We start from the raw sequence: 57,671 nt of genomic DNA on the forward strand, positions 1-57,671 counted from the left end.
AATACTCACTTTAATGTTTAACGAAAAAACTCCCCCATCTTTTTTAAAATAAATCCGGATTACATTTTTAATTGATTTTTAGGTACATATTCAGTTAATCTAACAAAATAGTGAACATTTACTTTAGAGTGTATTCCATTGCTTTGGTTTTACAGATTTTAACAATATTGGTAACTACGATAGATACAATATGGGAGTTTGAAAGATTTGTACTACTAAAAAGAAAAAGTGTGAAGGAGAGATATGTATGGCTGTTACAAAAGGGCTTGAGGGGATTATTGCTACAACATCTTCTATCAGTTCCATTATAGATGATTCACTCGCTTATGTTGGTTATGATATTGATGTGTTAGCAGAGAATTCCAGTTTTGAAGAAGTTGTATATTTATTATGGCATCAAAAGCTACCAAATGATAGCGAATTGGCAGAACTAAAACAAGAATTAGCAGATAATGCTGAATTACCTATCTCTTTGATTGAACAAATGAAACTAATCCCGTTAGATAAGGTACACCCAATGGCTGTACTTCGCTCAAGTGTATCTTTATTAGGAGCTTATGATGAAAGCGCAGATAGCATGGATTCTGAATCAAACTATTTCAAGGCTGTAAGGCTTCAAGCGAAAATTCCAACTATCGTAACAGCTTTTTCAAGGTTAAGGAAAGGGCTTGATCCAATTTCTCCAAGAAAGGATTTAGGATTTGCCGCTAATTTCCTTTATATGCTAACTGGAAAGGAACCTGAAGCAATTGCGATAGAGGCTTTTAATAAAGCACTTGTTCTTCATGCAGATCATGAGTTAAATGCCTCAACTTTTACAGCTAGAGTATGTGTCGCTACTTTATCGGATGTATACTCAGGGGTTACGTCGGCAATTGGTGCGTTAAAAGGGCCACTTCATGGTGGGGCGAACGAAGCTGTTATGAAGATGTTGAAAGAAATCGGAAGTATCGAAAATGTAGAGCCATATATTAGAGAAAAGATGGCGAAAAAAGAAAAGATAATGGGATTTGGTCATCGTGTATATCGAAAGGGCGATCCTCGTGCGAAGCATTTAAAGGAAATGGCAAGAAAATTAACGCAGTTAACAGGGGAGCCTCAACTATATGATATGAGTATTAAAATTGAGAGCCTGTTAAAAGAAGAAAAAAATCTAGTGCCAAATGTAGACTTCTTTTCTGCATCTGTTTATCATAGTTTAGGTATTGACCATGATTTATTTACGCCAATTTTTGCTGTAAGCAGGGTTTCAGGTTGGCTTGCTCACATTCTTGAGCAGTATGAGAATAATCGTCTTATTAGACCAAGAGCAGATTATGTTGGTCCTGAACGCTTAGAATATGTACCAGTTCATCAACGTTAAAAAGGATATAATTCCCCATAGAGTAAAAGGATGATATATACTTAGTGTTGTAGAGTTTAATAAAAGGATTAACGTTTACTTAATTTTATTCGTCAGAATAGTAAATATAATCAGCTTTTATAAGCTTGTTATAATAAATTATTTCATTCTTTTTCCAATTGATTGCATTGGAAAAGGAAACTATTTTTTACGGAGGGATAGAAGCATGCAAGGAGAAAAAATTACAGTAGTAGATGGAGTATTAAATGTACCAGCAAATCCAATTGTTCCTTATATTGAAGGAGATGGAATTGGCCCAGATATTTGGGCAGCGTCATCAAGAGTAATAGATGCTGCTGTTGAAAAAGCATACAATGGAGAAAAGAAAATTGTTTGGAAAGAAGTGTTAGCTGGGGAAAAAGCATTTAATGAAACTGGAGAATGGTTACCTTCTGAAACATTAGATGTTATTAAAGAATATTTAATTGCTATTAAAGGACCATTAACTACACCAGTTGGCGGAGGTATTCGTTCTTTAAACGTTGCTCTACGCCAAGAATTAGATCTTTTTGTTTGTTTACGCCCAGTAAGATGGTTTGAAGGCGTACCATCTCCAGTAAAAAGACCTCAAGATACAGATATGGTTATCTTCCGTGAAAATACAGAAGATATTTATGCTGGAATTGAGTATGAAAAAGGTTCTGAGGCTGTTTCTAAATTAATTAACTTTTTACAACAAGAAATGGGAGTTAATAAAATTAGATTTCCTGAAACATCTGGAATTGGAATTAAACCAGTTTCTGAAGAAGGAACAAGCCGTTTAGTAAGAGCTGCGATTAATTATGCGATTAAAGAAGGTCGTAAATCTGTAACTCTAGTACATAAAGGTAATATTATGAAATATACAGAAGGTGCATTTAAAAACTGGGGTTATGAGTTAGCAGAAAAAGAATTTGGGGAAAAAGTATTTACTTGGGCTCAATATGATCGTATCAAAGAAGAGCAAGGATCTGATGCTGCTAATAAAGCACAGGCAGAGGCAGAAGCAGCAGGAAAGATTATTATCAAAGATTCTATTGCAGATATCTTCCTTCAACAAATTCTTACTCGTCCAAAAGAGTTTGATGTAGTGGCGACAATGAACCTAAATGGGGATTATATCTCTGATGCATTAGCGGCACAGGTTGGTGGAATCGGTATTGCACCTGGTGCAAATATAAATTATGAAACAGGCCATGCAATTTTTGAAGCAACACATGGAACTGCTCCAAAATATGCTGGTTTAGATAAAGTAAATCCATCTTCTGTTATTCTCTCAGGGGTTCTAATGCTTGAACATTTAGGATGGACAGAAGCAGCACAATTAGTAATTCAATCTGTGGAAAATACAATTGCTTCTAAAGTTGTTACCTATGACTTTGCTCGTTTGATGGAGGGCGCAACGGAAGTGAAATGCTCAGAATTCGGTGATGAATTAATTAAGAACATGGGTTAATAACAAATAGAAGAAGAGATAGTCTCATCTCTTCTTCCTTTTTGTCTAAAATAGCAGTTTGGTGTATTGGATTAGAATGGGATAAGCTAATATGAAATAGTGTTACTAGATTTGAGTAAAAGGGGACTCTGCCTAGTAAATTGCCTATTAGTGGCTCATGCATTCTTGGTCTAATAAGGGGGATATTATATGGTTAAGCGCAAGAAAATTTCAATCATTGGTGGTGGATTTACGGGATCCACAACAGCATTTCTACTTGCTCAAAAAGAGCTTGGAGATATTGTTTTATTAGATGTTCCGCGAAATGAAAATGCAACTAAAGGTAAAGCCTTAGATATGTTTGAAGCGAGTCCTGTACAAGGGTTTGATGCAAATATTATTGGAACATCCGATTATAAGGATACTGCAGATTCTGATATTGTCATTATTACAGCTGGTATGGCAAGAAAACCAGGTATGAGTAGAGATGATCTTGTACAGACAAATCAATCCATTATGATATCAGTAACGAGGGAAATAGTGAAATATTCCCCTAATTGTATCATTATTGTACTTACGAATCCTGTTGATGCAATGACTTATACAGTCTATAAGGAATCAGGTTTTCCGAAAAATAGGGTTATTGGTCAGTCAGGTGTCTTAGATACCGCTCGTTTTCGAAGCTTTGTTGCGATGGAGCTAAACCTTTCTGTTAAAGATATTACAGGAATTGTATTAGGAGGACACGGAGATGATATGGTTCCGCTTATACGCTATTCGTATGCAGGTGGAATCCCGTTAGAATCGCTCATTCCGAAGCATAGATTGGAAGAGATTATTGAAAGAACAAGAAATGGTGGTGCCGAAATCGTAAATCTACTTGGGAATGGAAGCGCTTATTATGCTCCGGCGGCTTCATTAGTGGATATGTGTGAGGCAATTATGAAAAGTCAAAGACGAGTTCTTCCAACCATTGCTTATTTAGAAGGAGAGTACGGGTATAACGATCTTTATCTAGGTGTCCCTACGATTTTGGGCGGTAATGGAATCGAACAAATTATAGAACTTGATTTAACAGAAGATGAAAAAGCAGCATTAGAAAAATCTGTTCATTCCGTTCGTCATGTAATGACAGTATTAAATTGAATAAATGAGAAAAATCGGTCGAACATAAAAGTTAGCCGATTTTTTTATGGAATTAATTAAGTTACAAGCCTAGTTTTTCTAAAAGTATCATTGTTATAGCCTGCGCGTTTAAATCAATACTTCCTTTTGGAAATAGTAACGAAATGTTTTTTCCATTTTCGCTACACAATATATTATAATGTAAATAGGTATAAGGGGACTTAAGGGGAATTAACATATTTGGAGGCTGTATATGAAGAAAAAGGTATTAGTTGTAGATGATGAACAATCTATCGTAACTTTACTAAAGTATAATTTGCAACAGGCGGGGTATGATGTATTGACTGCCATGGACGGAGAAGAAGGATTGAATCTAGCTTTAACTGCTAATCCAGATGTCATCCTACTTGATTTAATGTTGCCAAAAAAAGATGGGATGGATGTTTGTAAAGAACTACGCCAACAGAAAGTGTTAACTCCTATATTAATGTTAACAGCAAAAGATGATGAGTTCGATAAAGTATTAGGACTTGAGCTTGGTGCAGATGATTATATGACCAAACCTTTTAGTCCGAGAGAGGTTATCGCCCGTATAAAAGCTGTTTTAAGAAGAACTCAGATGCAAGTGCCAACATCATCTAATGAAGTAAACACAGATGAGGATGAAGGTATTAAAATTGCAGAGTTGAAAGTCCTTCCTAATTATTATGAAGCCTATTTTAAAGGGGAATTATTAGAATTAACGCCTAAAGAATTTGAGCTATTATTATATCTTGTAAAAAACAAAGGCAGAGTTTTAACAAGAGACCAGCTGTTAAGTGCAGTTTGGAACTATGACTTTGTAGGCGATACAAGAATTGTAGATGTACATATTAGTCATTTACGAGAGAAAATTGAAGAAAATACAAAAAAACCTATATATATTAAAACAATTCGTGGTTTAGGCTATAAATTAGAGGAACCAAAGTAAATGAAGAGTTTTAAATCCCGATTAATGGCTAGTGTTTTATTTACTATTTTTATCGTGTTTTTATTTGTTGCTATTTTTATTGAGTCTTATAATAAGAAAACCTTTATGGATTCTTTTGATCACCGCCTAGAAAGAGAGGCTACATTAATAGCAAAGCAAATAATGAATAACGGTAGGATTTTAAAAGTTAATAATGATTTAATAATCGAATATAGCGAAGCATTAGAGTTACAGATTACGATTATTAATGAATCTGGCGAGATATTGTTCAATGTGGGAGAGCTGCAGACAGATGAAGAATATGAAAATCAAATGCAGGCTTTGTTATTAAATGAAAAAGTAAATGCCGTTGCGATTGATGGTAACCCTAACTTTCATTTTTACCAACTGGAGCTTTCTGATGAAGAAGGCGGCCAAGGTTATTTGCTAATAGGGGCAAAAGTAGACGAGATAGAAAATGCATACCAACATATCAATTGGATTATTTTTTCTTCGTTTGTATTTTCATTCATAGTAATTTATCTAGTTGGTTATAAATTAATTTATCGTTACACAAGGCCAATTGAGTCGGCTACCAAAGTTGCTGTTGATTTGGCAAATGGCAATTATCATGCTAGAACATATGAAGATCGAGTAGATGAGACAGGGATTCTTAGTTCTTCTCTTAATAAGGTTGCCAAAGATATGCAAGAAATGGTAAAAGCACAAGAAATACAAGAAGATCGTTTAGGTACTTTGATTGAGAGTATTAGTAGTGGCCTTCTTTTAATAGATAGCAGAGGGTATATTAATTTAATCAATAAATCCTATAAAGATATTTTCTCTGTTCGTTCAGCTGACTATCTTTATAAACAATATTATAAAGTTATTCCATATAGACAAGTTACAGATCTTGCGGAAGAAATTTTTATGACAGAACATAAAGTTATTCGAGACATGACACTTGAAATTAAAAATGAGAAAAAGAGCTTTCAGGTTTATGGAGTTCCCATTATTGGGACAAATGATAGGTGGATGGGGATTTTGCTCGTTTTTAATGATATTACGGAGTTGAAGAAGCTAGAACAAGTTCGGAAAGACTTTGTAGCCAATGTTTCACACGAGTTAAAAACGCCTATTACTTCTATTAAGGGATTTTCTGAAACACTTCTTGATGGGGCGATGGAAGATAAAGAGACGCTGGAAGAATTTTTGCGAATTATTTTAAAAGAGAGCCATCGATTACAGACTTTAATTCAAGATCTTCTAGATTTATCAAAATTAGAACAACATCACTTCTCTTTAAATAAAGACGAGTTTAATTTGGTGGAAATTTTAAATAAGGCAACAAAAATGCTAGAAGGTCGAGCAGAGGCGAAAAATATAAAACTGAAATTTCCTCAATCAAATGAAATTATCCAGATTCAAGGAGATAGAAGTCGGTTAACTCAAGTCTTTTTAAATTTAATCACAAATGCTGTGATTTATACTCCAAACGATGGCGAAATCAACGTCTATGTTGTGGAAAAGAAAAAGAAAATTGAAGTTAGAATTCAAGATACAGGAATTGGAATCGATTCGGCAGAAATTCCAAGAATATTTGAGCGCTTTTATCGCGTAGATAAAGCAAGAAGTAGAAATTCTGGCGGAACAGGGCTAGGTCTTGCAATTGTTAAGCATTTAGTTGAATTACATAGAGGAACGATTCATGTGGAAAGTGAAATGGGTGTAGGAACTACCTTCACGGTTATTTTGCACAAGGAATTTCCATTTTAAGGACAGGGGATACTGACATCGGTATCCTCTTTTTTCTAAATCTAGCACATTTTCCTATGGTATCAGCGCCAGTTCACACGGCGCTAAACGGTGCCTTCCGCTTTTCACTGTCTAGCTTCAGTGCCTATCGGTTAGCAAACTTCCGACTATCTCCCTACGATAAGTCAACATCGACTCACTGCCGTTCCTCGTGTTTCCTTTATCTCAGTCGAGAGTCTCCAGTTTGTACACCGATAAACAGGCCCTTCCGCTTTTCATTGTCTAGCTCCAGTGCCTATCGGTTAGCAAACTTCCGACTATCTCCCTACGATAAGTCAACATCGACTCACTGCCGTTCCTCGTGTTTCCTTTATCTCAGTCGAGAGTCTCCAGTTTGTACACCGAAAAAACAGGCCCTTCCGCTTTTCATTGTCTAGCTCCAGTCACCAGCGCCAGATGAACTTCACGATTGTCTCTACGATAAGTCAACATCGTATCACTATCGTTCTTCGTGTTTCCTTTATCTCAAGAAAATCGCTCCAGTTCACACGGCGCTAAACGGTGCCTTCCGCTTTTCTTCTCTTTACATTGTTTTTACATTTGGTTTATGGTGGGTTTACACTTTGTTGATACAATAATTTGTGAAGTCCCCCTTATCCATTTGGTTAAGGACTTAAGCTGAAAGCTACCCCGCTTTTGGCTTCCCCTGTGTAAAATTAGTCTTGGAAGAGGGAAGAATTGGTTCTCGCTCGTTAGTAGAATAGATAGTTTTCTCCAATTCAAGACCATGTCAATATACCTAAAATGTTTTTATTAAAGTTGTAAAAATAGCAGAGATAGTTGGTAAAAGGTGTTTGTTCCACGTTTATTTCGTCGATGAATGAAATAAATATAAGCGTAGGAAGGAACCTCTTTTTCAGCAATCTCTGCCTTTTTACATTTATGTATATGTCATGTAAAATAAATAGTATTGAGCCATGTAACAATCATCGTTTTTTTTACGAGATAACATAACACATAAATAGGATGGAGGAGGATTTCTTGAAAAAGAAATTAATATTAATAGACGGTAATAGTATTGCCTATCGCGCGTTTTTCGCTTTACCGCTTTTAAATAACGATAAAGGTGTACATACAAATGCTGTTTACGGTTTTACCATGATGTTAATGAAAATTTTAGAAGAAGAGAAGCCAACACATGTTTTAGTAGCCTTTGATGCAGGAAAAACAACTTTCCGACATAAAACATTTAGTGAATATAAGGGAGGGCGTCAGAAGACACCACCAGAATTGTCAGAGCAATTCCCTTATATAAGAGAGCTATTGAAATCCTATGGTATCCATCATTACGAATTAGAAAACTATGAAGCAGATGATATTATTGGAACTCTTTCTCTTCAAGGAGAAAAGGATGGGTTTGAAGTGGTTGTTATTTCTGGTGACAAAGATTTAACACAATTGAGCTCAGATAAGACAACTGTTTATATCACAAGAAAAGGGATAACAGATATGGAATCCTATACGCCTGAACATGTTCAGGAAAAATACGGTCTAACTCCAGATCGTATTATTGATATGAAAGGCTTAATGGGAGATAGTTCAGATAATATTCCTGGTGTTCCTGGGGTAGGAGAAAAAACAGCAATTAAATTGTTGAAGGAATTTGATTCATTAGAAAAATTGGTAGAGTCTATTGACCAAGTAAGTGGTAAGAAGCTGAAAGAAAAGCTAGAAGAATTTAAGGATCAAGCTTTAATGAGCAAAGAACTAGCTACTATTACAAGAAAAGCTCCTCTAACAATAACTTTGGAAGATACAGAATTTCCTGGAATGCAAATAGAAAAGCTAAAAGAAATGTTCAAGGAGCTTGGATTTAACTCTTTACTCGAAAAATTAGGAGAAACACCTGAACAAGAGGAACTAGTGTTAGAAGATATAAATTTTGAAACGGTTGAAAATATTACAGAAGCTATTTTTTCTGATATAAATATAATGTATGTCGAAGTATTGGAGGATAACTATCATTATGCCCCAATCTTAGGTATCTCTTTATTAAATGACACAGGAGCATACTATCTACCGATCAATCAAGCTTTAGTATCGTCTGCTTTCAAAGCATGGGCAGAAGATGAAAACAAAGAAAAGATTGTTTATGATGCTAAAAGATCGGAAGTGTCTTTACGACATCAAGGGATTCATTTAAAAGGAATTACGTTTGATGTTCTTATTGCTGCATATTTAGCAGATCCTTCTGCAACGATTGAAGATGTTGCTTCTGTTGCTAAAAAATATGGCTATCTTAACTTACAATCAGATGAAGCTTTCTATGGAAAAGGAGCAAAAAGAAAGGTTCCAGATCAAGAATTCTTATCTGATCACATCGTAAGAAAAGCATTCGCTATGCAGGCTATACAAGAGAAAATGGAAGATGAATTAAGAAAGAATGACCAAGAAGCACTATTTTATGATTTAGAAATGCCATTAAGCCTAGTGCTAGCTGATATGGAGTCAACGGGAGTGAAAGTGGATGTTGATCGCTTGAAAGCAATGGGAGAAGAGCTTTCCGAAAGACTGAAAGAAATTGAAGGGCGAATTTATGAGCTTGCAGGTGAAACCTTTAATATTAACTCTCCGAAGCAGCTCGGTGTTATTTTATTTGAAAAGCTTGGCTTGCCAGTTGTGAAAAAAACGAAGACAGGATATTCAACCTCTGCTGATGTGTTGGAACAGCTTGCAAGTTCACATGAAGTAATTAGAGAAATCCTTGAATATAGACAGCTTGGTAAATTACAGTCAACCTATATAGAAGGCTTGCAAAAAGTGGTACATAATGGAAGAATTCATACAAGATTTAATCAAGTATTGACACAAACAGGTCGTTTAAGCTCTATTGATCCTAACCTTCAAAATATTCCAATTCGGTTAGAAGAAGGAAGAAAAATTAGACAAGCATTTGTACCGACAGAAAAGGATTGGGTTATTTTTGCTGCTGACTATAGCCAAATCGAGTTACGTGTTCTTGCTCATATTGCCAATGACGAGAAATTAATAGAAGCATTCAGAGAAGACCATGATATCCACACAGAAACAGCTATGTCCGTTTTTCATGTAGAAGCAGATGCGGTCACTTCTAATATGCGAAGACATGCAAAAGCGGTTAACTTTGGAATTGTATATGGTATTAGTGACTATGGGTTATCGCAAAGCTTGCACATTACGAGAAAAGAAGCAGCCAAGTTTATTGAACGCTATTTAGAAAGCTATCCAGGAGTAAGGAGTTATATGGAAGAAATTGTGGCAGATGCAAAACAAAAAGGATATGTCTCAACATTGCTTCATAGAAGAAGGTATTTAGCTGATATCACAAGCAGAAACTTTAATCTTCGAAGCTTTGCCGAGAGAACAGCAATGAATACACCAATACAAGGCAGTGCCGCTGACATTATAAAAAAAGCGATGATTGAAATGGCAAAACGTTTAGAAGAAGAAGGATTACAGGCTAAATTATTATTACAAGTGCACGATGAATTAATCTTTGAGGCTCCAAAAGAAGAAATCGAGAAGTTGAAAGAAATAGTTCCAGATGTAATGGAACATGCAGTTGAATTAAGTGTTCCTTTAAAAGTGGATTACTCTTATGGACCAACTTGGTATGATGCGAAGTAATAAATGATTATTTTATAATATTGGTGAGAAGTAAAGAATCATGAGCAATTTTCTCAAGGAAATGAGGTATATGAGGTGCCAGAATTACCAGAAGTTGAGACGGTACGTAAAACGTTAAAACAATTAACGCAAAATAAAGTAATTAAGGAAGTTGTTGTGTCATGGGCAAAAATGATTAAAAAACCAGAAAATGTAGAAGAGTTTTCCGATGCATTAATTGGTCAAACCATCCTTGATGTAAAAAGACGAGGCAAATTCATTTTAATTGAAACAAATGATTTTACGATTGTTTCGCATTTGCGAATGGAAGGCAAATACGGTGTGTTTCAAGCTGGTGAACCCGTTGATAAACATACCCATGTTATTTTCTTTTTTGAAGATGGTTCTGAATTAAGATATAAGGATGTACGTAAATTTGGAACAATGCATTTATTTAAAAAGGGTGAGGAATTAAATGCCATGCCACTGTCTCAATTAGGTCCTGAACCATTTGATGCTGATTTTACGATTGCTAATTTTACAGAGCGATTATTAAAAACCAGCCGAAGCATAAAAACGGCATTATTGGATCAAAAAATTGTCGTTGGTTTAGGCAATATTTACGTAGATGAAGCATTGTTTCGAAGTGGCATTCATCCAGAGCGATTAGCAAATTCGTTAAAATCTGCCGAAATGGAGAAACTATATAAAGAGATTATTGCTACTTTATCGGAAGCTGTTGAAAAGGGTGGTAGTACGATTCGTTCTTATGTAAACACACAAGGGCAAATAGGAATGTTCCAGCTTGAACTATATGTATATGGCCGAAAAGGGCAAGACTGTAAAGTATGTGGACATACATTAGAAAGAATTATTGTCGGAGGAAGAGGAACTGTTTTTTGTCCTAATTGTCAAAAAAAATAAAACAATAAATCTAAATTAACATTGGATGGGCTCTTTCCATATAGTATATTACTATTGATTTGGAAGGAGCTTATCTTTATGGCCCAGGTGTTTTCTCTTTTATTAATAGCAATCGCTGTTAGCATCGATAGCTTTAGTGTTGGGTTTACTTATGGTCTGCGAAAAATGAAAATGCCCTTAAATTCTATCCTTATTATCGCCTGTTGTTCCGGTCTGACACTGCTTACAGCAATGTTGGTAGGTCATGTTATTTCAAGGATATTCTCCCCCTCGTTTGCAGAGAGTTTAGGTGGCATTATATTAATAATATTAGGTGGATGGATTCTTTACCAATATTTTAAGCCAAGCAAGGAAAAGGAAGTATTAACAGAAGAAAAGAATATTATTAATTTTGAAATAAAATCTTTAGGTATCGTTATAAATATATTGAAGAAACCTTTGTCAGCCGACTTTGATAAATCGGGAACAATTACAGGGGTAGAAGCAGTTATGTTAGGCTTTGCTCTGTCTTTAGATGCCTTTGGCGCAGGAATTGGAGCTTCCATGCTAGGACTTCCTCCACTTTTTTTAACACTTTCCGTTATCTTTATGAGTACATCCTTTGTTTCGTTAGGGATTTATCTAGGTAAATTTCTGTCAGAAAAAAGTTATATGGATAAATTTTCTTTTATCCCAGGGATTATTTTAATTATTATTGGGATATTTAAACTCTAAATCGCTTGAAAAAATTAGCGAATAGGTTATATTTTCTAAGGTGGTGACCCTCCTTGGCGAATCGCCTTAGGAATTTCACCTATCTATTGCTTTATATATTTACAAAAGTGTTTGTTCATTTAATTTTGTTACATACTAAATTTAATAAGGCAGGTATTGTCATGACATTAATAGTAGGCTTAACAGGGGGGATTGCGAGCGGCAAATCGACAATATCCTCCTATTATCAATCATTGCATATTCCGATTATTGACGCTGATATCGAGTCTAGATTAGCTGTTGAAATAGGAGAACCAGCATATGTAGAAATTGTTGCTCATTTTGGTAAGGATATTCTTCATCAAGATGGTACTTTAAATCGCCAAAAGCTTGGAGAAATTATTTTTTCGAATGAAGGGGAACGGGATGTGCTTAATAGTATCGTTCATCCTGATGTAAGAAGGAGAATGGATGAAAAGCAAAGACAAGCCGTTAAGATGGGCGAAAAAATCGTAATTTTAGATATCCCATTACTATTTGAAAATAAATTAAACACAATGGTTGATCGAACTATTTTAGTATATGTAGATCGAGATATCCAAATAGCAAGGTTAAGGAACAGAAATAATTTAAGCTATGAGCAGGCAGTTAATAGAATAAATGCGCAGATGCCTTTGCTGGAGAAAAAAGCTCTTGCTGATGAAGTAATTAATAATAATGGGACAATCGAAAATTCATTACAGCAAGCGAAGAATATTTTGGAAAAGTGGCATGTTTTTCCTATCTGACATTAGGTTATAGGTGAAATTTAATATAATTACTTGTACAAGCCTTTAATTTTATATAATATGAAGATAAGTATATACATGGAACAAAGAATTCGGAGCTGATATGAAATGAGATGTCCTACCTGTCAACATAATAACACCCGTGTTCTTGATTCACGACCAGTTGATGAATATAAATCGATTCGTAGAAGAAGAGAGTGTGAAGCCTGTGGCAATCGATTTACAACTTTTGAAAAAGTAGAAGAGATTCCTTTGATTGTAGTGAAGAAAGAAGGAACACGTGAAGAATTTAGTAAGGATAAAATATTGCGTGGTTTAATTAGAGCATGTGAGAAGAGACCGGTTGCATTAAAACAACTGGAGGAAATTACTGCAGAAGTAGAGAAAGAGCTTCGAAGTAATGTTGCCTCAGAGATAAAGAGTGAAATAATTGGAGAAATGGTAATGGATCGCTTAGCAAAAGTTGACGAAGTGGCATATGTACGGTTTGCTTCTGTTTATCGCCAGTTTAAAGATATAAATGTGTTTATTGACGAACTTAAAGAATTAATCAAAAAAGACTAGCGAATTTTATCCCTCTCTATACGGACCATAAGACTCTCTCCTTTTGCTTAGGAGAATACGAGGAGTAAAGTTGGGAGATTGTTGTCCATAAAGATCCGATTGGTTCAACTATGGATGGGGGGAAAAACTCATTAATGAGTTTCACTTTATGGAAATGATTACTAAGGGAGCTGAAGATTTCTTTGGCTCTTTTTTGCCTTTCAACTCCTTTGATGGAAATAGAATGTAAGGAAGGGGGACTTAATATGTCTCAGCACTGGCAAGACCTACTTCCCGTCGACAGATATCGAGTAGCTGTGAATGGACTCTTAAGTGATTATGATCGAAAAACAATCACATTCTTGTATCAACCATTAATTGGGACACAGTGTTTAGCTTTATACATGACTTTATGGGCTGAAGTAGAAGAAAATCGCTTGTGGTCCATGACAAATACACATCATAGCTTAATGAATTTCATGAGCTGTGGTTTAAATGATATATATGAAGCAAGACTAAAGCTAGAGGGAATTGGTCTTTTAAAAACGTATTTAAAGAAGGAGGATGGCAATCGCTCGTTTATTTATGAATTGCAGCCACCTTTATCGCCAGCACAATATTTTCTCGACGGAATGTTAAATGTTTATTTATATCGAAAAATTGGAAAAGCACAATATAGCAGATTGAAGAAATTCTTTTCCGATGAAAAAATTGTTGATCCAAGTTTTCAGCTTGTAACAAAAGGTTTTCAAGAGGTATTTATGTCTGATCATGGAAGTGCTGTTCGGGCAATACATGAATTAGAGGATGAAGAAGAGACTGACCAAACCTATATTGGAAGAGAAGAGCAGACTGGAATTCAAATTACGAAGGTGGATTTTGATTTTGAACTACTCTATGCAGGAATACACGATTCTTTACTTTCGAAAAAAGCCTTTACCAAAAAGGTGAAGGAAGCGATACAAAATCTTGCCTTTATCTATGGAATTGACCCCATTCAAATGAAGAATATCGTTATCAGTGCAATTAATCAACAGGATGAGATTGATATGGAAGAATTAAGAATAGCTGCTCGTGATTGGTATCAATTTCAGCATAACGATTTGCTGCCAATGTTAGTTGACCGAAAACAGCCGCAGAAGGATTATTCGTCTATGGATGCTCCAAAATCAAAAGAGGAAGAATTAATCTATTATTTAGATCATACTTCTCCTCGTGAAGTATTAAAAGATATTTCAGGAGGTGCTGAACCATCTAAAACGGATTTGCAAATAATCGAAGAAATTATGTTTTCACAAAAGCTCTTACCTGGAGTAATAAATGTGCTTATTCAATATGTTATGCTAAAAACAGATATGAAATTAACGAAAGGTTATATAGAAAAGATAGCTGGTCAATGGGTAAGAAAGAATATTCGTACGGTGAAGGATGCAATGGATTTAGCGAAAAAGGAACATAAGCAATATATGGAATGGGCGCAAGGTAAAAAAAATCAACAATCAAAGTCAACTCGTCGCAAAGCAATTCGTACAGAAAAAATTCCAGAATGGTTTGGACAACAAGATCAGGGGAATGAAGAAGCAAATAAAACAGCGGAACAGAATCAAGATAATGCAGCAAGCGACAAAGACTTGGAGCAGAAGAAAAGAGAGCTGGAAGAACGCATAAAAAAATTAAAAAAATAGGTGGTGAATCAAACGGTGGAAAGGATTAATGATACGTTAAAGAAGTTTGGGGCAGGTAATAATTTTCAGGAACGTTACCGTGCGATGAAACAGGAAGTACTTGCACACCCTGATGTGAGGGCCTTTTTACGCGAGCATGAAGATGAGTTGACTTCCAATGCGGTAGATGTGGGAATGATGAAATTATATGAATATGCTAATCAAAGCAAGGCTTGTAATAAGTGCCCAAGCCTTCAAGGTTGTGTGAATATGATGCAGGGTTATCATCCGAGTCTAGTTGTTATGAGGGGGAATATTGAGATTCAATATGACCGCTGCCCAAGGAAGCTCCAAGAGGATAACCAAAAGAAAAAAGAAAAATTAATCCAAAGTTTATATGTGCCCAAGGACATTTTAGAAGCATCTTTTGACAGGCTGGACATAGAAGGAGAAAGAATGGAAGCAGTAGATGCAGCTATTCGATTTGTAGAGGAGTATAAACCTGGTCAAAGACAAAAGGGAATATACTTTTACGGTGAATTTGGAGTGGGTAAATCCTATATTTTAGGAGCCATTGCAAACGAACTTTCTCAAAAGCAAATTTCTTCTATGATCGTATATGTTCCTGAATTATTTAGGGAAATGAAAAGCTCGATTGCTAATAGTACATTAAATGACAAAATCGAAAGCATCAAAAGGGAGCCGATTTTAATGCTGGATGATATTGGTGCAGAAACAATGTCTAGTTGGATTCGAGACGAGGTATTAGGACCAATCTTACAGTTTAGGATGTTAGAGAATTTACCGACTTTATTTACATCTAATTTTGACTTTAGTGGACTAGAGCATCATCTTACCTACTCTCAAAGAGGAGAAGAGGAAAAGATGAAAGCAATGAGAGTAATGGAAAGAATTCGTTACTTATCTACACCGATTCATGTAAAAGGTAAAAATAAGCGGATATAAAAAATTTATACTAGATGTTTATAAGTGTAAGGAGTAGTGTTGAGTTGACGGAAATTTCGAATGCAGAAAAATTACTGGTAAAGCGTTATAATCAATTTCTTTTCTTTGTATCCATCACTATTTTGCTATTGTTAATCCCATTTTTTCTCTCGTTTTATAGCCCGGGAATTTATAAAATAATCTTGGCATTATTGGTATTCGGATTAACTTATACGTATGTTACAAAAAATAGAAGGTTACTTGCATACGTAAGAAATCTTTGCGAAAAACGATCCATTTCTTTACAAATGATGTATATAAGATACATTATTGTGTATGTCATTATAGTAGGAGCAATCGTATTCTTTTTGTGAATTTGGATATTACGAACGAAGACAGACTAATTAAAAGTCTGTCTATTTTTTATAGAAAAGAAAACCCTGGGCTATGCCTAGGGTTCCAAAAAGCTTACAGCGTGGTATTAAAAAAGCTTCCTCAAGGTGCTAAAATATTTTTGGTTCGCCAACCGAAAATAAATAGCCAGGAGGAAGTCCTTATGTCAAAAGACAATAATAGTTTAGCACACACAACTTGGAATTGTAAGTATCACATAGTATTTGCACCAAAATATAGAAGACAAATAATTTACGGGAAAATAAAGAAAGATATTGGACAAATCTTACGTACCTTGTGTGAGAGGAAAGGCGTGGAGATAATAGAAGCAACAGCGTGTAAGGATCACGTACATATGTTAGTGAGTATTCCGCCAAAATTAAGTGTATCAGCATTTGTAGGATATCTAAAAGGAAAAAGTAGCTTGATGATATTTGATCGACATGCACAACTGAAATATAAATATGGAAATCGAAAATTTTGGTGTACAGGATATTATGTAGATACGGTAGGAAGAAACAAAAAGGTAATAGAAGAATATATACGTAATCAAATACAAGATGATATAGTCGCAGAACAATTAACGATAATGGAATATATTGATCCATTTACAGGGGAAGAAGTGAAGAAAAAGAAACGAAATAATTAGGAGAGAAGGCCTTTGAGGTCTGGCCAGTAGAAGTAGTACAAATGGCGAACCTTTCAGTAGCCCTTTAGGGTTTGGTCAGTAACAAAGGCTTTCAGCCGCAGAGAAAACCACCCGTTCTCACGGGTGGTCCTTATTTAGAAAAGGCAATTCCTCTATATTGTAAGCATATATTACGATAACGGACATACTCCGATGATTTTCCTTATTTTATAGTCTATTTTCTCTCTATCCCCCATATATATGGAATCGAGGACTTCTTTATAAAGGGGGGATACGGTTGATCGAAATTCAATTTCATTCTGAAAAAGATGCAAAGAAATTTTTGCGTTTAATGAATAAACAGGTAAAACTTGCTGAGTCGATTGAAAGAATAAGTGATGACAATAGTGGAAATGTCGTTAAAATAGATGGAAGCAGTCAGGTAGTGCAAAAATGCTTAACCGCTTTTATCTTGCATATTAAAACAGATGATTGGGCAAAAGAAATATTACAAAATCGTTATTTCTATATGGATGAATTAGAACAACGGAGTATATTAGAAATTCTTCATAGTTTAATAGAAGAAGAGCGTGAAGGACTAGCAAATATAACAAAAGATATTAATATAAAAGCATGTCTTGCAGAAAGTATGAATAATTTTATGGTGGAAACACATCATGCATTTTCTTTTGATTCATTTGTGACCTTTCGATTAAAGGCTTTTTTTGAAAAGCTACTAAAATACATAGAATTATCGATTGATGAGTACAAAATGGAACAAGAATATCAGGTGTTTATTCATAGCTTACGAAATTCCCTTTCTAAAAAAACTGCAAAAGTGAATCATATTCATGTTTTAGTTGACTTAGAAATCCAGTTTTTTGATACCGAATATCAAGAGATTCCCCAACAGGAATTAATGATGTTGTATGAGCAAAGAAGTTTAGCTTCTTCTCCCTATTATATTGACCCATATTCTTTAGGACCACTGCTGGCAATTGCTCCGAAAACAATCTATTTATATACTGAAGATAGGGAGTTGCCTATTGTGCGAACAATTTTAAACATTTTTGAAGAGAGAGTACAGCTTCTTGAAAAGGGTCATTTTTTCCTAAGAATAAACACTCAAAAAGAAATAAAATAAGATTTTTATCTCCCCTTGATTTTATGTTTAGAAAAGCATATAATAACGTACATAAATTAACTATAACTTATACATGTATTGATAAGGACAATAGTTTTCTTGTACGGTTTAAAGAGAGGGAAGGATGCTGGGAACTTCCTAACACGATGAGATTACTTACCACCTTTAAACTTCAGTCAGGAACAGGGAACCTAAGTAATGACTGGCGGTCTCAGCAGCCGTTATCTGTTTAAACTAAAGTCAGACAATGGATTGTCTGAGAATTAGGGTGGAACCACGTGTTTATATTTATAAAACTCGTCCCTTCGCATAGGGATGGGTTTTTTTGCGTTCAATCGGTTCTTATCGTACATGAAAAGCTTAATGGCGAGAATGAAGGAGGAAGTTTTATGTCAGATCTAATTAACATTACATTTCCAGATGGAGCGGTAAAGGAGTTTCCAGTAGGGACAACAACAGAAGATATTGCCGGTTCCATTAGCCCAGGGTTAAGAAAAAAAGCACTTGCAGGAAAAATAAATGGTTCATTATATGATTTGAAAAGACCAATTTTAGAAGATGCTTCTTTTGAAATTGTTACACCTGATAGCCCGGATGCACTAGAAATTTTGCGTCATAGCACTGCACACTTAATGGCACAAGCGATTAAACGTATCTATGGAAATGTAAAGCTTGGTGTAGGTCCAGTTATCGAAAATGGGTATTATTATGATATTGATTTAGAGCAATCATTAACACCAGAAGATTTACCGGCTATTGAAAAGGAAATGAAGAAAATAATCAATGAAAATCTGGAGATTGTTCGTAAAGAAGTAAGCAGAGCGGAAGCGATTGAGCTTTTTAAAGAAATGGATGACGAATATAAGCTAGAATTAATTGATGCAATCCCAGAAGATGAAACGGTAACACTTTATCAACAAGGTGAATTCGTTGATCTATGTCGTGGTGTACATGTTCCTTCAACTGGAAAACTAAAAGAGTTTAAATTACTAAATATTGCTGGGGCTTATTGGAGAGGAAATAGCGATAATAAAATGCTTCAGCGTATTTATGGAACTGCATTCTTTAAGAAGAATGAGTTAGAGGAGCACTTACGATTTTTAGAAGAGGCGAAGGAAAGAGATCATCGTAAAATTGGGAAAGAATTAGATTTATTTATGACTTCTCAAAAAGTGGGACAAGGCCTACCGCTATGGCTTCCAAAAGGTGCAACAATCAGACGCATTGTAGAGCGCTATATAGTAGACAAGGAAGAAAGATTAGGCTATAACCATGTATATACACCGATTATGGGTAGTGTAGACCTGTACAAGACCTCTGGTCACTGGGATCATTATCAAGAGGATATGTTCCCAGTAATGGAAATGGATAATGAACAGTTAGTGCTTCGTCCAATGAACTGTCCACATCATATGGTTGTTTATAAAAATGATATTCACAGCTATCGCGAATTGCCAATTCGTATCGCAGAGCTTGGAACAATGCATCGTTATGAAATGTCAGGTGCATTATCTGGATTACAGCGTGTTCGTGGAATGACATTAAATGATGCGCATATCTTTGTAAGACCAGACCAAATTAAAGATGAATTCAAACGTGTCGTAAACTTAGTATTAGAAGTATATAAAGATTTCGATATTACAGATTACTCATTCCGACTATCTTATCGTGATCCAGCAGATACTGAAAAATATTTTGATGACGATGAAATGTGGGATAAAGCACAAAGCATGCTGAAAGGGGCAATGGACGACCTAGGTCTAGATTATTTTGAAGCAGAAGGAGAAGCTGCATTCTATGGTCCTAAATTGGATGTGCAAGTGAAAACAGCTTTAGGAAAAGATGAGACATTATCTACTGTGCAATTGGACTTCTTATTGCCTGAGCGCTTTGATTTAACATATGTTGGGGAGGATGGAAAACAACATCGTCCAGTTGTTATCCATAGAGGAGTAGTATCTACAATGGAACGCTTTATTGCATTCCTTATCGAAGAATACAAAGGGGCATTCCCAACTTGGTTATCGCCAGTGCAAGTACAAGTGATTCCTGTATCACCTTCTGTACACTTTGACTATGCAAAAGAAGTACAAGAAAACTTACAAAGACACGGTATCCGTGTAGAGCTTGACGAACGTGATGAAAAAATCGGCTACAAAATCCGTGAGGCGCAAATGAAAAAAATCCCTTACATGCTAGTAGTCGGAGATAAAGAAGTAGAAGACAAAGCCGTAAATGTCCGCAAATACGGAGAACAAAAATCAGAAACAGTTTCTTATGTAGACTTCTTGGAAAAATTAACGCAAGAAGTAAAATTTTCTAACTAAGTTAGCATAGATTTTTATGAAGTAGCATCTTATGACTTAGTTTTCATGGATCTTAGGATAAGGTTCAGAGGGAATGGACGTCTGCCAGAAAGCAAAAAACAAACGAACTTCTGTCGTTTTAAAGGTTGTAAAGTCCGAATTTCGTTCCATATTCCTAGCTTTTCTGAATTTATGCATAAAAAGTATTGCATTGAATCAATTATTTTGATAAAATTTTTCTCGTTGTGATATTTCTTTCGTTGACTTACAGTTATCATTTGTGATATAGTTACTAAGGTAAATTGAATACGAGTTTGAGGAAAAGAAGAAGCACCCGCTTCTCACCTGATTGACACAGATTCCAAGTAGTTAACAGGTATTACGTAAAACATTTTAGGTATTACTTTTGTTTCGTAAGTGTGGGTGAATTGTTCATCCACACTTTTTTATTTGGATGATAAAGATTACAAAGCCTACGATGTCAACTTGAGAGTCAAGTGTCAATTAGTATCTAAGCTAGAGAAGGTGACCTAGAATAGATTATTCTTGACCCGAACGTTGTATTCGTCATTAACCTTGGAGGTGTTTAACTATTAGCAAAGATATGATTTTAAATGAAGGCATTCGTGCAAGAGAAGTTCGTCTTATTGACCAAAATGGAGAACAGCTTGGGATTAAAACGAAATTTGAAGCTCTTGAAATTGCAACACGTGTAAATCTTGATGTTGTTCTTGTTGCTCCAAACGCAAAACCGCCAGTAGCTCGTATCATGGACTATGGTAAATACAAGTTTGAACAGCAAAAGAAAGAAAAAGAAGCACGTAAAAATCAAAAAATCATTAATATTAAAGAGGTTCGCCTTAGTCCAACTATAGATGAGCATGACTTTAATACAAAGCTTCGTAATGCTATTAAGTTCCTAGAAAAAGGCGATAAAGTAAAAGCATCCATTCGTTTTAAAGGACGTGCTATTACACATAAGGAAATCGGTCAACGAGTACTTGTTCGTTTTGCAGAAGCATGTGCAGAAGTTGCCACTGTGGAATCACATCCAAAAATGGACGGTCGAAGCATGTTCATGACTTTAGCGCCTAAAAACGACAAGTAAGAGGAGGAATACCAAATGCCAAAAATGAAAACTCACCGCGGAGCTGCTAAACGTTTCAAAAAGACAGGCTCTGGTAAATTAAAACGCTCAAAAGCTTATACTAGTCACTTATTTGCTAACAAATCTACTAAGCAAAAACGTAAACTTCGCAAAGCTGGATTAGTATCCAAAGGCGATTTCAAACGCATTCGTCATTTATTAGACAACATTAAGTAATTTTTTCAATATAGGAGGGAAATTATATGCCACGTGTTAAAGGCGGTACAGTTACACGCAAACGTCGTAAAAAAGTTCTTAAATTAGCTAAAGGTTATTATGGTTCAAAACATACATTATACAAAGTTGCAAACCAACAAGTAATGAAATCATTAATGTATGCATACAGAGATCGTCGTCAAAAGAAACGTGATTTCCGTAAATTATGGATTACTCGTATCAACGCAGCTGCTCGTATCAACGGTCTTTCTTATAGCCGTTTAATGCACGGATTGAAGTTAGCTGGTATTGAAGTAAACCGTAAAATGCTTGCTGAACTTGCTGTAAGTGATGAAAAAGCATTTGCTGAATTAGCTACAGTTGCAAAACAAAACTTAAAATAAGTTTATTAAAAAAAGGAGGTATTTGCTACCTTCTTTTTTTTATATTTTTTTCTTTGAAAGAAGGAGGAAGCAGGATGATGCCATTACTATCCATCTATTTAGTGTTAATCAATGTAACAGGCTATTTATTCATGATGATTGATAAAAAAAGAGCGATCAAGCATCAGTATCGCATAAGTGAGCGAACCCTTTGGACAATTGCTATTTTTTTCGGTGCTTTAGGGTTATACATAGGTATGAAAAATTTTCGGCATAAAACAAAGCATGCTACATTTAAATATGGTTTACCAGCACTAACATTACTAGAATTAGGGATTGTACTCTATTGGCTGAATGTTTAGGCATATTCTCTTGTCTTTTTCTATACACTTTAATAACAGCATGATTCTTTAGAGCAGAAGGTGATAAGATGGAAGAGCAGTTATCAGTCCTATTTGTAATGGTAGAAGTTAGTGGCATTTTAGCGCCAATTATATTTATTTTATTCCATACCCTACGGCAATTTTTGTTTATTCCTCCAATCTTAGTCTGTATTGCAGGAGGAGTTTTATTTGGAGTGACGCTTGGAACCATCTATTCTATTATAGGCTTAACAATTAATTGTCTCATTTTCTATACTGTCATTCATCGCTTGCCAAAGACACATCGGAAACTATCTAATTTAAAAAAAAGATGGTTTGGGGAGTATCGTAATTTGACACTTGGACAAATCACAGTATTGCGTTTAATACCAGTATTTCATTATCATTTACTAAATTTTTGCCTATTAGAGAAAAGAAAAAGTTTAAATGAATATGGAAAAAGCGCTTTTTTAAGCAATATACCTTTAGCGTTCTTTTATACTATTTTCGGTCAGTTTATTAGTCAATTTTCGTTAACAATGGTCGTCATTATTATGTTTGCATTAGCGATACTTGTTTATATTTTAAGGGAAAAAATTACGATTATTAAATGGAGAGAATTTTTTAAAGAAGCCCATGAGTAAAATACTTCATGTAAAAAAGTCTAGGACAAAACTAATTTGCTAATCTGTGAAGACGAACAATTTCTAATATAGCGATTTCACAAATAGCTGTTATCCAAAATGAGTTATGAAAAATAATCAAATGAAAAACTAATTCGTTCCCATTCTGCTACAGACACAAAATGTGCTGCAGGGAACAACACCAACTTCACTGAAACGGTCTTTTATAAACTATAAAAACCCGACCAACCATATGGAACTTGATATGGTTGGTCGGGTTTTTCAATGAGCTGGAATACTGTCCGAACCTCTACGTATTTTTTTCTGCTTCTTTAAACCGTGTCCAATCAATTTTAGCCTTTGGGTATATAGACAATAGTGACTGTTCTATATAGGCTTTGTCTTGTTTTGACATCTTCGTATTATAAGGATTGGTAGGGAATAGTAAGATGTGATCAACTTCGTTTGCTACTGCGTATTTTTCCCCTTCGAGTAAATGCCCTTTATAGGTTAATAAGAGATTCATTCTTATATTATCCTTTTGATCGAGCAAATAAAAAGTTCTCCGCTTTTGCGCTAACTTCAATCGTTGTTGTGGATTCATTAAGAAAGAAAGGATTCGAAATAAACCATAAAGAAGAAATACGAGCAGAACAATTAACAAAAGCCATTTCATAAAAGAGCCTCCAGTAACTTAATTTTTCAGGATTAACTAATAGAATACGATTGATAATAGAAAAGGTTTCATTATTTTAGAAAAAATATTTTTTTAAAAGAAAAAAGATTAAATAAATAGAAACCAAGGTTTGATACATAATAAAAGCAAGGGTTCTTTCTATACCCATATAAGACGGGTAGTAAGCAACTATTGAGGGAAGATTCTTTTTATAAGTAATTAATACTTTGTACTATATCTATTTTCTAGTATAATAATGAAGAATATATTATATTAAGGGAGTCGAAATAATGTCCAAATTAGATGAAACATTAACGATGCTTAAAGATCTCACAGATGCAAAAGGCATCCCAGGCAATGAAAGAGAACCAAGAGAAGTAATGAAAAAGTACATAACAGAATATGCGGATGAAGTGACAACAGATAATTTAGGAAGCTTAATTGCTAAGAAAGTTGGTCAGGAAAATGGACCAAAAATTATGGTTGCAGGTCATCTGGATGAAGTTGGATTTATGGTAACTCGTATTGATGATAAAGGGTTTCTTTATTTTCAAACAGTAGGCGGTTGGTGGTCCCAAGTAATGCTAGCTCAAAGAGTAACGATTGTAACGAGTAAAGGCGAAATTACTGGAATTACAGGGTCTAAACCTCCACATGTATTGAGCCCAGAAGCAAGAAAAAAACCAATAGATATTAAGGATATCTTTATTGATATTGGTGCATCTTCTAAAGAAGAAGCAATGGAATGGGGAGTAAAACCAGGAGATATGATCGTTCCATATTTCGAATTTACAGTAATGAATAATGAAAAAATGTTGCTTGCAAAAGCATGGGATAATCGAATTGGTTGTGCAATTGCAATTGATGTATTAAAAAATTTAAAAGAAATCAATCATCCTAATATTGTATATGGTGTTGGAACAGTTCAAGAAGAGGTTGGTCTTCGTGGAGCGAAAACAGCAGCGAACTTAATTGAGCCGGATATTGGGTTCGGAGTTGATGTTGGAATAGCTGGAGATACACCGGGAGTTACAGAAAAAGAAGCACTAAGTAAAATGGGTAAGGGTCCACAAATCATCTTATATGATGCTTCAATGGTTTCCCATAAAGGGTTACGTGACCTTGTTACAGATACAGCGGATGAGCTAAACATTCCTTATCAATTTGATAGTGTGCCAGGAGGCGGGACAGACTCTGGCTCTATTCACTTAACACATAAAGGAGTTCCGACGTTATCGATCACAATCGCAACTCGCTATATTCATTCACATGCTGCAATGCTTCATCGTGATGATTATGAAAATGCAGTCAAATTAATTGTGGAAGTTATTAAGAGATTAGATCGTGAAACAGTTGATTCCTTGACATTTGCATAAACAGCTAAAATAAAAAAGGGAATTTGATCTTCAAAAATCAAATTCCCTTTTTCTTATTTCAAAGAAAATACTATAACTTATACCAAAATCTTTTACTCGATTGGAGGGATTTGGGTATTTAATATAGCTGCTTTCCGTGCTTTAAGGAGACGATTAATATTAACTACAATCGTTTTGACAGCAGCATAGGTCGGTACGGCAAGAATCATTCCTAAAATTCCTGCTAAATTTCCTGCTACTAATAACAAAATAATAATTGTTGCTGGATGGGTATCCAACCTTTTTCCTAGAATTAATGGAGATAGGATATTTCCTTCAATCTGTTGAGCAATGGTAATGACAATAATAACTAGGAACGCTTGTGTTGGCGATGTGAAAAGGGCGATTATAACAGCTGGTGCACCACCAATTAAAGGACCAACATATGGAATAATATTCGTAACAGCAACAATTAAGGCCATTACAAGTGCATAATCAAGCCCAATACTCAAATAGCCGATTAATGATAAGGTTCCTACAAACAAAGCTACTATTACTTGTCCTTGAATATAGGCTGCAATTGTTTCACTTGTATCTTTAATAATTCTTAAACCTTCTTTTCGATAAGAAGAAGGGAAGAATTTTGATAATGCTTCAGGAAATTTGCTACCATCTTTAAAACAATAGAAAAGTAAAAATGGAACCGTTACAATAGTAATGGTGATATTCGTCATGGTACTGATAACTGTCCCAATTCCATTTGTTATATTGCTTGGAATAGTTTGAGCATAAGCCTTTAGGTTCTCCGTAATATCCTCAATTTTTACATATTCTTGGTTCATAATCCATTTGTACTGTTTAGTATCATTTAAGTATTGGAAATAGTGAACTGCATCATCAGCATATTTAGGAATATTGCTAAATAATTCGCTAACCTGTTTACTAATCATCGGTACAACACTGCCAATTGCCAAAATAATAATTCCAATCACTGCAAGATAGAGAATAATAATTGCGAGTGTTTTCGGAATTTTATTTTTTTGCAAAAATTTAACGATTGGATTAAGTAAAAAATATAAGAAACCAGTAATAATAATTGGCACAAAAAGTGTGGAAAATAGCACTGCAACTGGTTTGAATAAAAACGTAATTTTTGTGCAGAGATAAATAATGGCAGCGATGATGAGAATCTGCAGTAACCAATAATGAAACTTCTTCTTTGTCAAAATTTTTCACCTTTTTCTTATTTTGTATAGCAAGTATAGCATATTCATTCAATTTCTTGTAAATATTGTATTATGTATTTTAAACGATTGTATCACACTTTACGTTCATAATGATATTACGAGATAAGGAGGAGAAAAGTTTCATTTATCCTAAGAAGATTTCCTTTAAAGTATAAGAAAAAATGATACAATCTGTTATTTTTAGAAATAAGATTGTATCATTCCATGAACCATACGCAAAATGCTATGTTAATCTGTATTAATAATTTTCAGATGGGAAATATTTAAGAAATTACGAATGTTCAAAGCGGTAGCCCCAAATAAAGATGCCTTCGAACCTAAACTCGAATTTTCAATGACGATGTCTTTATTAAAGGAGCTTTGCAGATTATTGCTGATTAATGAAAGTATCTCAGGGATTCTTCGAATGACAGAACTGTTCATGAATATAAGCTTTGGAGCAAAAAAAGTCATTATATTGTTTATGCCCTTCGATAAATTATAGCAATGTTCTTGAATAATTTCTTGAACAAGGGGGTCTTTAGCAAAATATAGCTCAGCTAATAAATCAGGAGTGACATCTGTTAACTCTTTCTTTTCTTTGAACAGCTCTAGAAGAACTTTATCGGAGCAGTACTGCTCTAAGCAACCTTTATTCCCACAAGGACAAGCTTTGCCGTTTGGATAAAGCACAGAATGACCAACTTCACCAGCTCTTCCATCTAGTCCTGTAAATAATTGACCATCAATTATAATTCCAGCACCGATCCCACTGTGAATACTTAAACTGATTAAGTTATTAAATTCAGTAGAAAAAGTAGACTCTCCTATTGCTGTTAAATTTGCTTCGTTTTCAATATGGATAGGATACTGGTATAGCTTCGTTAATTCCTCATAAAGTTCCATTTTGTCTAAATCATAATATGGTGTAAACGAGATAGTATTTTCATTTACAATACCATGAATCGCAATTCCAATTCCGATAATACCATAGGTTGTCAGATGGCTTATTTTTTGATATTTTTCAATTATATTTGAAACATGTGCAATGACATTTTCTTTTGTAATAAATATACCTCTTTCTTTATTGTAAAAGACAACTTCTCCATCTAGGTATGTGACCATTGTGGAAATGAAGTCATAGCCAAGCTCGATAGCGATTGAAAGACCTGCTTTATTATTTAGTTGTAAAAGAATTGGTTTTCTTCCTCCAGAATGACTACTCTCACCAATTCCAATTTCTTCAATAAGTTTATCCTCAAGTAATTTCTTTGTTATATCAGATACAGTTGCTTTATTTAAACCAATATTAGATGAAAGACTTGCTCGAGAAATGGGAGCATGTTGAACAATTTGCTCCATGACAAGAGAAGCATTTTGCTCTCTAATTACATATTTATCTGTGACCATTATTTTCCTCCAAACTAATTAATCCCCTTATAACGATGCTCATATTGTTAGGTTACCATACTAATTAAAATACTTCTATTAAATTTATGGATAAAAATAATAAAAATGATATTGTAAGCGCTTGACAAAAAATATAGTTAGATTTATGATTAATGCAGTTAGTATATTGAACTAACAAATTAAAAATGATTTAATAGAATAGAAAGAAGATGCTACTTTTAAAAAGTAAGTTAAAGCAAGAACAAAAATATCTTTTATAACAATTAGGAGGGAATTAACATGGAATTTTTTCCAATGATTAAAGAAGTCAAATATGAAGGACCAAAAACTGAAAATATTTTTGCTTACCGTCACTACAATCCAGAAGAAGTAGTTTTAGGAAAAACAATGAAAGAACATTTACGATTCAGCTTGGCATGGTGGCATACATTAACACAAGATGGATCAGATCCATTTGGTGCAGCTACTAATGTTCGTAACTGGTTTGGTGAAACACCAATGGAAACAGCAAAAAATAGAGTAGAAGCAGGCTTTGAATTAATGGAAAAAATGGGCTTTGAATTCTTTTGCTTCCATGATGTTGATATTGCTCCAGAAGGGGAAACATTACAAGAGTTCTTCGACAATTTAGATGTAATCACAGATTTGATTAAAGAGAAGATGGATCAAACAGGTATTAAATTACTTTGGAATACGGCTAATATGTTTACAAATCCTCGCTTTGTACATGGGGCTGCTTCATCATCAAATGCAGAAGTTTTTGCATATGCTGCAGCTCAGGTGAAAAAAGGGTTAGAAATCAGTAAAAAGCTTGGCGGCAAAAACTATGTATTCTGGGGTGGCCGTGAAGGATATGAATCTTTACTAAACACAGATTTACAACTTGAACAAGACAACATGGCTCGTCTTTTCCATATGGCAGTTGATTACGCAAAAGAATTAAATCATGAAGTTCAATTTTTAATTGAGCCTAAACCAATGGAGCCATCAAAACACCAATACGATTTTGACGCTGCGACAGCAATGGCTTTCTTACAAAAATACAATCTTGATAAACACTTTAAACTAAACTTAGAAGCAAACCATGCAACATTAGCAGGGCATACTTTTGAACATGAAATGGCAGTAGCAAGAAGCTATAATGCACTTGGATCTCTAGATGCGAACCAAGGGGATGTAATGCTTGGATGGGATACAGATGAATTCCCAACTAATATCTATGATACAACTCTAGCAATGTATCAAGTGCTAGAAAACGGAGGAATTGCTCCTGGTGGTATTAACTTTGATGCGAAAGTACGCCGTTCTTCTTTCTCTATGGAAGATTTAGTGCTAGCACACATTGCTGGTATGGATACCTTTGCACGCGGATTAAAATCAGCTGCAAAACTAAAAGAAGATGGTTTCTTCGACAAAGAAATTGAACGTAGATATAAGAGCTATACAACTGGAATTGGTAAGTCCATTGTAGAAGGTAAAGAAGATTTGAAAACATTAACAGAATATGCATTACAACATGATCAAATTGAAAATGAGCCAAATCATCTAGAATTCTTAAAATCTCGTTTGAACGATTATTTAGTATAATATAAATATAATAATTTGGTATAACACCATAAAGGGGTGTCTCAGGTAGAAGGAATTGGCATCACAAGTTTATTAGTAGGAGCTAATTGAAAATAATCTACTATTTATACTTGTGGAGGTCTAAATCTCTATAAATGAGGCAGCCCTTTCTTTTATCATTTGTCACATGACTTAGGAAGGGAGAGCGTGAAAATGTCGTATGTAATAGGAATTGATTTAGGAACTAGTTCATTAAAAGGCTTGTTAGTTGATAAAGAAGGCAAGGTTCTTATAACAAAGAGCTCTGAATATGAGCTTCTGACTCCTCAGCCAAAATATAGTGAACAGAATCCAAATGTTTGGATCGAAGCATTGGATATTGTCTTAAAAGAAATAATTGCCGCATTTCCAGAAGCAGCATCAGAAACAGAGGGAATTAGTTTCTCTGGACAGATGCATAGCTTGGTTTTATTAGATGGAAATGGTAGACCATTAAGAAACGCAATTTTATGGAATGATGTGAGAACAAGCAAACAATGCCTGGAAATAATGGATAAAGCGGGACAAGAAGTTATTCAAATTACAAAAAACAAAGCGTTAGAAGGATTTACTTTACCTAAACTACTGTGGGTGAAGGAAAACGAGCCGGCCATATGGGAAGAAGCAAAGCACTTTTTATTGCCAAAAGATTATTTAGGATTCTATTTAACTGGCAATAAGCAAATGGAGTATTCAGATGCTGCTGGCACCTTATTGCTAAATGTGGAAGAAAAGGTTTGGAGCGAATCTATTGCTGAATTATTTGATTTGCCACTATCTATTTTCCCTAAGCTTGTCGAGTCTTCTGACAAAATAGGCGTAATGAATAAACAACTTGCAGATAAGTATGGCTTTACAAATGAAATCGCTGTATTTTCTGGAGGTGCGGACAATGCTTGTGCAGCAGTTGGGGCAGGGATTGTGCAAGAAGGTATGGGATTAGCAAGTATCGGAACATCTGGCGTATTTCTTTCCTATGAGCAAGATGGGCAACAGGATTATGAAGGAAAAGTTCATTATTTCAATCATGCAATAAAAGACAGTTTTTATTCCATGGGTGTAACCTTATCTGCCGGATATAGCTTGAATTGGTTTAAAAATACTTTTGCTGCAGATAAACGCTATGATGAGCTTCTTTCTAATATGGGGAATGTGCCAATTGGTTCAGATGGTTTATTGTTTACGCCTTATATAATGGGAGAAAGAACACCATATACAGATAGTCAAATTAGAGGAAGTTTTATTGGCATGGATGCAAGGCATACATTAGATAACTTTGCACGTGCTGTTGTGGAGGGTATCACTTTTTCACTTAATGATAGTAAGATATTGATGGAGGAAAATGCAAATAAGCAATTTACACGCATTGTCTCTGTAGGTGGCGGAGCAAAAAACAGTAATTGGTTACAAATTCAAGCAGATATCTTTAATGCGCCAGTCGTTAATTTGACAGTCGAACAAGGACCGGGATTAGGAGCAGCGATGATTGCTGCTGTTGGATTAGGTTGGTTCCCAACGATGAATGAGTGTGTGGAGAAATTTGTTCATTATAAGGAAGAGTTTCAGCCAATTCCTGAAAATGTGAAGAAATATGAAAAGGTATATGAAATTTATAAAGCTGTATATGAAGCAACAAAAGAAACTGCACATAAATTACATGCGTTAAATGAGTAGTTTATTTTAAAATGCTAAACCAAAAAGAAGGAGAAATCTCCTTCTCAGATTGTAGAGAAAGTATAATTTTCTCTACAATTTTTTTATTTAAGTAGACATAATCACATCTTTTATTTTTCCATTTCATTGAAAAAAGACTCTCATGCATCTATCCAATCTTGGATAGATGCATGGCAATCTTCTTTATATTTTGACAGGCAGCTGTCATTAATACTTGTTCGGCTGCCTTTTGTTTTCCACGTAACCGGCAGTAGCGAAGCCCATGCAGTTCTTTTGAATCTGCGAAGCTTCGCTCTACTTTTTCTTTTCTAAATTTATAAAGGGCCTTCCCTGATTTAGAAAGACGATTTAACCGAATTTTTTCCTTGTTTTCTTCCCAAACATGACGAGTGACTACTTTTGTATGATTTTTAGAACGAGTACATTGGGAAAGCAATGGGCAATCTTTACATCGTTTGGGATTTGATTTATATTCTCGATATCCTTCGCGAGTTGTTGTACGATAAGGCAGTATTTCTCCGTTTGGACAAGTGTAACAATCGGCTTCTTTATCGTAAGTGAATTTCCATTTGGGAAAGAGTCCTTTTACTGGACTATATCTTCTATGTGCGATTACTCCAAAAATATTTCGTTCTTCTATCCCTTTACAAATAGGGTTTGTTAAATAACCAGAATCTAAAGCAACAGCTTCCACTTGAAATTGGAAACGATCGATTTGACGATCAAGTCGGTCTAAATAAGGAACAGAATCATGGACATTACCTGGGGTAACAAAGGCATCGGTAATGATGTTAAACTTCATATCCGTCGTACGGTGATCTAAATAACAGAACATCTCCTGCTTATTATCTCGGGACATAAAGCCACAATCAGGATCCGTTGTACTAACCCGAATTTCCTTTGTTTCCTCCACTGCCTCCTTTTTCTTTAGAGGCTTTTTTCCGTGGGCAGTCCGATCCTCCTCAATCGCTTTATCTAACTCTTCCACGTATTCGCGTGTTTCCACTTTCACCGTTTCTCTGGTGAATTTATGTTTATTGGCATTCGCTTTCAAATGAGTAGAATCAGTAAATAAAACTCTCCCTCCAACCATTTTATGATTCATCGCTAAAAGAACAATTTCATCGAAAATGTCCTGAAAGACAGTGGTATCTTTAAATCGATTACACCGATTCCAACTAATCGTAGAATGATGAGGAACAGGATCTGTAATTTTTAAACCAAGGAACCAACGATAAGCAAGATTCACTTGAATTTCCCGCTCTAATTGTCTTTCGGAACGGATGCCATATAAATAACCGATAAACATCATTTTAAATAAAATCAAGGGATCTAAAGATGGACGACCATTGTCTTCGGAGTAATAAGGACGGACTTTATCGAGGATAAAAGAAAAATCAATGTGTTTATCAATTTTTCGTAAGAGATGATTAGCTGGAACAAGCTCATCTAAAAGAACAAATTCTACTTCGTTTTGAGTATGAGAACGGGTATGTAACATCGAAATCACCAACCTATATTTGATAATTATATTATATCAAATTACCGCGGTGAATAGATGAAGTAAATATAAAAAATGAAAGGCTGTCGAGACTTTCTCGACAGCCTGAGAAGGAGAAATCTCCTTCTTTTTGGTTATTTTAGTCCATTTTCCAATGTCTGCAACATTTCAATTTTATCATCTTCAGAAGAATTTTTCCAAATTACTTCGAATAGAACGCCTAAACCAGGTAACATTTTCTCTTCCCCATTTTGAATAGCATCCACGATGGTGTCTTTTAATTCATCTTGAGAATTTCCAGAAACATTGTGGATTATTGCATTTCGTAAATTTAAATTCATAATAAGCACCCTTCTTTCCATTGTTATCTATCAACACCATTTCAATTGGAAATGATATTAGATAGACGTTTTGTAGAACACATCTATTTTTATCATTTCACTAATGCCGTTTATTATGTATTTTATTTAAGCTATAATAGAGGACATAGAGATCATCTGGTGATTATGAAGGAGAATAGTAAGTGAAACACATACTTTCAGTAAAAAATCCACAAATTAAAGAATGGAAAAAAAGATTAACAAAAAAGGAAAGAGATAAAACGGGAACGTTTTTGGTGGAAGGCTTTCACCTTGTGGAAGAAGCATTCAAAGCAGATGCCATCATCGATTTGATTATTTCTGAAGATATAGATGTACCTGCTTGGAATTATAGAGATATACCGATAACAATTGTTACGAAAGAAATCATTAAAGAGCTTTCAGATACAGAAACACCACAAGGCATTCTTGCACTCTGCAAACAGCAAAGTCATCAAGAAATACTATCCACTGCTCAAACATTTATTGCGATTGATCAGGTTCAAGATCCTGGTAATATGGGAACCATTATCCGAACTGCAGATGCAGCAGGGATAGATGCTGTTATTATAGGAGAAGGAACTGTTGATATATACAATCCAAAAGTAGTTAGATCCGGTCAAGGCAGCCATTTTCACTTGCCAATCATAAAAACAAATTTACCTGCATTTATAGAGGAATTGAAAGAAAGAAAGGTTCCCGTTTACGGTACTGCACTTGAAAATGGCAGAGATTACCGAGAAACAGTAAAAACAGACGAGTTTTGTTTGATTGTCGGGAATGAAGGCAATGGTGTAAGCAAAGAAGTTTTAAGTAAGACAGATACCAACTTGTATATCCCTATTTACGGAAAAAGTGAATCCTTAAATGTTGCTGTAGCAGCTGGGATTTTGATGTATTATTTTAAATAATCTGTTTTCCTAAATAAAGTTTTCGAAATGGTGGAATCTTAGGCTAAAAAGGCATTTGAAAACTGAATAGAAATATATTATAATTAAAAACAAATTACATGAATAAAGACATTGATGGAGAAAAGTAATTGGTGATTTTTAATCAAGGGAGAAAATGCCGCAGACTGTAAGCATTTTTATTAAAAACATGAATGAAGTTCACCTCCTGAGTCGGCATCGGGACCATTTTTTCTTTTTAGAAATGATGTAAAGATGTACCGGTATAGACTACCGTTATCCAAATGAAGTGAACTTGTTTTATCATACATACAAGTTAATTAGGGTGGTACCGCGACAATAACCTCGTCCCTTTTTTGGGGATGGGTTTTTTTTATGCCAATTTTCATGCAAAATCAACCAATATATAAGGAGGAAAAGTGATGGAAGATAAATTAAAAGAACTGCAAGCTGAAGCACTATCACGCATTGAAAACAGTAATGATATGAAAGAACTAAATGAAATTCGTATCGCATATTTAGGTAAAAAAGGTCCAATTACAGAAGTGTTAAAAGGAATGGGAAAGCTATCTGCTGAAGAAAGACCAAAAATGGGTGCACTAGTAAACGTAATTCGTGACGAAATTACTAGCCACATTGAAGCTAAACAAAAGGCTTTAGAAGAAGCAATTGTCCAAGAAAAAATTGCTTCTGAAACAATTGATATTACCTTACCAGGTCGTCCAGTTTCTGTAGGAAATCATCATCCGCTTACAAGAGTAGTGGAAGAAATTGAAGATCTCTTTATTGGTATGGGTTATACCGTGGAAGAAGGACCAGAAGTGGAAAATGATTACTATAATTTCGAAGCATTGAATCTTCCTAAAGATCACCCAGCGCGCGATATGCAAGATTCTTTCTATATAACAGAAGAAACATTACTTAGAACACAAACTTCTCCAATGCAAGCAAGAACGCTTGAGAAGCATAAAGGGAAAGGGCCAGTGAAAATTATTTGTCCTGGTAAAGTGTATCGCCGTGATAATGATGATGCGACACATTCCCATCAATTTATGCAGATTGAAGGACTTGTAGTAGACGAAAACATTCGAATGAGCGATTTAATTGGAACATTGGAAGTTTTTGCTAAAAAAATGTTTGGGGAAGATAGAGAAATCCGCTTGCGTCCAAGCTTTTTCCCATTCACAGAGCCTTCCGTTGAAGTAGATATCTCTTGCTTTATCTGTAAAGGTGCAGGTTGTAGTGTATGTAAAAAAACAGGCTGGATCGAAATTTTAGGAGCGGGAATGGTTCATCCAAATGTATTGGAAATGTCGGGGTTTGATTCAAAGAAATATTCTGGTTTTGCCTTTGGAATGGGTCCAGAGAGAATTGCGATGTTGAAATATGGAATTGATGATATTCGTCATTTCTACACAAACGATGTACGTTTCTTAAAACAATTTTCAGTACCGGAATATTAAGGGTGGAGGAGAAAAAATGTTAGTATCCTATAATTGGTTAAATGAATATGTAGATTTGAATGGTATTAATCCCGATGAATTAGCGGAAAAGATTACGAAAAGCGGGATTGAAGTGGAAGGTGTTGAAATTCTTGATGAAGGGATTAAAAATGTTGTTATCGGTTATGTTGTAGAGCGTGAACAACACCCAAATGCAGACAAATTGAATAAATGCTTAGTAGATGTAGGTGAAGGGGATCCAATTCAAATTATTTGTGGAGCGCCTAACGTTGATAAGGGACAAAAAGTTGCTGTCGCGAAAGTAGGAGCAGTACTTCCTGGGAACTTTAAGATTAAAAAGGCAAAACTTCGCGGTGAAGAATCAAATGGAATGATCTGTTCTTTACAAGAACTTGGAATTGAAGGGAAAATGGTTGCAAAAGATTATGCGCAAGGTATTTTTGTTTTTCCAAGCGATGTGGAAGTTGGAAAAAATGCCCTAGAATACTTACAACGAAATGATGCTGTCTTAGAACTTGGGTTAACTCCAAACCGTGCTGATTGCTTAAGCATGCTTGGTGTAGCGTATGAAGTTGCAGCAATCTTAGGAAAAGATGTTAAATTACCTGATACTGCATATCCAACTATTAACGAGAAAGCATCTGATTATATTCAAGTATCTGTCGAAGAAAATGGAGATACACCATTATATACAGCAAGAGTAATTAAGAATATTAAAATCGCTCCATCACCATTATGGATGCAAGGAAAATTAATGGCAGCAGGAATTCGTCCACATAACAATGTAATAGATATTACAAACTATATTTTATTAGAATATGGTCAGCCGTTGCATGCTTTTGATTATGATAAAATAGGATCAAAAGAAATTCTAGTAAGAAAAGCCCAAAGTGGAGAAAAAATTACGACGCTTGATGAAGCAGAAAGAACGTTATCAGCAGACAATTTACTAATCACGAATGGAAAAGAAGGGATTGCTGTTGCTGGAGTAATGGGTGGCGCTAATTCTGAAGTGCAATCTAATACAACCACTGTGTTATTAGAATCTGCTTATTTTGACAGTAAAGTCATTCGCAGATCATCAAAAGTGATTGGGTTAAGAAGTGAAGCAAGTGCTAGATATGAAAAAGGGATTGATCCAAATCGAGTGCGCATAGCTGCAGATAGAGCATGTCAATTATTGCATTTATATGCAAGCGGAGAGGTGCTTGAAGGAGAAGTAGCGGTTGATACATTAACAGCTGAACCAAAAGTTGTTTCCATTACGCTAACTAAAATTAATCAAACCCTTGGAACTTCTTTAGAGTCAAATGCAGTTACTGCTATTTTTGACAGTCTACAATTTACAACACAAGTTATAGGAGATACGTTCACAGTAACGGTTCCAACGAGAAGAAATGATATTGTCATTGAGGCAGATTTAATCGAGGAAGTTGCCCGTCTGTATGGGTATGATAATTTACCGAAAACATTGCCTATTGGCGCATCTACACCGGGTACCTTAACTTCTTATCAGAAGAAGCGTCGTATGGCTCGCAGATATTTGGAATCAGCTGGTTTATATCAAGCGATTACGTATTCATTAACAAATGAAGCGAAAGTCCATAGCTTTGCTTTAGAAAAAAGAAATCCAATTAAACTTGCAATGCCAATGAGTGAGGAACGTGCATTATTACGTCAAAGTATCGTACCACAGCTTTTAGAAGTACTAAAATACAATGCAGCAAGACAAAATGAGAGCAGTGCCGTTTATGAAACAGGAGTTGTTTTCCTAGCGAATGAAAATCAGGAACTTCCAGAAGAAAAAGAACATTTAGCTGGAGCTGTGACGGGAATATGGAGCACTCATCCATGGCAGGGAGAAAAGAAAGCTGTTGATTTCTTTGTTGTAAAAGGTGTATTAGAAGGTCTGTTCCAAAAGTTAGGTGTATCGGAGAAAATTACTTTTACAAGAGCGGAAATGGAAGGAATGCATCCAGGAAGAACGGCTGAAATCGAATTTAATGGAGACGTTATTGGGTTTGTTGGTCAAGTTCATCCACAAATGCAAAAGGAATTAGATTTAAAAGAAACGTATTGCTTTGAATTAGACTTAAGCAAATTATTTGCAGTAGAAATAGAAGCTTTACACTATACTTCTATTCCTCGCTTCCCTTATGTAACAAGAGATATAGCGCTTGTTGTGGATAAACAAATTCTTGCAGGAAATCTTCAAGGAATCATCCGAGATGCCGGTGGGAAATTATTGAAAGATGTCCAAGTGTTTGATTTATATGAGGGAGAAAAAATGGAAGAAGGCAAAAAGTCAATTGCATTCTCCTTAACTTATTTCGATCCAGAACAAACATTAACAGATGAAATGATTAGTAAAGTTCACGAAAAAGTACTTGCAGCTGCGGAAGAACAAGCAGGAGCTACTTTAAGAGGCTAACGAAATAGTAAAAAGCATCCCATCGTTCTATTTTGGGATGCTTTTTTTCTTGATGGAAATAGTAATTCTTTCCCCTTATAACAAGTCTTGAGATAGAATCTATTCGAATGACTTCCCTAGCAAGAATAGTTCATGATATGATAGAAACTAGGATTCTTTAGAATGGAGGCATGGGCGTGTCAAATACCCCTAAAAATCGTACAAATGTTGATATATACGGAACACCATATACAATAATAGGGGAAGAACCTTCTAGTCATGTTAGACTGGTTGCCTCCATAGTAGATAAGAAAATGCGTGAAATTCATGTCATGAATCCCTCACTTGATTTAAATAAACTAGCAGTCCTTACTGCTGTTAATATAGTAAATGACTATGTAAAGCTAGAAGATCGAGTGAAAGAACTGGAAGAAGAATTAAAAAGAGAAAAGGACTGACAATGTTCATGTTGGATATTATTTTGGTTATATTGCTGCTTTTTGGTCTTTTAAGAGGACTAAAAAGAGGATTTATTATGCAAATTATACACTTAACAGGATTTATTGTTGCGTTTATTGTTGCTAATAAATATTACATACCACTATCGCAAAAATTAACACTATGGATTCCCTATCCAAATACAGGAGAAAGCAGTTTTCTACATTCTTTTATTCAGACTGCGAATATAGAAGATGTTTTTTACAGAGGATTCTCCTTTATTGTGATATTTTTTGTCGTGAAAATTATTTGGCAAATTCTTGGTAGTATGATAGATTTTGTTGCTAGTATTCCAATTTTAAAACAGTTAAATACATGGGCTGGTGCTGTATTAGGATTTATCGAAACGTATTTGCTATTATTCCTTCTATTATATATTTCTATTTTAATCCCAATTGATTTTATACAAGCTCAATTAAACGAATCCTCTGTAGCAGCTTGGATGATAGAAAATACTCCTTATTTTTCAGAGAAAATTAAAGATTTATGGTTCGACTATATCGCTTCATAGAAATTAGGAAACTCTTCTAGCTTTGTATGTAGCTAGTGGAGTTTTTTGTGTGGTTAGCAATTACGAACATCATTATTGAAATATTGAAGTTCATGGTATGATATGTAGTGTAGGCAGAATTTAGAAAATAGAAGATTTATTATATCCATGTAGGTGATGAAATGACAATAACAAACAAAGATATTATTCGATTATTAGAGCAAATAGCGATATATATGGAGCTTAAAGGAGAAAATCCTTTTAAAATTTCAGCTTTTCGAAAAGCTGCAAATACAATAGAAACAAGTGAATACAATTTAACCGAGATAACAGATTTAACACAGTTGCCTGGCATCGGCAAGGGAACAGCGGCTGTTATAGAAGAATATATAAAAGAAGGAAAGTCTTCCGTATTGCAAGAATTGAAAGACGAAGTTCCGAAAGGGTTAATTCCTTTGCTACAGCTACCAGGTCTTGGTGGGAAGAAGATAGCGAGATTATATAAAGAGCTATCTGTTGAAAATGCTGATGATTTAAAAAATGCCTGTTTAGAAGGAAAAGTTCAAGCGTTAAAGGGATTTGGAAAAAAGACAGAGGAAAAAATACTAGAATCTCTGCAAAATGTTGGATCAAGACCAGATCGATTACCGATTGCCTTTATGATCCCAATTGCTGTTTCGATTGAAGAGGCATTATCGAAAATGGAGGGGGTTGTCCGCTATTCAAGAGCAGGAAGCTTAAGAAGAGTGAGAGAGACCATTAAAGATTTAGATTTTATTATTGCAACAGAGAATCCTGAACAAGTGAAAACACAGTTGCTTCAGCTTTCCTCTATTAAAGAGGTAATTGGAGCAGGTGCAACAAAAGTAAGTATTGTTCTTGGACTCGATTACGACGTCTCTATAGACTTTCGTTTAGTAAAGCCAAATGAATTTGCAACAACGCTACATCATTTCACCGGTTCAAAGGAACATAATGTGCGAATGAGACAGCTAGCAAAGGAACGTGGAGAAAAGATAAGCGAATATGGTGTGGAGAATAATGAAACAGGAGAAATTAAAACCTTCGAATCAGAAGAAGCTTTCTATCATTATTTCGGACTACCATTCATTCCTCCTGAAATAAGAGAAGATGGAAAAGAAGTAGACAACTATTCAGATCAAAGTGAGCTCATTTCCTTGGAAGATATTAAAGGTGATTTGCATATGCACACAACAGCAAGTGATGGTGCACATACATTAGAGGAAATGGTAGAAGCGAACCGTCATTTAGGCTATCAATATATGGCGATAACGGACCATTCCCAATATTTAAAGGTAGCAAATGGATTAACACCAGAAAGAGTACGCAAGCAAATACAAGAAATTAAAAGACTTAATGCAAAGTATGATGATATCACTATTTTAGCTGGGGCGGAAATGGATATTCTTCCTGATGGGACTTTAGATTATGAGGAAGATTTATTGAAAGAATTAGATATTGTTATTGCTTCCATTCATTCTGCGTTTTCCCAATCGAAGGAAAAGATTATGACTCGTTTAAAAGCAGCCATGGAAAATAAGTATGTCGATATCATTGCACACCCAACTGGTAGAAAAATTGGGAAAAGGGATGGATATGCTGTCGATATGGACATGCTTATTCAATTAGCAAAAGAAACGAACACTGTTTTGGAGCTAAATAGTAATCCGAACCGTTTAGATTTAAATGCTACGTATATTAAAATGGCGCAGGATGCTGGCGTGAAGATTGTTATTAATACAGATGCCCATTATAAGCATGAGCTTCATAATATGGCAATAGGTGTTTCCACAGCAAAAAAAGGCTGGATTAAAAAATCGACGGTCCTAAATGCGATGACAAAGGAAGAACTATTGGAATTTTTGTATAAAGGCTAATATATAAGCAAATAGAGAATACTTACAAACATCATTAACCCATAAGCGGGATAGCAAAGGAGATTACTCCATGCAGGAAAGAGTATTAAAAACGTTAGAATTTGATAAAATAAAAGCGCAATTAATGGAGCATGTTTCTTCCTCTTTAGGCAGAAATAAAGTAGAAGAACTAATTCCATCAACGGATTACAATGAGGTAGTAAGATGGCAAGAAGAAACAGATGAAGCGGCTAAAGTATACCGAATGCGGGGAACAATTCCTCTTGATGGGATTTATGATATCGGTGCCCATGTGAAAAGGTCTTCTATCGGTGGAATGCTGAGTCCTATCGAATTAAATCATGTTGCAAGTACTGTTCATACTAGTAGACAAATGAAACGTTTCATTGAAGAATTTCATGAAGAAGAAGCTGTGCCTATTCTTTTTACCTTAACAGATAGTATCACGGTATTAGCCGAATTAGAAGAAGAAATAAAGATGGCGATTGATGAACAGGGTTCGGTTCTAGACAGTGCAAGTGATACACTCAGAACGTTGAGAAATCAATTGCGTAGAAACGAAGCAAAGGTACGGGAGAAGCTAGAAAGTATGATTCGTTCCTCAAATGCCCAAAAGATGCTTTCAGACAGTATTATTACAATAAGAAATGATCGCTATGTTATTCCAGTTAAACAAGAATATAGAGGGAATTATGGTGGAATTGTTCATGATCAAAGTGCTTCAGGGCAAACTTTGTTTATTGAACCACAGTCTGTAGTTACCTTAAATAATGAGTTGCAAGGAATTCGAGTCAAGGAACAGCAAGAGATAGACCGTATTTTGACCCAATTGACGGCACTTGTTGCGCAAAATGAAGAGGAATTATTGCATATTGTTACGGTATTAGCTGACATTGATTTTATGTTTGCAAAAGCCAAATACGCTCACCGCTTAAAAGCATCGAAACCAAAAATCAACGATGAGGGAAAAATTGTACTTCTTAAGGCTAAGCATCCACTTATACCACCAGAAGTTGTTGTAGCAAATGACATTGTCCTTGGAGATACGTATAAATCGATTGTGATAACAGGGCCAAATACAGGTGGTAAAACGGTAACCTTAAAAACGGTAGGACTATGTACGTTAATGGCGCAGGCAGGACTCCAAATTCCAGTTTTAGATGGTTCTGAAATGGGTGTATTTAAATCCGTTTATGCAGATATTGGAGATGAACAATCTATTGAACAATCATTGAGTACTTTCTCCTCCCATATGGTAAATATCGTAGGCATACTTGAAAAGGTGGACCATGAGAGCCTTGTTTTATTCGACGAGTTAGGAGCAGGAACAGATCCGCAAGAAGGGGCAGCACTTGCTATCTCTATTCTTGATGAAGTAAATAAAAGAGGTGCAAGGGTTATCGCAACAACTCACTATCCAGAGCTAAAGGCATACGGATATAACAGAGAAAGTGTTGTGAATGCGAGTGTAGAATTTGATATTGAAACACTAAGCCCAACCTATCGATTACTAATCGGCGTACCAGGTAGAAGTAATGCCTTTGAGATTAGTAAACGACTAGGTTTAAAAGAAGATGTTATTGAAACGGCTCGTTCACATGTTAGTGAAGACAGTAATAAAATTGAGAATATGATTGCTTCTTTAGAAGAAAGCCGTAGACAGGCTGAACGGGAGCATGAAGATGCTAAAGATTTATTAAAGCAAGCAGAAATGCTTCATCGTGATTTACAGAAACAGGTAATGGAATATTACGAAAAGAAAGAAACACTGCAGGAAAAAGCGAAAAAAGAAGCAAAGGAAATTATGGAAGAAGCAAAGAAAGAAGCAGAAGCTGTAATTGGTGATTTAAGAAAAATGCAGCTTGAAAAACGTGCTGAAATTAAGGAGCATGAATTAATTGATGCTAGAAAACGTTTAGAGGATGCAACGCCACAAATAGAAATAAAAAAACAACAAGCAGCAGCCAATACAAACCATGTTTATCAGCCAGGAGATGAAGTAAAGGTCCTTACCTTTAATCAAAAGGGACAATTACTAGAAAAGGTTTCAGATAAGGAATGGCAAGTTCAAATTGGCATTATGAAAATGAAAGTGAAAGAAAAGGATCTTGAATTCATAAAAGCACCAAAGGTAGTGGAAACAAAACCGCTTGCTACAATAAAAGGAAGAGATTATCATGTGAGCTTGGAATTAGATTTGCGTGGCGAAAGATTCGAGAATGCTTTAGCAAGAGTAGAAAAATATATTGATGATAGTCTCCTTGCTGGCTATCCTCGTGTCTCGATTATTCATGGAAAAGGAACAGGTGCACTTCGCTCAGGTGTTCAAGAGTATTTAAAAAATCATAGAGCGGTGAAGAGAATTCGTTTTGGGGAAGCAGGAGAAGGTGGAAGCGGCGTAACTGTAGTGGAATTTAAATAATCCCTTCTTTTAAAGAAAATGGTAGAGGAGAAACCTTATGGATCAATTTTGGGAAAATGAATATGTAAAAACGGCAGGAGATTATAGTGTTGTTATTTTAAGCCTAGTTGTATTTTTGGCTATTTTTGAACTCGTCACAAAATATAATAATTGGGATGAAATCAAAAATGGCAATATTGCTGTTGCTATGGCTACAGGCGGCAAAATATTCGGTATTGCAAATGTATTTAGACATTCGATTATGCATAATGACTCTTTATTGACAATGATAGTATGGGGTGTGTATGGATTTATACTATTACTAATCGGCTATTTCATTTTTGAATTTTTAACACCAAAATTTAAGATTGATGAAGAAATAAAAAATGATAATCGAGCTGTAGGGTTTATTTCCATGATTATATCCATCGGTTTATCTTTCGTTATAGGAGCAGGCATTTCTTAATAATGACCAAATTAAAGGGGCTTTCACTTAGTGATGGTCCCTTTTACTTGGTTCCAGCAATATAAGCCTATTTTTTCTATTCGATTAAAAGTAGGCTTATACATAATCCAATTAAAGTATTCTTCCATATTATAAGCTAGTACAATAATAGAATTAAATGGAGGAATTGTGTTGGAAACTGAGAAAAGATGGTTAAAACTTTACCCCGACCAAATAGCCAAAAATGTCTACTATCGGGCAGATACTCTCCCACAATTATTAGAAAATGCCGCAAAAGAGTATGCAAAGCATAAAGCCATTCATTTTATGGGAAAAGAAATGACTTTTAAAACACTATACAAAAAAACATTAAAATTAGCAGCATATCTACAAAATTTAGGGATAGAAAAAGGGGATAGGGTTGCTGTAATGCTTCCAAATATTCCTCAAACAGTTATTAGCTTTTATGCGATTTTGCAGGCGGGAGCTATTGTAGTTCCGGTAAATCCTTTGTATCAAGAAAGAGAAATAGAATTTATATTGAAAGATTCAGGTGCGAAAGCAGTTATTACATTAGATATGCTTTATAACAGAGTGGAGAAAGTGAAGGAGCAAACAGATTTAGAACATATCATTGTAACTTCTATTAAAGATTACCTTCCATTTCCAAAAAATATTGTCTATCCTTTCGTGCAAGCAAAAAAGCAGGGAAAGCCTCCAATTATTCCATCATCAAAATCCACTCATCTTTTTACCCAAACAATAAAGAAGAACTATAAGCTTAAAGAAGTATCGATTAGTTTTGAAAAAGATATAGCAATCCTGCAATATACAGGAGGTACGACAGGATTTCCTAAAGGAGTTATTCTAACCCACCAAAATTTAGTTTCAAATACCTCTATGTGTAGACAATGGCTATATAAGATGGAAAAAGGCAAGGAAATCATGCTTGCAGTAATGCCATTATTCCATGTGTATGGTCTTATGACAGTCCTTGTTTTATCTGTGATGGAAGTGTATAAGATGATTCTTGTTCCAAGATTTGACGCAACAGATCTATTAAAAACAATCCAAAAACAAAAAGCGACTATCTTTCCAGGCGCACCTACTATTTATATTGGATTAATGAATCATCCAGATATTAAGAAATACGATCTTTCTTCCATTAAAGGAGCGATAAGTGGATCTGCTCCATTACCAGTCGAGGTTATCGAAAAATTTGAGCAAAAGACAGGTGGAAAGATTGTAGAGGGATATGGATTAACAGAAACATCTCCCGTTACCCATGTGAATTTCCTTTGGGACAATGAAATAGTGAAAGGAAGCATTGGTGTGCCATGGCCTGGAACAGATGCTGCAATTTTTTCCATAGAAACAGGAGAAATGTTACCAGTAGGTGAAGTTGGAGAACTTGGTATTAAGGGACCACAAGTAATGAAAGGCTATTGGAATAATGAAGAAGAAACCGAGAAAGTTTTAAAAGATGGCTGGTTATTAACAGGTGATATCGCATATATGGATGAAAAAGGTTATTTTTATATCGTCGATCGAAAAAAGGATATTATCATTGCCAGTGGATTTAATATTTATCCACGTGAAATTGAAGAAGTCTTGTATGAACATCCAGCTATTATGGAAGCATCAGTTGTTGGTGTAAAAGATCCTTATAGAGGAGAAACGGTTAAAGCATTTGTCGTTTTACAAGAAGGCATGACCGTGACGGAAGAAGAATTGAATAAATATATGCGCAGCAAGCTGGCGTCGTTTAAAGTTCCTCGCATCTATGAATTTAGGAAAGAACTTCCAAAAACGGCAATTGGTAAAATATTGAGAAGACAATTAAAGGAAGAAAGTGAAGAAATAAATGAGTAATAAAGCATTGCATCTAGTTGTCTTATTATCGAGGACCATTTCACCTGAAGCATCTTTAGTGCTTGATTCTGGACAAGTTTTTGTGGAAGACGATAACTTCATCATCAACCCGCCAGATGCAATTAGTTTAGAAGAAGCATTGCAATTTAAAGAGAAATATAATACCGAAATTACAGTGTTAATGATAAGCGGAAAAGAAGGGGAGAAACAACTAAGAGCTGCTTTAGCTATGGGAGCAGATCGGGCTGTTTTAATAGAATGTCACCCATCAGAAGATGAAGCGCCATCCATAGCTAAAAAAATCGCTGAATATTTGCGAGAGATTGACTTTGACATCATCTTAGCAGGAGATTTTTCTACAGATGGAGCAACTAGTCAAGTAGGACCTCGAGTTGCTGCCTTATTAGATATTCCCTTTTTTACCAAAACAGTCAAAATCGAAAAAGAGGAAGAAAGCGCCATATTAAAACGAAACACGGATGGGGACATAGAAACATTTTGTGTTGCTTTTCCTTTCTTAGTCACCATTCCACAAGGATTACATGTTCCACGTCTGCCCTCACTTGCTGGAATTATGAAGGCAAAAAAGAAACCCTTAGTGTATAAGCAGTCAGAAGAAATGGCATTAAAAGAAAAATCGAAACAGTACGCATACCCTAAAATGAAACGAAAGCAGACAATCTTTCAAGGAGAAACACAAGAAAAGGTAATGGCGTTAGCAAAATTGTTAAAGTCATTACATGAATAAGTGGAGGAATTAATAATGAAAGATAAAATTATTATTTTGGGCGAATATCAACAAGATAAAATTTCCTCCATCACCCTTGAGTGTATTTCAGCTGCAAAGCAACTACAAGGGGAGGCGGAGATTATCCTTTTATTAATGGGAGAAGATAGAAAAAAAGATGCTTGCGAATTGCAACAATATGATGTTGATCAAATTGTTTTAGTGGAGCATCCTTTGCTTTCTAGATTCTCAAATGAACCTTATGCTAAAGCACTTTTATCCGTATGGGACCAACTTAATCCTGCTATCCTTCTGTGGGGACACACAGATATAGGCAAAGCCATTTCTCCCTATTTAAGTGAAAAATTAGATATTCCTTTGTATTCGAATGTAGAGAGCGTTGAATATAATGAAAAAAGGTTATTCTTAACTCGACCTGTTTACTCTGGAAAATTAATAGAGAAAATAGAAGTAAATACGCCCACTTTTTTTCTAACAATTAAGCCGAAAAAGTGGAAAGCTTCACAGAAGAAGTTAGAAAGGAATTGTACGATTCGTTCCTTAAAAGTAAAAATTGATAAATCTATTCCGACTTTAATTGGACTAGAACAAAAAAAGCAGCAGACGCTTAATTTGGAGGATGCAAAGATTATTGTTGGTGCGGGTAGGGGAATTCAGAATGAAGAAGGGTTTGCTCTGATTAATCAATTAGCAAAAACTATTGGTGGAACGGTTGGTGTATCAAGAGGAGCTGTAGAATTAGGTGTATGTGATGCATCAATGCAACTTGGTCAAACAGGTAAAACTGTAGCTCCTGATCTTTATATTGCTTGCGGTATTTCCGGAGCCATCCAACATTTAGTGGGTGTTACATCAGCCAAAACAATCATAGCCATTAACAAAGATCCTCATGCGCCTATTTTTGAAGTAGCCGATTATGCAATTGTAGGAGACCTCTTTGAAATAATCCCTGCCTTAATGAAAGAATGGGACAATCCAACAATCGAAATATCTTGAATGTATTATCAAGTTATAGGGGAAAATGATATTTGAAACATATTATTAGTATCATTCTTGAAAGCATGGTATACTTTCGATATTGTTAGATTATCAAATAAGGAGGCAAATAATAAATGGCAATTACACATGCAACAGATCAAACTTTCCAAGAAGAAACAGGTTCAGGTGTAGTACTAGTAGATTTCTGGGCTCCATGGTGTGGACCTTGTAAAATGATTGCTCCTGTTCTAGAAGAACTAGATGGAGAAATCGGAGACAGTGTAAAAATCGTAAAAGTAGATGTAGATGAAAACCAAGGGTCAGCATCTAAATTTGGCGTAATGAGTATTCCAACATTACTAGTTCTTAAAGATGGTGAAGTTGTAGATAAAGTAGTAGGTTTCCAACCTAAAGAAGCTCTTTCAGAATTATTATCTAAACATGTTTAATAAAGAATTTAATCTTCTTTGAAGAGGAAATAACTGTAGACACACTCAGAAAATGAGGAAGTGTTTACAGTTTTTTTATTGGTGGAACGAAGGATGTATGTAGATATGTTTCTGTAAATGGTGGGTTCTGGGGAGGGATAAAGACCACGAGTAAGAGGAAAAGCAAGAAAAGAGGCGTTCATAGAAGGAATGAAAACCACAAATAATAGGAAAAACAAATAAGTGGCATTCATCGAGGAAATATCTCAACCAATAATTAATTTATTAAAAAGGCAAAACCCATCCAATCCGAATCCAAAAATAAAACCGTTCTCATAAAATATTTCCATCCTATACTTTTTCCTTGATGATTCGATGAAATTCTCTATAATTAGAGAAGATAGTATATATGTTCGTTTGTTTAGGTTTGCATGCTGGGAGGGAAAACATTGAACGATATCATTAAAAATAAATTAATGATCTTACCTGATCAGCCTGGTTGTTATTTAATGAAGGACCGACAAGGCACGATTATTTATGTTGGAAAAGCAAAAGTGCTGAAAAATCGGGTTCGTTCCTATTTTACAGGCTCTCACGATGGAAAGACATTAAGACTAGTCAATGAAATAGAAGATTTTGAATATATCATAACCTCTTCCAATATCGAAGCGCTTATTTTAGAAATAAATCTGATTAAAAAGCATGATCCAAAATACAATATTATGTTGAAGGATGATAAAAGCTATCCGTTTATCAAATTAACGGCAGAAAAACATCCAAGACTCATTACAACGCGAAATGTAAAGAAGGATAAAGGAAAGTATTTCGGTCCATATCCGAATGTACAAGCGGCTAATGAGACGAAGAAGCTTCTTGATCGAATCTATCCTTTACGGAAGTGTAATGTATTACCAGATAGAGTATGTTTATATTACCATTTGGGGCAATGTCTGGCTCCATGTGTGAATGAGGTTAGTGAGCAGGAATATAAGAAAATGACGGATGATATTACAAAATTCCTAAATGGTGGGTACAAAGAAATAAAAAAAGACTTGTCCGAAAAAATGATGGCAGCATCAGGAGAATTAGATTTTGAACGCGCGAAGGAATATCGCGATCAAATTGCCCATATTGAAGCAACAATGGAAAAGCAGAAAATGATGATGACGGATTTAGTGGACAGAGATATTTTTGGCTATTCCTATGACAAAGGTTGGATGTGTGTTCAAGTATTTTTTGTTCGGCAAGGGAAACTAATTGAACGAGATGTTAGTATGTTCCCTATTTATCAAGAGCCGGAAGAGGAAATGTTGACTTATCTAGGACAATTTTATGATAAAGCCAATCATTTTAAGCCAAAGGAAATTTATCTTCCAGACGATATACAAGGGGATATTGTTGAACAGTTATTAAAGGTAAAAGTAACAAAGCCACAAAGGGGACAAAAAAAGGAACTTGTTTTATTGGCAAATAAAAATGCGAAAAATGCCTTAAAAGAAAAGTTTGCCTTAATCGAAAGAGACGAAGAGCGGACAATAAAAGCGGTTGAAAACCTAGGGAAGCAAATCGGTATATATACTCCGCTCCGAATTGAAGCTTTTGATAATAGTAATATTCAAGGGACAAATCCTGTGTCTGCAATGATTGTATTTATCGATGGAAAACCGTCGAAACGAGAATACCGCAAATATAAAATTAAGACAGTAACAGGTCCAGATGACTACGAATCGATGCGTGAAGTAGTTCGTAGAAGGTATCAACGAGTTTTAAAAGAAGGATTGCCACTGCCAGACTTACTTTTAATTGATGGAGGCAAGGGACACTTAGAGGCAGTTAGAGAGGTTCTGCTAGACGAATTGAGCTTAGATATTCCAGTTGCGGGATTAGTGAAAGACGACAAGCACCGTACCTCACAGCTGCTATATGGAAATCCCTTAGAGATTATTCCACTGGAGCGAAATAGTCAGGAATTCTATTTATTGCAGAGAATCCAAGATGAAGTTCACCGTTTTGCGATTACGTTTCATCGTCAATTAAGAGGGAAAAATGCTTTTCAATCTATATTAGACGATATTCCTGGCATTGGGGAGAAACGTAGAAAATTATTGTTAAAGACTTTTGGTTCAGTCAAGAAAATGAAAGAAGCCTCGATGGAAGAGTTCTTAGAAATTGGAATACCAACAAATGTGGCGGAACAGCTACTTGCTAAATTACAAGAATAGAAAATAATGTTTGTTGGAATGAAAACATTATGCTATAATGATGGCAACTTATAACTTAATAAGTGAAGGTAGAGGTGCGAACTTCAATAGTAATAATTCGGAGAAGAATGAGCTTCAGAGAAGAATTATGAAAGGGATAGATCGCCGAAGTAAAGAAAGCTCTCATGGCTTTTTTTACTGGTTTTGCATTGAATAAATGTAAGATTGTCAAAACAAGGAACTGTTTTGGAGAGCTATCTCACTGTTTGTGCGAATTAATACTATTATTGGCCTGCACAGCAATGAGATATTTCTCATTGCTTTTTTTAATCCGTTTTTTCTGGAATTTAAAATTATTGGAAAAGAAAAGGAAATACATAAATAAAAAGCAATGAGAAAGAAAAAGAAACCTCTAAGATTACAAGAAGGTAGGGAATGACTTTGGGTTTAGTTGTACAAAAGTTCGGTGGAACATCAGTAGGTAGTGCTGAAAGAATACTACATGTAGCAGAAAGAGTAATGGAGGAAAAAAATCGAGGCAATGATGTAGTTGTTGTTGTTTCTGCAATGGGGAAAACAACAGATTCCCTTGTGACGCTAGCAAATGAAATAAATCCAAAGCCGTCCAAACGGGAAATGGATGTATTACTATCAACTGGAGAGCAGATTACAATTAGCCTTCTTAGCATGGCGTTACAGGCAAAAGGCGTTGACGCTATTTCTTATACTGGTTGGCAAGCAGGAATAGAAACAGAGGACGTTCATGGCAATGCTAGAATCTTAAACATGCAAACAGAAAAAGTTCAAAAGCAAATTCAAGATGGTAAAGTGGTTATTGTCGCAGGATTTCAAGGAGTTACAGAAGCTGGTGATATTACCACACTTGGTCGCGGTGGTTCTGATACAACAGCAGTTGCTATTGCAGCAGCGCTAAAAGCGGATAAATGTGACATTTATACAGACGTAACCGGTGTTTTCACAACAGATCCTCGGTTTGTTAAAAATGCTAGAAAGCTATTAGCTATTTCCTACGATGAAATGTTAGAATTAGCGAATTTAGGGGCAGGGGTTCTGCATCCAAGAGCGGTAGAATATGCAAAAAACTATCAGGTTCCATTAGTGGTCCGCTCCAGTATGGAACAAGAAGAAGGAACAATCATCGAGGAGGAAGTTTCAATGGAACAAAATTTAGTCGTACGTGGAGTTGCGTTTGAAGATAATATTACGAGTGTTACGGTATTTGGATTAAAAAATCCGTTAACAAGTCTTTCTACTATTTTCACAACACTTGCATCTCATCATATAAATGTAGATATTATTATCCAAAGTCTTACTAATGATCAGCTGACAAACCTATCATTTTCCATTAAAGATAGTGATTTAGAAGAAACCTTAAAAGTATTAGAAGAAAATAAGAGTGTACTAGGATATGATAAAGTTACTTCTGAACAAGGCTTAGCCAAGGTATCTATTGTTGGTTCTGGAATGATTTCCAATCCAGGTGTTGCAGCAGATATGTTTAAAGTATTATCAGCTGAAGAAATTGTTATTAAAATGGTGAGCACATCAGAAATTAAAGTTTCCACTGTTATCGAAAAAGAGAATATGGTTAAAGCAGTAGAAACATTGCATGATGCGTTTGAATTAAGTAAAATTCCAGTGAATGCATAAAAACAAAAAGCCGCTTCTTTCCAAAAGCTTGGATTAGGGAGCGGCTTTTTAGTTTGATTTTCAAAAATGGAAAATAGAAAATTTTGTTATGAAAACGCTTAATATATATGGTAAGATATAAAAAGAGGAATATTTTACTATAAAGGAGGTTCTGCTATGAAGAAAATGAGTTGGAATAGGGTAAAAAGAACTAAGGAGAAGAGCAAAACAAGATTTAAAATGAAGTTGAAAACCAAAATGATTATTTCTTTTGCACTAATATTAATTATTCCAAGTTTAATTATTAGCACGTTTTCATATATAAAAGCGAGAAATGAAATGGAAAATCAATTTTTAAATACTTCGTCTGAAAACGTAAAAATAGTCGACAATATTATTAGGAATACATTAGGCACCAGTATCTATCAAACGGTGATTTATTCGGAAAAAGTTAATTTTGATGAATCAGAAGAAAGTTATTCGACGGTAAAGACAGAATTTGATAAATACATGGAAATGAATCCAGAAATTGAGAGCGTTTTCTTTGGTTCTAAAGAAGGAACACTCATCCAATCTCCGAATAGTATTCAAGGAAAAGGCTATGATCCAAGGAAAGATGCATGGTACACAAACGGGATGGAGAAAGAGGGGGTTGTTTACGTTTCTAGTCCCTATACTTCGATTGCTACAGGCAGTTTAGTTGTGGCTGTTTCTAAACAGACGGAGGATAAAAAAGGTGTAGTAGGAATGGAAGTTAGCTTAGAGCGAATAAAAAGCTTGGTTTCAGATGTAAAAATAGGTGATAAAGGCTATATCATCATTTTAAATCAAGATAAAAAATATATTGTACATCCAAAGGAAGAAGCCGGTACAGCTGCTGAACAGACAGTGTTTAATCAAATGTTCGACAAAAATGAGGGAAGCATCGATCTAGCCGATGGAGAAAATAACTATATTCTGCAATATATAACGAATGAAACAGTAGGCTGGAAAATCACTGGTGTTGTAGATAAGTCAGAAATTAATGATATGACTTTTCCTATTTTGTATCAAACTGTTCTAGTAATTGTAGTGTCGTTATTAGTAAGCGGATTCTTTGTATTCTTGCTCATTAATTCCTTTATTAGACCATTAAATAACTTGAAGGAAACAGCAATAAAAATGAGTGAGGGGAACTTAACAGAGAAAGTAGACATTTATAGAGAGGATGAAATAGGCCAAGTAGCTCACGCGTTTAAAAATATGGCAAAAAATCTACATAGTATCATTAAAGATGTAAACGAAAAATCGGAACATATTGCCGCTTCGTCTGAGCAATTGCTTGCAAGCTCTGATCAAACAGCATCTGCATCTGAATATGTAGCTGGAGCATTGGAGGAAGTTTCAAGTAAGGCCGAAATACAGAAGGATAATTTAATGGAAAATTCTAATGCATTAAAGGAAATAGAGAATCATGTTAATAAAGTTGCCGAAAATGCAAAAATTGTTTCCACATTGACAAATGAGACAGTCATTCAGGCACAAGAAGGAGAGAATACGGTAAACAATACGCTGAGCCAGATGAATGAAATATATCATTCCGTTGAAGCATCGAATCAGCAAATTCATTCCTTACAAGAACACTCGCAAAGAATAGAATCTATTGTAGAGACTATTAGTGGAATAGCTAACCAAACAAATTTGCTTGCCTTAAATGCAGCAATAGAAGCTGCAAGAGCAGGTGAGCATGGAAAAGGATTTGCCGTAGTTGCGACAGAAGTTGGAAAACTTGCCAAGCAGTCAGAACAATCTGCGCAAGAAATTGCCGATATTATTACTAACATCTTGACGAATACAAAAACAACTGTTGACGGGATGGAAACAGTTACAAAAAGTGTTCAAAAGGGAATACTGGCATCCGAGCAAACTTTTGAAGCCTTTAGTGGCATTATTCATCGTGTAAAAAACATTTCACCACAGATGACGGAAGTTGCTAATCTGTCTAATCAAATAGCAGAGCAGGTACAAATGGTAAGTATATCAGCAAATGAATTATTAACCATTTCAAGCGAGAATGCAGCTTATTCTGAGGAAATGGCAAGCTCAACCGAAGAACAATTAGCTGCAATGCAAGAAATAAAAGCAGCAGCCAGCTCATTATCAGATGTAGCAGTCGAACTCCAAGAAAAAATAAATGCATTCATCATTTAAAAAACTCCATATGACGTAAGGAACTGATAGAAAATTCCTACGTCATATGGAGTCACCTCATTATTCCACTACTGAATCTTTACTATCCCATCGAACAGTAATGGTAACTTTATGATTTTTTCTTTTTGGGTCTTCAAAGGCTTCAGTAATAACATTTTTTGTCTGCTCATATTGCTGAGCTAAATATCCTGCTTCTAGTTGAAATGTGCATTTCCCTTTTTCCTTTAATCTTTTTTCAATGAGTTCGCTGGATAAATGATAGGTAATTTCATTTTTGGTTTGTTTCACGACTTCTAAATTACCCCATCCGACTTTTTGAAAAAAAGCATAAGCTTCTTCTATTGCCTGTAAAGGAAATAAGCGAGCAATACGTTTACCTGCCCAATATAAAAGATCAGGGGTTTCACGGCCTAATAATTCTGGGATAAGTATTTCTCGAATTAATTCATATCCATATGCGGGAACAGTAAGCGGATCAGCAGCTTCCACCTGTTTTTTTTCTTCTACGGATGTTAAATTACTCAATATGCTCTCCTCTTTCTACCATTCTATTATATTCACTTACTTAGAAGAAGTAATCTCCTTAAAAAGTCATCATATTAAGTCATGAAGGATTATTCCATACAATAATTAATGATGTAAAAAAGTATGGATTCCAATAAAATAGAATAAAATATATTGTCTAAATAGTATACTGTATAAACGAAAAAAAATCATAAGAAAAGAGAATGATTTTTTAATTTAGCAATGCCAAACACTCTTGAAAGCTCATTTAGTAGGTTATAACTTTTTCATAAAAGTTGCGAACAACAGGGAATCAAATTCCTGTAAGAAAGGAGGAAAGGGGAGAAAAAGCAGGCAAAACAAGAAGTTGCAGTCCCCAAACCAATATCAAAATATTAGGTTGCCTTAATCAAAATTTGTATTAAAAATATTTTCTAAATGGCTTTGTTGTTGATTCTATTATTTGATTTGCATATTAAATTTATGCGAATAATAGAAAGGAGGAAATTTTTACTTTTTTTCACATATAGATAGAAAAAAAGCGAAAGAAAATTTATTTAATGTATCCGTTTTCTTGACCGCATTTTTTTTTAAGAGTACAATTAAATTGTCACTAAATTGTAAGAATTTTTGGTTATGTTATCGCTTTATGGGCAAAGGGAGTATGTCATCAATTAGGGGGGAATTTTATGGCAGCAAATCGAGAGTTTTTATTCAGAAGGCTTCACTCTTTATTAGGGGTAATTCCCGTAGGGGTATTTTTAATCCAACATTTAGTTGTCAATCATTTTGCAACTAACGGTCCAGAATCTTTTAATAAGGCAGCTGGATTTATGGAGCATTTGCCTTTTCGGTATTTTCTTGAAATTTTTGTAATATTTTTACCAATATTGTATCATGCAATTTATGGAATCTATATTGCGTTTACAGCCAAAAATAATACAAAAAATTATGGATACTTTCGAAATTGGATGTTCTATATCCAAAGGGTGACAGGGATTATCACATTAATATTTATCGTTTGGCATGTATGGGAAACAAGAGTGGCTGCACAATTAGGGCAAGAAGTAAATTATGAGATGATGAGTGAAAATTTAGCTAATCCATGGATGTTAGTATTCTATTTAGTAGGAGTTATCTCAACAATTTTCCACTTCTCTAATGGATTATGGTCCTTCTGTGTTAGTTGGGGTATTACGGTTTCTCCTAAATCGCAACGAATTAATACATATGTAACACTAGGAATTTTTGTTGCATTAACAATTGTAGGTGTACGAGCAATTTTTGCATTTGTTTAATAATAGTAGATTAATAGAGCAATAGATGAGGGAGTGAACGTTTGTTATGAAGAAAGGGAAAGTTATCATCGTTGGCGGTGGCTTGGCAGGATTAATGGCAGCAATCAAAGTAGCAGAAACAGGGACTCCTTTAGAACTGTTTTCCCTTGTGCCTGTAAAAAGATCACATTCCGTTTGTGCTCAAGGTGGAATAAATGGAGCGGTAAATACGAAGGGGGAAGGAGATTCTCCTTGGGAACATTTTGACGATACAGTGTACGGTGGGGACTTCTTAGCAAACCAACCGCCAGTTAAAGCAATGGCTGAAGCTGCGCCAGGAATTATCCATTTGATGGATAGAATGGGTGTTATGTTTAACCGGACACCAGAAGGATTACTTGACTTCCGTCGTTTTGGAGGAACTCAATATCATCGAACAGCCTTTGCCGGAGCAACAACTGGACAACAGTTACTTTATGCATTAGATGAACAAGTAAGACGTTATGAAGTCGATGGGCTTGTGGTAAAGTATGAAGGTTGGGAATTCCTTGGAATTATCACAGATGATGAAGGGGTATGCAGAGGAATTAAAGCCCAAGATTTAAAGACAATGGAGATTAAATCCTTCCCTGCAGATGCTGTTATTATGGCAACAGGAGGTCCTGGAATTATTTTCGGAAAATCTACGAACTCCATTATCAATACTGGTTCAGCAGCATCTGTTGTTTATCAGCAAGGAGCTTATTATGCAAATGGTGAATTTATCCAAATTCATCCAACTGCAATTCCAGGTGATGATAAACTCCGTTTAATGAGTGAATCAGCTCGTGGGGAAGGCGGCCGTATCTGGACGTATAAAGATGGGAAACCATGGTATTTCTTAGAAGAGAAGTATCCAGCTTATGGAAACCTTGTGCCAAGGGATATCGCAACCCGCGAAATTTTCCATGTTTGTGTCGATCAAAAGCTCGGCATCAATGGGGAAAACATGGTGTATTTAGATCTATCTCATAAAAATCCAAAAGAGCTTGATATTAAGCTAGGCGGCATTATCGAGATTTACGAAAAATTCACTGGCGAAGATCCACGTAAGCTTCCGATGAAAATTTTCCCTGCAGTTCATTACTCCATGGGTGGATTATGGGTGGATTATGATCAAATGACGAATATCCCAGGCCTATTTGCTGCAGGAGAATGTGATTATTCTCAGCATGGAGCCAACCGTTTGGGAGCAAATAGCTTACTTTCGGCAATTTATGGCGGCATGGTAGTAGGTCCAAATGCGGTTAAATATATCAGTGGATTAAGCAAAAGCGCAGAAGATTTATCATCTGCTCTATATGATTCAGCTATGAAACAAGAAGAATCCAAATGGCAGGATATCATGAAAATGGATGGAACAGAAAATGCCTATGTTCTTCATAAGGAATTAGGAGAATGGATGACTGACAATGTGACAGTTGTTCGTTACAACGATAAGTTGCTTGCAACAGATGATAAGATTCAAGAGCTATTAGAGCGTTATAAAAATGTTAATATTAATGACACGGCAAAATGGTCGAATCAAGGAGGCGTATTTACTCGTCAATTAGAGAATATGCTTCAGCTAGCACGTGTGATTACCCTTGGTGCATACAACCGAAATGAGAGCCGTGGAGCACATTATAAGCCGGAATTCCCGGAAAGAAATGATGAAGATTTCTTAAAAACAACAATGGCTAAATTTGTTGGTGGAAACAAGGCGCCAGATTTCCATTATCAAGAAGTGGATACCTCCTTAATCAAACCGAGAAAAAGAGATTATTCAAAGCAAAAAGAGGGAGTGAAATAAAATGGGGGAGCAAAAAACAGTAACGTTACAAATTGAAAGACAAGATGACCCTAATTCACCATCTTATGTAGAAGAATTTACTTTGCCGTATCGTCCTAATATGAATATAATTTCTGCATTAATGGAGATTCGCAGAAATCCTGTCACAAGCGACGGGAAAAAAACATCTCCAGTAGCTTGGGATATGAACTGTTTAGAAGAAGTTTGCGGAGCTTGTTCAATGGTTATTAATGGAAAACCACGCCAATCCTGTACGGCGCTAATTGATCAATTGGAACAGCCGGTTCGTTTAGAACCAATGAGAACATTCCCAGTCGTCCGTGATCTTCAAGTGGATCGCAGCCGAATGTTTGATAGCTTGAAGAAAGTAAAAGCATGGATCCCGATTGATGGTACGTATGATCTTGGACCAGGCCCAAGAATGCCAGAAAAAAAACGACAATGGGCATATGAGTTATCGAAATGTATGACTTGCGGAGTTTGCTTAGAGGCATGTCCAAACGTAAATAGCAAATCAGATTTCATTGGACCAGCGCCACTTTCTCAAGTTCGTCTTTTCAATTCTCATCCAACTGGAGAAATGAATAAAGAAGAGAGATTGCAAGAAATTATGGGAGATGGTGGACTAGCTAATTGTGGTAACTCACAAAACTGTGTGCAGTCCTGTCCAAAAGGAATTCCATT

Annotated in this window: 48 protein-coding genes, 1 riboswitch and 3 other annotated features (1 of these 52 only partly in view); of the genes, 42 read left to right on the top strand and 6 right to left on the bottom strand. The window is 35.3% G+C overall.

The window, feature by feature from the left end; all coding sequences use genetic code 11:
* Positions 1 to 247: 247 nt before the first annotated feature.
* From citZ to ACWNMZ_RS20115, 21 genes are all read left to right on the top strand, one after another.
* Positions 248 to 1,363, top strand: a complete 1,116-nt coding sequence (gene citZ / locus ACWNMZ_RS20015) for a citrate synthase (protein ID WP_031534853.1) — start codon at positions 248 to 250, stop codon at positions 1,361 to 1,363.
* 205 nt (positions 1,364 to 1,568) lie between these two features.
* Positions 1,569 to 2,837, top strand: a complete 1,269-nt coding sequence (gene icd, locus ACWNMZ_RS20020; RefSeq protein WP_031534851.1) for an NADP-dependent isocitrate dehydrogenase — start codon at positions 1,569 to 1,571, stop codon at positions 2,835 to 2,837.
* 189 nt (positions 2,838 to 3,026) lie between these two features.
* Positions 3,027 to 3,962, top strand: coding sequence for a malate dehydrogenase (gene mdh, locus ACWNMZ_RS20025; protein ID WP_441131280.1), 936 nt, complete (start codon positions 3,027 to 3,029; stop codon positions 3,960 to 3,962).
* Positions 3,963 to 4,194: 232 nt separating this feature from the next.
* Positions 4,195 to 4,911, top strand: coding sequence for a response regulator transcription factor (locus tag ACWNMZ_RS20030; RefSeq protein WP_031534847.1), 717 nt, complete (start codon positions 4,195 to 4,197; stop codon positions 4,909 to 4,911).
* The gene (gene pnpS, locus ACWNMZ_RS20035; RefSeq protein WP_449598857.1) at positions 4,912 to 6,666 is read left to right on the top strand and encodes a two-component system histidine kinase PnpS; all 1,755 of its coding nucleotides are present in this window, start codon (positions 4,912 to 4,914) and stop codon (positions 6,664 to 6,666) included.
* 1,020 nt (positions 6,667 to 7,686) lie between these two features.
* Positions 7,687 to 10,311, top strand: a complete 2,625-nt coding sequence (gene polA, locus ACWNMZ_RS20040) for a DNA polymerase I (protein ID WP_031534844.1) — start codon at positions 7,687 to 7,689, stop codon at positions 10,309 to 10,311.
* A 75-nt stretch (positions 10,312 to 10,386) separates the two neighbouring features.
* Positions 10,387 to 11,214: a DNA-formamidopyrimidine glycosylase gene (gene mutM / locus ACWNMZ_RS20045; RefSeq protein WP_031534842.1), complete on the top strand. Its 828-nt coding sequence runs from the start codon at positions 10,387 to 10,389 to the stop codon at positions 11,212 to 11,214.
* A 78-nt stretch (positions 11,215 to 11,292) separates the two neighbouring features.
* Positions 11,293 to 11,928, top strand: coding sequence for a sporulation membrane protein YtaF (gene ytaF / locus ACWNMZ_RS20050; protein WP_031534840.1), 636 nt, complete (start codon positions 11,293 to 11,295; stop codon positions 11,926 to 11,928).
* Positions 11,929 to 12,089: 161 nt separating this feature from the next.
* Positions 12,090 to 12,695 (top strand): dephospho-CoA kinase, encoded by a 606-nt coding sequence (coaE, locus tag ACWNMZ_RS20055; RefSeq protein WP_031534838.1) that lies wholly within the window; start codon positions 12,090 to 12,092, stop codon positions 12,693 to 12,695.
* Between the two features lie 108 nt (positions 12,696 to 12,803).
* Positions 12,804 to 13,259, top strand: coding sequence for a transcriptional regulator NrdR (gene nrdR / locus ACWNMZ_RS20060; RefSeq protein ID WP_031534836.1), 456 nt, complete (start codon positions 12,804 to 12,806; stop codon positions 13,257 to 13,259).
* A gap of 245 nt (positions 13,260 to 13,504) precedes the next feature.
* Positions 13,505 to 14,923, top strand: a complete 1,419-nt coding sequence (locus tag ACWNMZ_RS20065; protein ID WP_031534834.1) for a replication initiation and membrane attachment family protein — start codon at positions 13,505 to 13,507, stop codon at positions 14,921 to 14,923.
* A 15-nt stretch (positions 14,924 to 14,938) separates the two neighbouring features.
* On the top strand, positions 14,939 to 15,868 hold the full coding sequence (dnaI, locus tag ACWNMZ_RS20070) for a primosomal protein DnaI (RefSeq protein WP_449598858.1): 930 nt from the start codon (positions 14,939 to 14,941) through the stop codon (positions 15,866 to 15,868).
* 44 nt (positions 15,869 to 15,912) lie between these two features.
* Positions 15,913 to 16,221: a hypothetical protein gene (locus tag ACWNMZ_RS20075; protein ID WP_449598859.1), complete on the top strand. Its 309-nt coding sequence runs from the start codon at positions 15,913 to 15,915 to the stop codon at positions 16,219 to 16,221.
* 182 nt (positions 16,222 to 16,403) lie between these two features.
* Positions 16,404 to 16,889, top strand: coding sequence for an IS200/IS605 family transposase (gene tnpA, locus ACWNMZ_RS20080; protein WP_235252072.1), 486 nt, complete (start codon positions 16,404 to 16,406; stop codon positions 16,887 to 16,889).
* 277 nt (positions 16,890 to 17,166) lie between these two features.
* Entirely contained in the window at positions 17,167 to 18,012 is an 846-nt protein-coding gene (gene ytxC, locus ACWNMZ_RS20085; protein ID WP_449598860.1) for a sporulation protein YtxC, read from the top strand.
* Positions 18,013 to 18,081: 69 nt separating this feature from the next.
* Positions 18,082 to 18,320 (top strand) — a binding site (T-box leader).
* Between the two features lie 81 nt (positions 18,321 to 18,401).
* Complete coding sequence (gene thrS, locus ACWNMZ_RS20090; protein WP_031534826.1) at positions 18,402 to 20,339, top strand: threonine--tRNA ligase; 1,938 nt, start codon at positions 18,402 to 18,404, stop codon at positions 20,337 to 20,339.
* A gap of 295 nt (positions 20,340 to 20,634) precedes the next feature.
* Positions 20,635 to 20,772, top strand: a sequence feature (ribosomal protein L20 leader region).
* 150 nt (positions 20,773 to 20,922) lie between these two features.
* Positions 20,923 to 21,426, top strand: coding sequence for a translation initiation factor IF-3 (gene infC, locus ACWNMZ_RS20095; protein ID WP_016201804.1), 504 nt, complete (start codon positions 20,923 to 20,925; stop codon positions 21,424 to 21,426).
* 15 nt (positions 21,427 to 21,441) lie between these two features.
* Positions 21,442 to 21,642: a 50S ribosomal protein L35 gene (gene rpmI, locus ACWNMZ_RS20100; protein ID WP_016201803.1), complete on the top strand. Its 201-nt coding sequence runs from the start codon at positions 21,442 to 21,444 to the stop codon at positions 21,640 to 21,642.
* A gap of 26 nt (positions 21,643 to 21,668) precedes the next feature.
* Positions 21,669 to 22,025, top strand: a complete 357-nt coding sequence (rplT, locus tag ACWNMZ_RS20105; RefSeq protein ID WP_031534824.1) for a 50S ribosomal protein L20 — start codon at positions 21,669 to 21,671, stop codon at positions 22,023 to 22,025.
* Positions 22,026 to 22,099: 74 nt separating this feature from the next.
* Positions 22,100 to 22,366, top strand: a complete 267-nt coding sequence (locus tag ACWNMZ_RS20110) for a DUF1294 domain-containing protein (RefSeq protein WP_235247887.1) — start codon at positions 22,100 to 22,102, stop codon at positions 22,364 to 22,366.
* Positions 22,367 to 22,434: 68 nt separating this feature from the next.
* Positions 22,435 to 23,010, top strand: coding sequence for a TVP38/TMEM64 family protein (locus ACWNMZ_RS20115; RefSeq protein WP_031534820.1), 576 nt, complete (start codon positions 22,435 to 22,437; stop codon positions 23,008 to 23,010).
* 289 nt (positions 23,011 to 23,299) lie between these two features.
* Here the strand turns inward: ACWNMZ_RS20115 and ACWNMZ_RS20120 are convergent, their stop codons facing one another.
* Positions 23,300 to 23,665 carry a hypothetical protein gene (locus tag ACWNMZ_RS20120; RefSeq protein WP_031534818.1) on the bottom strand — a complete coding sequence of 122 codons (366 nt, stop codon included), beginning with the start codon at positions 23,663 to 23,665 and terminating at the stop codon, positions 23,300 to 23,302.
* A gap of 290 nt (positions 23,666 to 23,955) precedes the next feature.
* On the opposite strand from ACWNMZ_RS20120, the gene ACWNMZ_RS20125 reads away from it, so the two are divergent.
* Entirely contained in the window at positions 23,956 to 25,041 is a 1,086-nt protein-coding gene (locus tag ACWNMZ_RS20125) for a M42 family metallopeptidase (protein ID WP_031534815.1), read from the top strand.
* A gap of 92 nt (positions 25,042 to 25,133) precedes the next feature.
* Here ACWNMZ_RS20125 and ACWNMZ_RS20130 read toward each other — a convergent pair whose 3' ends face one another.
* Positions 25,134 to 26,246, bottom strand: a complete 1,113-nt coding sequence (locus ACWNMZ_RS20130) for an AI-2E family transporter (protein WP_031534813.1) — start codon at positions 26,244 to 26,246, stop codon at positions 25,134 to 25,136.
* 249 nt (positions 26,247 to 26,495) lie between these two features.
* The gene (locus ACWNMZ_RS20135; RefSeq protein ID WP_235247879.1) at positions 26,496 to 27,656 is read right to left on the bottom strand and encodes an ROK family protein; all 1,161 of its coding nucleotides are present in this window, start codon (positions 27,654 to 27,656) and stop codon (positions 26,496 to 26,498) included.
* 279 nt (positions 27,657 to 27,935) lie between these two features.
* Between ACWNMZ_RS20135 and xylA the strand changes: the two genes are divergently transcribed.
* Both xylA and xylB read left to right on the top strand, forming a co-directional pair.
* Complete coding sequence (gene xylA / locus ACWNMZ_RS20140; RefSeq protein ID WP_251629465.1) at positions 27,936 to 29,243, top strand: xylose isomerase; 1,308 nt, start codon at positions 27,936 to 27,938, stop codon at positions 29,241 to 29,243.
* A 192-nt stretch (positions 29,244 to 29,435) separates the two neighbouring features.
* Complete coding sequence (gene xylB, locus ACWNMZ_RS20145; protein WP_251629466.1) at positions 29,436 to 30,935, top strand: xylulokinase; 1,500 nt, start codon at positions 29,436 to 29,438, stop codon at positions 30,933 to 30,935.
* Between the two features lie 148 nt (positions 30,936 to 31,083).
* Here the strand turns inward: xylB and ACWNMZ_RS20150 are convergent, their stop codons facing one another.
* Both ACWNMZ_RS20150 and sspI read right to left on the bottom strand, forming a co-directional pair.
* Positions 31,084 to 32,436 carry an IS1182 family transposase gene (locus ACWNMZ_RS20150; protein WP_284561423.1) on the bottom strand — a complete coding sequence of 451 codons (1,353 nt, stop codon included), beginning with the start codon at positions 32,434 to 32,436 and terminating at the stop codon, positions 31,084 to 31,086.
* Positions 32,437 to 32,570: 134 nt separating this feature from the next.
* Positions 32,571 to 32,777: a small acid-soluble spore protein SspI gene (gene sspI, locus ACWNMZ_RS20155; RefSeq protein WP_031534806.1), complete on the bottom strand. Its 207-nt coding sequence runs from the start codon at positions 32,775 to 32,777 to the stop codon at positions 32,571 to 32,573.
* Between the two features lie 182 nt (positions 32,778 to 32,959).
* On the opposite strand from sspI, the gene ACWNMZ_RS20160 reads away from it, so the two are divergent.
* The 15 genes from ACWNMZ_RS20160 to ACWNMZ_RS20230 all read left to right on the top strand — a co-directional run bounded on the left by ACWNMZ_RS20160 (position 32,960) and on the right by ACWNMZ_RS20230 (position 53,375).
* Complete coding sequence (locus ACWNMZ_RS20160; protein WP_251629467.1) at positions 32,960 to 33,706, top strand: TrmH family RNA methyltransferase; 747 nt, start codon at positions 32,960 to 32,962, stop codon at positions 33,704 to 33,706.
* A 102-nt stretch (positions 33,707 to 33,808) separates the two neighbouring features.
* Positions 33,809 to 34,059, top strand: a binding site (T-box leader).
* A gap of 66 nt (positions 34,060 to 34,125) precedes the next feature.
* Positions 34,126 to 35,166 carry a phenylalanine--tRNA ligase subunit alpha gene (pheS, locus tag ACWNMZ_RS20165; RefSeq protein WP_251629468.1) on the top strand — a complete coding sequence of 347 codons (1,041 nt, stop codon included), beginning with the start codon at positions 34,126 to 34,128 and terminating at the stop codon, positions 35,164 to 35,166.
* A gap of 16 nt (positions 35,167 to 35,182) precedes the next feature.
* The gene (gene pheT, locus ACWNMZ_RS20170) at positions 35,183 to 37,597 is read left to right on the top strand and encodes a phenylalanine--tRNA ligase subunit beta (protein WP_449598861.1); all 2,415 of its coding nucleotides are present in this window, start codon (positions 35,183 to 35,185) and stop codon (positions 37,595 to 37,597) included.
* Positions 37,598 to 37,773: 176 nt separating this feature from the next.
* The gene (zapA, locus tag ACWNMZ_RS20175; RefSeq protein WP_031534798.1) at positions 37,774 to 38,034 is read left to right on the top strand and encodes a cell division protein ZapA; all 261 of its coding nucleotides are present in this window, start codon (positions 37,774 to 37,776) and stop codon (positions 38,032 to 38,034) included.
* 8 nt (positions 38,035 to 38,042) lie between these two features.
* Positions 38,043 to 38,585, top strand: a complete 543-nt coding sequence (locus ACWNMZ_RS20180; RefSeq protein WP_031534796.1) for a CvpA family protein — start codon at positions 38,043 to 38,045, stop codon at positions 38,583 to 38,585.
* 161 nt (positions 38,586 to 38,746) lie between these two features.
* Positions 38,747 to 40,462 carry a DNA polymerase/3'-5' exonuclease PolX gene (polX, locus tag ACWNMZ_RS20185; protein WP_031534795.1) on the top strand — a complete coding sequence of 572 codons (1,716 nt, stop codon included), beginning with the start codon at positions 38,747 to 38,749 and terminating at the stop codon, positions 40,460 to 40,462.
* 70 nt (positions 40,463 to 40,532) lie between these two features.
* Positions 40,533 to 42,884 carry an endonuclease MutS2 gene (locus ACWNMZ_RS20190; RefSeq protein WP_031534793.1) on the top strand — a complete coding sequence of 784 codons (2,352 nt, stop codon included), beginning with the start codon at positions 40,533 to 40,535 and terminating at the stop codon, positions 42,882 to 42,884.
* Between the two features lie 37 nt (positions 42,885 to 42,921).
* On the top strand, positions 42,922 to 43,329 hold the full coding sequence (locus tag ACWNMZ_RS20195) for a DUF350 domain-containing protein (RefSeq protein ID WP_031534791.1): 408 nt from the start codon (positions 42,922 to 42,924) through the stop codon (positions 43,327 to 43,329).
* Between the two features lie 171 nt (positions 43,330 to 43,500).
* Positions 43,501 to 45,180: a long-chain-fatty-acid--CoA ligase gene (locus ACWNMZ_RS20200; protein ID WP_031534790.1), complete on the top strand. Its 1,680-nt coding sequence runs from the start codon at positions 43,501 to 43,503 to the stop codon at positions 45,178 to 45,180.
* Positions 45,173 to 45,928 (top strand): electron transfer flavoprotein subunit beta/FixA family protein, encoded by a 756-nt coding sequence (locus ACWNMZ_RS20205; RefSeq protein WP_081836536.1) that lies wholly within the window; start codon positions 45,173 to 45,175, stop codon positions 45,926 to 45,928. The genes ACWNMZ_RS20200 and ACWNMZ_RS20205 overlap by 8 nt, the downstream gene beginning before the upstream one ends.
* 15 nt (positions 45,929 to 45,943) lie before the next feature.
* Positions 45,944 to 46,924 carry an electron transfer flavoprotein subunit alpha/FixB family protein gene (locus ACWNMZ_RS20210; RefSeq protein ID WP_031534786.1) on the top strand — a complete coding sequence of 327 codons (981 nt, stop codon included), beginning with the start codon at positions 45,944 to 45,946 and terminating at the stop codon, positions 46,922 to 46,924.
* A gap of 116 nt (positions 46,925 to 47,040) precedes the next feature.
* Positions 47,041 to 47,355: a thioredoxin gene (gene trxA, locus ACWNMZ_RS20215; RefSeq protein ID WP_031534784.1), complete on the top strand. Its 315-nt coding sequence runs from the start codon at positions 47,041 to 47,043 to the stop codon at positions 47,353 to 47,355.
* 428 nt (positions 47,356 to 47,783) lie between these two features.
* Complete coding sequence (gene uvrC / locus ACWNMZ_RS20220; protein ID WP_031534782.1) at positions 47,784 to 49,556, top strand: excinuclease ABC subunit UvrC; 1,773 nt, start codon at positions 47,784 to 47,786, stop codon at positions 49,554 to 49,556.
* A 61-nt stretch (positions 49,557 to 49,617) separates the two neighbouring features.
* Positions 49,618 to 49,800, top strand: a riboswitch (Lysine riboswitch).
* Between the two features lie 176 nt (positions 49,801 to 49,976).
* Complete coding sequence (locus ACWNMZ_RS20225; RefSeq protein WP_031534780.1) at positions 49,977 to 51,206, top strand: aspartate kinase; 1,230 nt, start codon at positions 49,977 to 49,979, stop codon at positions 51,204 to 51,206.
* 156 nt (positions 51,207 to 51,362) lie between these two features.
* On the top strand, positions 51,363 to 53,375 hold the full coding sequence (locus ACWNMZ_RS20230; protein ID WP_048717219.1) for a methyl-accepting chemotaxis protein: 2,013 nt from the start codon (positions 51,363 to 51,365) through the stop codon (positions 53,373 to 53,375).
* Between the two features lie 60 nt (positions 53,376 to 53,435).
* Here the strand turns inward: ACWNMZ_RS20230 and ACWNMZ_RS20235 are convergent, their stop codons facing one another.
* The gene (locus tag ACWNMZ_RS20235) at positions 53,436 to 53,900 is read right to left on the bottom strand and encodes a YslB family protein (RefSeq protein WP_031534776.1); all 465 of its coding nucleotides are present in this window, start codon (positions 53,898 to 53,900) and stop codon (positions 53,436 to 53,438) included.
* Positions 53,901 to 54,568: 668 nt separating this feature from the next.
* On the opposite strand from ACWNMZ_RS20235, the gene ACWNMZ_RS20240 reads away from it, so the two are divergent.
* The 3 genes in view from ACWNMZ_RS20240 to sdhB are tightly spaced (at most 46 nt apart) and all read left to right on the top strand, a layout consistent with a single transcriptional unit that may run on beyond the window.
* Entirely contained in the window at positions 54,569 to 55,177 is a 609-nt protein-coding gene (locus tag ACWNMZ_RS20240; protein WP_031534774.1) for a succinate dehydrogenase cytochrome b558 subunit, read from the top strand.
* 46 nt (positions 55,178 to 55,223) lie between these two features.
* The gene (gene sdhA, locus ACWNMZ_RS20245) at positions 55,224 to 56,987 is read left to right on the top strand and encodes a succinate dehydrogenase flavoprotein subunit (protein WP_251629474.1); all 1,764 of its coding nucleotides are present in this window, start codon (positions 55,224 to 55,226) and stop codon (positions 56,985 to 56,987) included.
* A gap of 1 nt (position 56,988) precedes the next feature.
* A protein-coding gene (gene sdhB / locus ACWNMZ_RS20250; protein WP_031534770.1) for a succinate dehydrogenase iron-sulfur subunit crosses the window boundary here: on the top strand, positions 56,989 to 57,671 show its 5' portion. The gene runs 76 nt beyond the window's last position; the window shows 683 of its 759 coding nt (coding positions 1–683); it begins with the start codon at positions 56,989 to 56,991; its stop codon lies beyond the right edge, outside the window.

The organism is Niallia sp. Marseille-Q9988 (assembly GCF_976954375.1).

Bases quoted from the DNA above. Each gene is read 5' to 3' on its own strand.
- ACWNMZ_RS20065 (WP_031534834.1), top strand. From the start codon at position 13,505: ATGTCTCAGCACTGGCAAGACCTACTTCCCGTCGACAGATATCGAGTA.
- ytaF (WP_031534840.1), top strand. From the start codon at position 11,293: ATGGCCCAGGTGTTTTCTCTTTTATTAATAGCAATCGCTGTTAGCATC.
- coaE (WP_031534838.1), top strand. From the start codon at position 12,090: ATGACATTAATAGTAGGCTTAACAGGGGGGATTGCGAGCGGCAAATCG.
- ACWNMZ_RS20115 (WP_031534820.1), top strand. From the start codon at position 22,435: ATGGAAGAGCAGTTATCAGTCCTATTTGTAATGGTAGAAGTTAGTGGC.
- pheT (WP_449598861.1), top strand. From the start codon at position 35,183: ATGTTAGTATCCTATAATTGGTTAAATGAATATGTAGATTTGAATGGT.
- ACWNMZ_RS20180 (WP_031534796.1), top strand. From the start codon at position 38,043: ATGTTGGATATTATTTTGGTTATATTGCTGCTTTTTGGTCTTTTAAGA.
- ACWNMZ_RS20210 (WP_031534786.1), top strand. From the start codon at position 45,944: ATGAAAGATAAAATTATTATTTTGGGCGAATATCAACAAGATAAAATT.
- xylB (WP_251629466.1), top strand. From the start codon at position 29,436: ATGTCGTATGTAATAGGAATTGATTTAGGAACTAGTTCATTAAAAGGC.
- ACWNMZ_RS20205 (WP_081836536.1), top strand. From the start codon at position 45,173: ATGAGTAATAAAGCATTGCATCTAGTTGTCTTATTATCGAGGACCATT.
- polX (WP_031534795.1), top strand. From the start codon at position 38,747: ATGACAATAACAAACAAAGATATTATTCGATTATTAGAGCAAATAGCG.
- xylA (WP_251629465.1), top strand. From the start codon at position 27,936: ATGGAATTTTTTCCAATGATTAAAGAAGTCAAATATGAAGGACCAAAA.
- tnpA (WP_235252072.1), top strand. From the start codon at position 16,404: ATGTCAAAAGACAATAATAGTTTAGCACACACAACTTGGAATTGTAAG.
- nrdR (WP_031534836.1), top strand. From the start codon at position 12,804: ATGAGATGTCCTACCTGTCAACATAATAACACCCGTGTTCTTGATTCA.
- icd (WP_031534851.1), top strand. From the start codon at position 1,569: ATGCAAGGAGAAAAAATTACAGTAGTAGATGGAGTATTAAATGTACCA.
- pheS (WP_251629468.1), top strand. From the start codon at position 34,126: ATGGAAGATAAATTAAAAGAACTGCAAGCTGAAGCACTATCACGCATT.
- sdhA (WP_251629474.1), top strand. From the start codon at position 55,224: ATGAAGAAAGGGAAAGTTATCATCGTTGGCGGTGGCTTGGCAGGATTA.
- ACWNMZ_RS20135 (WP_235247879.1), bottom strand. From the start codon at position 27,656: ATGGTCACAGATAAATATGTAATTAGAGAGCAAAATGCTTCTCTTGTC.
- trxA (WP_031534784.1), top strand. From the start codon at position 47,041: ATGGCAATTACACATGCAACAGATCAAACTTTCCAAGAAGAAACAGGT.
- ACWNMZ_RS20030 (WP_031534847.1), top strand. From the start codon at position 4,195: ATGAAGAAAAAGGTATTAGTTGTAGATGATGAACAATCTATCGTAACT.
- thrS (WP_031534826.1), top strand. From the start codon at position 18,402: ATGTCAGATCTAATTAACATTACATTTCCAGATGGAGCGGTAAAGGAG.
- pnpS (WP_449598857.1), top strand. From the start codon at position 4,912: ATGAAGAGTTTTAAATCCCGATTAATGGCTAGTGTTTTATTTACTATT.
- ACWNMZ_RS20195 (WP_031534791.1), top strand. From the start codon at position 42,922: ATGGATCAATTTTGGGAAAATGAATATGTAAAAACGGCAGGAGATTAT.
- rpmI (WP_016201803.1), top strand. From the start codon at position 21,442: ATGCCAAAAATGAAAACTCACCGCGGAGCTGCTAAACGTTTCAAAAAG.
- infC (WP_016201804.1), top strand. From the start codon at position 20,923: ATGATTTTAAATGAAGGCATTCGTGCAAGAGAAGTTCGTCTTATTGAC.
- ACWNMZ_RS20150 (WP_284561423.1), bottom strand. From the start codon at position 32,436: ATGTTACATACCCGTTCTCATACTCAAAACGAAGTAGAATTTGTTCTT.
- ACWNMZ_RS20190 (WP_031534793.1), top strand. From the start codon at position 40,533: ATGCAGGAAAGAGTATTAAAAACGTTAGAATTTGATAAAATAAAAGCG.
- ACWNMZ_RS20110 (WP_235247887.1), top strand. From the start codon at position 22,100: ATGATGCCATTACTATCCATCTATTTAGTGTTAATCAATGTAACAGGC.
- ACWNMZ_RS20240 (WP_031534774.1), top strand. From the start codon at position 54,569: ATGGCAGCAAATCGAGAGTTTTTATTCAGAAGGCTTCACTCTTTATTA.
- mdh (WP_441131280.1), top strand. From the start codon at position 3,027: ATGGTTAAGCGCAAGAAAATTTCAATCATTGGTGGTGGATTTACGGGA.
- citZ (WP_031534853.1), top strand. From the start codon at position 248: ATGGCTGTTACAAAAGGGCTTGAGGGGATTATTGCTACAACATCTTCT.
- ACWNMZ_RS20120 (WP_031534818.1), bottom strand. From the start codon at position 23,665: ATGAAATGGCTTTTGTTAATTGTTCTGCTCGTATTTCTTCTTTATGGT.
- sspI (WP_031534806.1), bottom strand. From the start codon at position 32,777: ATGAATTTAAATTTACGAAATGCAATAATCCACAATGTTTCTGGAAAT.
- ACWNMZ_RS20125 (WP_031534815.1), top strand. From the start codon at position 23,956: ATGTCCAAATTAGATGAAACATTAACGATGCTTAAAGATCTCACAGAT.
- rplT (WP_031534824.1), top strand. From the start codon at position 21,669: ATGCCACGTGTTAAAGGCGGTACAGTTACACGCAAACGTCGTAAAAAA.
- ACWNMZ_RS20230 (WP_048717219.1), top strand. From the start codon at position 51,363: ATGAAGAAAATGAGTTGGAATAGGGTAAAAAGAACTAAGGAGAAGAGC.